Source organism: Pseudoduganella sp. GW821-FHT12E03 (assembly GCF_058807115.1).
The window spans coordinates 169,689-225,442 of sequence record NZ_JBXAQJ010000010.1 but is presented as its reverse complement, the minus strand read 5'-3'; the positions used below and the strand labels follow the sequence as shown (position 1 = coordinate 225,442).

The 55,754-nt window shown below is 64.9% G+C and carries 51 protein-coding genes and 1 pseudogene (2 of these 52 cut by a window edge); 31 read left to right on the top strand and 21 right to left on the bottom strand.

Annotation, left to right across the window (positions count from 1 at the left end):
* Positions 1-670: the 3' portion of a LytR/AlgR family response regulator transcription factor gene (locus tag AC1RRC_RS24805; RefSeq protein ID WP_493058219.1), read on the top strand. 116 nt of this gene lie to the left of the window's left edge; 670 of the gene's 786 nt are visible here — the last part of the coding sequence; the start codon falls outside the window, past its left edge; its stop codon occupies positions 668-670.
* Between the two features lie 88 nt (positions 671-758).
* Here the strand turns inward: AC1RRC_RS24805 and AC1RRC_RS24800 are convergent, their stop codons facing one another.
* Positions 759-2,585, bottom strand: coding sequence for an ABC transporter ATP-binding protein/permease (locus AC1RRC_RS24800; protein WP_493058218.1), 1,827 nt, complete (start codon positions 2,583-2,585; stop codon positions 759-761).
* A gap of 290 nt (positions 2,586-2,875) precedes the next feature.
* On the opposite strand from AC1RRC_RS24800, the gene AC1RRC_RS24795 reads away from it, so the two are divergent.
* From AC1RRC_RS24795 to AC1RRC_RS24770, 6 genes are all read left to right on the top strand, one after another.
* Positions 2,876-3,898, top strand: a complete 1,023-nt coding sequence (locus AC1RRC_RS24795; RefSeq protein ID WP_493058217.1) for a hypothetical protein — start codon at positions 2,876-2,878, stop codon at positions 3,896-3,898.
* Positions 3,899-4,149: 251 nt separating this feature from the next.
* On the top strand, positions 4,150-5,079 hold the full coding sequence (locus AC1RRC_RS24790) for a histone deacetylase family protein (protein WP_493058304.1): 930 nt from the start codon (positions 4,150-4,152) through the stop codon (positions 5,077-5,079).
* Positions 5,080-5,102: 23 nt separating this feature from the next.
* Positions 5,103-7,781 carry a bifunctional acetate--CoA ligase family protein/GNAT family N-acetyltransferase gene (locus tag AC1RRC_RS24785; RefSeq protein ID WP_493058216.1) on the top strand — a complete coding sequence of 893 codons (2,679 nt, stop codon included), beginning with the start codon at positions 5,103-5,105 and terminating at the stop codon, positions 7,779-7,781.
* A gap of 99 nt (positions 7,782-7,880) precedes the next feature.
* Positions 7,881-8,333: a helix-turn-helix transcriptional regulator gene (locus AC1RRC_RS24780; protein WP_493058215.1), complete on the top strand. Its 453-nt coding sequence runs from the start codon at positions 7,881-7,883 to the stop codon at positions 8,331-8,333.
* A gap of 20 nt (positions 8,334-8,353) precedes the next feature.
* Positions 8,354-8,785 carry a VOC family protein gene (locus AC1RRC_RS24775; protein WP_493058214.1) on the top strand — a complete coding sequence of 144 codons (432 nt, stop codon included), beginning with the start codon at positions 8,354-8,356 and terminating at the stop codon, positions 8,783-8,785.
* Positions 8,782-9,003 (top strand): hypothetical protein, encoded by a 222-nt coding sequence (locus AC1RRC_RS24770; protein WP_493058213.1) that lies wholly within the window; start codon positions 8,782-8,784, stop codon positions 9,001-9,003. Before AC1RRC_RS24775 ends, AC1RRC_RS24770 begins: the two co-directional genes overlap by 4 nt.
* An 8-nt stretch (positions 9,004-9,011) precedes the next feature.
* On the opposite strand, the gene AC1RRC_RS24765 is transcribed toward AC1RRC_RS24770, so the two are convergent.
* Complete coding sequence (locus tag AC1RRC_RS24765) at positions 9,012-10,346, bottom strand: aminotransferase class V-fold PLP-dependent enzyme (protein ID WP_493058212.1); 1,335 nt, start codon at positions 10,344-10,346, stop codon at positions 9,012-9,014.
* 133 nt (positions 10,347-10,479) lie between these two features.
* On the opposite strand from AC1RRC_RS24765, the gene AC1RRC_RS24760 reads away from it, so the two are divergent.
* Both AC1RRC_RS24760 and AC1RRC_RS24755 read left to right on the top strand, forming a co-directional pair.
* Positions 10,480-11,952 carry a CitMHS family transporter gene (locus tag AC1RRC_RS24760; RefSeq protein WP_493058211.1) on the top strand — a complete coding sequence of 491 codons (1,473 nt, stop codon included), beginning with the start codon at positions 10,480-10,482 and terminating at the stop codon, positions 11,950-11,952.
* A gap of 140 nt (positions 11,953-12,092) precedes the next feature.
* On the top strand, positions 12,093-13,568 hold the full coding sequence (locus AC1RRC_RS24755; RefSeq protein WP_493058210.1) for an FAD-binding oxidoreductase: 1,476 nt from the start codon (positions 12,093-12,095) through the stop codon (positions 13,566-13,568).
* A gap of 18 nt (positions 13,569-13,586) precedes the next feature.
* Here AC1RRC_RS24755 and AC1RRC_RS24750 read toward each other — a convergent pair whose 3' ends face one another.
* Entirely contained in the window at positions 13,587-14,327 is a 741-nt protein-coding gene (locus tag AC1RRC_RS24750) for a substrate-binding periplasmic protein (protein WP_493058209.1), read from the bottom strand.
* A gap of 204 nt (positions 14,328-14,531) precedes the next feature.
* On the opposite strand from AC1RRC_RS24750, the gene AC1RRC_RS24745 reads away from it, so the two are divergent.
* On the top strand, positions 14,532-15,101 hold the full coding sequence (locus AC1RRC_RS24745) for an outer membrane beta-barrel protein (protein WP_493058208.1): 570 nt from the start codon (positions 14,532-14,534) through the stop codon (positions 15,099-15,101).
* A 4-nt stretch (positions 15,102-15,105) separates the two neighbouring features.
* Here AC1RRC_RS24745 and AC1RRC_RS24740 read toward each other — a convergent pair whose 3' ends face one another.
* Genes AC1RRC_RS24740 through AC1RRC_RS24730 form a run of 3 tightly spaced genes read right to left on the bottom strand, consistent with a single transcriptional unit; the run spans position 15,106 to position 17,818 of the window.
* Entirely contained in the window at positions 15,106-15,825 is a 720-nt protein-coding gene (locus AC1RRC_RS24740; protein WP_493058207.1) for a MipA/OmpV family protein, read from the bottom strand.
* Positions 15,825-16,484 carry a response regulator gene (locus tag AC1RRC_RS24735; protein ID WP_493058206.1) on the bottom strand — a complete coding sequence of 220 codons (660 nt, stop codon included), beginning with the start codon at positions 16,482-16,484 and terminating at the stop codon, positions 15,825-15,827. The genes AC1RRC_RS24740 and AC1RRC_RS24735 overlap by 1 nt, the downstream gene beginning before the upstream one ends.
* Entirely contained in the window at positions 16,481-17,818 is a 1,338-nt protein-coding gene (locus AC1RRC_RS24730; RefSeq protein ID WP_493058205.1) for a sensor histidine kinase, read from the bottom strand. The genes AC1RRC_RS24735 and AC1RRC_RS24730 overlap by 4 nt, the downstream gene beginning before the upstream one ends.
* A gap of 57 nt (positions 17,819-17,875) precedes the next feature.
* Between AC1RRC_RS24730 and AC1RRC_RS24725 the strand changes: the two genes are divergently transcribed.
* The gene (locus tag AC1RRC_RS24725) at positions 17,876-18,613 is read left to right on the top strand and encodes a hypothetical protein (protein WP_493058204.1); all 738 of its coding nucleotides are present in this window, start codon (positions 17,876-17,878) and stop codon (positions 18,611-18,613) included.
* Here AC1RRC_RS24725 and AC1RRC_RS24720 read toward each other — a convergent pair whose 3' ends face one another.
* Complete coding sequence (locus AC1RRC_RS24720; protein WP_493058203.1) at positions 18,614-19,927, bottom strand: GGDEF domain-containing protein; 1,314 nt, start codon at positions 19,925-19,927, stop codon at positions 18,614-18,616.
* A 194-nt stretch (positions 19,928-20,121) separates the two neighbouring features.
* On the opposite strand from AC1RRC_RS24720, the gene AC1RRC_RS24715 reads away from it, so the two are divergent.
* Together AC1RRC_RS24715 and AC1RRC_RS24710 are read left to right on the top strand one after the other, a co-directional pair.
* Entirely contained in the window at positions 20,122-20,466 is a 345-nt protein-coding gene (locus AC1RRC_RS24715) for a zinc ribbon domain-containing protein YjdM (protein WP_493058202.1), read from the top strand.
* 63 nt (positions 20,467-20,529) lie between these two features.
* Entirely contained in the window at positions 20,530-20,928 is a 399-nt protein-coding gene (locus AC1RRC_RS24710) for a nuclear transport factor 2 family protein (RefSeq protein WP_493058201.1), read from the top strand.
* A 10-nt stretch (positions 20,929-20,938) separates the two neighbouring features.
* Here the strand turns inward: AC1RRC_RS24710 and AC1RRC_RS24705 are convergent, their stop codons facing one another.
* The 5 genes and pseudogenes from AC1RRC_RS24705 to AC1RRC_RS24685 all read right to left on the bottom strand — a co-directional run bounded on the left by AC1RRC_RS24705 (position 20,939) and on the right by AC1RRC_RS24685 (position 25,651).
* The gene (locus AC1RRC_RS24705) at positions 20,939-21,154 is read right to left on the bottom strand and encodes a hypothetical protein (RefSeq protein WP_493058200.1); all 216 of its coding nucleotides are present in this window, start codon (positions 21,152-21,154) and stop codon (positions 20,939-20,941) included.
* An 80-nt stretch (positions 21,155-21,234) separates the two neighbouring features.
* Complete coding sequence (locus tag AC1RRC_RS24700) at positions 21,235-21,843, bottom strand: DUF1579 family protein (RefSeq protein ID WP_493058199.1); 609 nt, start codon at positions 21,841-21,843, stop codon at positions 21,235-21,237.
* 121 nt (positions 21,844-21,964) lie between these two features.
* A complete protein-coding gene (locus AC1RRC_RS24695; protein ID WP_493058198.1) occupies positions 21,965-23,761 on the bottom strand; it encodes a DUF885 domain-containing protein in 1,797 nt (598 codons plus the stop codon).
* Between the two features lie 175 nt (positions 23,762-23,936).
* Positions 23,937-24,677, bottom strand: a pseudogene (locus AC1RRC_RS24690) (YoaK family protein); the annotation flags it as partial.
* Positions 24,650-25,651: a GlxA family transcriptional regulator gene (locus AC1RRC_RS24685; protein ID WP_493058197.1), complete on the bottom strand. Its 1,002-nt coding sequence runs from the start codon at positions 25,649-25,651 to the stop codon at positions 24,650-24,652. The gene AC1RRC_RS24685 and the pseudogene AC1RRC_RS24690, both read right to left, overlap by 28 nt.
* A 114-nt stretch (positions 25,652-25,765) precedes the next feature.
* Here AC1RRC_RS24685 and AC1RRC_RS24680 point away from each other — a divergent pair, with 114 nt between their 5' ends.
* Positions 25,766-26,710 (top strand): fatty acid desaturase family protein, encoded by a 945-nt coding sequence (locus AC1RRC_RS24680; RefSeq protein WP_493058196.1) that lies wholly within the window; start codon positions 25,766-25,768, stop codon positions 26,708-26,710.
* A 173-nt stretch (positions 26,711-26,883) separates the two neighbouring features.
* Here AC1RRC_RS24680 and AC1RRC_RS24675 read toward each other — a convergent pair whose 3' ends face one another.
* Together AC1RRC_RS24675 and AC1RRC_RS24670 are read right to left on the bottom strand one after the other, a co-directional pair.
* Positions 26,884-27,312 carry a nuclear transport factor 2 family protein gene (locus AC1RRC_RS24675; protein ID WP_493058195.1) on the bottom strand — a complete coding sequence of 143 codons (429 nt, stop codon included), beginning with the start codon at positions 27,310-27,312 and terminating at the stop codon, positions 26,884-26,886.
* Between the two features lie 13 nt (positions 27,313-27,325).
* Complete coding sequence (locus AC1RRC_RS24670) at positions 27,326-29,359, bottom strand: oxidoreductase (RefSeq protein WP_493058194.1); 2,034 nt, start codon at positions 29,357-29,359, stop codon at positions 27,326-27,328.
* 151 nt (positions 29,360-29,510) lie between these two features.
* Between AC1RRC_RS24670 and AC1RRC_RS24665 the strand changes: the two genes are divergently transcribed.
* Positions 29,511-30,119: a TetR/AcrR family transcriptional regulator gene (locus AC1RRC_RS24665; RefSeq protein WP_493058193.1), complete on the top strand. Its 609-nt coding sequence runs from the start codon at positions 29,511-29,513 to the stop codon at positions 30,117-30,119.
* Between the two features lie 33 nt (positions 30,120-30,152).
* Here the strand turns inward: AC1RRC_RS24665 and AC1RRC_RS24660 are convergent, their stop codons facing one another.
* Positions 30,153-31,274 carry a sensor histidine kinase gene (locus AC1RRC_RS24660; RefSeq protein WP_493058192.1) on the bottom strand — a complete coding sequence of 374 codons (1,122 nt, stop codon included), beginning with the start codon at positions 31,272-31,274 and terminating at the stop codon, positions 30,153-30,155.
* 165 nt (positions 31,275-31,439) lie between these two features.
* Here AC1RRC_RS24660 and AC1RRC_RS24655 point away from each other — a divergent pair, with 165 nt between their 5' ends.
* Positions 31,440-32,660: an erythromycin esterase family protein gene (locus AC1RRC_RS24655; RefSeq protein WP_493058191.1), complete on the top strand. Its 1,221-nt coding sequence runs from the start codon at positions 31,440-31,442 to the stop codon at positions 32,658-32,660.
* A gap of 28 nt (positions 32,661-32,688) precedes the next feature.
* Here AC1RRC_RS24655 and AC1RRC_RS24650 read toward each other — a convergent pair whose 3' ends face one another.
* Entirely contained in the window at positions 32,689-33,573 is an 885-nt protein-coding gene (locus AC1RRC_RS24650) for a LysR family transcriptional regulator (protein ID WP_493058190.1), read from the bottom strand.
* 97 nt (positions 33,574-33,670) lie between these two features.
* On the opposite strand from AC1RRC_RS24650, the gene AC1RRC_RS24645 reads away from it, so the two are divergent.
* From AC1RRC_RS24645 to AC1RRC_RS24635, 3 genes are all read left to right on the top strand, one after another.
* The gene (locus AC1RRC_RS24645) at positions 33,671-34,438 is read left to right on the top strand and encodes an SDR family oxidoreductase (protein WP_493058189.1); all 768 of its coding nucleotides are present in this window, start codon (positions 33,671-33,673) and stop codon (positions 34,436-34,438) included.
* Positions 34,439-34,533: 95 nt separating this feature from the next.
* Positions 34,534-34,914 carry a hypothetical protein gene (locus AC1RRC_RS24640; RefSeq protein ID WP_493058188.1) on the top strand — a complete coding sequence of 127 codons (381 nt, stop codon included), beginning with the start codon at positions 34,534-34,536 and terminating at the stop codon, positions 34,912-34,914.
* Positions 34,915-35,171: 257 nt separating this feature from the next.
* Entirely contained in the window at positions 35,172-36,563 is a 1,392-nt protein-coding gene (locus AC1RRC_RS24635; protein ID WP_493058187.1) for a sensor domain-containing diguanylate cyclase, read from the top strand.
* A gap of 24 nt (positions 36,564-36,587) precedes the next feature.
* Here AC1RRC_RS24635 and AC1RRC_RS24630 read toward each other — a convergent pair whose 3' ends face one another.
* Entirely contained in the window at positions 36,588-37,331 is a 744-nt protein-coding gene (locus AC1RRC_RS24630) for a substrate-binding periplasmic protein (protein ID WP_493058186.1), read from the bottom strand.
* A gap of 221 nt (positions 37,332-37,552) precedes the next feature.
* Here AC1RRC_RS24630 and AC1RRC_RS24625 point away from each other — a divergent pair, with 221 nt between their 5' ends.
* From AC1RRC_RS24625 to AC1RRC_RS24610, 4 genes are read left to right on the top strand one after another with little or no spacing between them, the layout of a single operon-like run.
* Positions 37,553-38,797, top strand: a complete 1,245-nt coding sequence (locus tag AC1RRC_RS24625; protein WP_493058185.1) for a TIGR04552 family protein — start codon at positions 37,553-37,555, stop codon at positions 38,795-38,797.
* A 6-nt stretch (positions 38,798-38,803) separates the two neighbouring features.
* Positions 38,804-39,592 carry a substrate-binding periplasmic protein gene (locus AC1RRC_RS24620; RefSeq protein ID WP_493058184.1) on the top strand — a complete coding sequence of 263 codons (789 nt, stop codon included), beginning with the start codon at positions 38,804-38,806 and terminating at the stop codon, positions 39,590-39,592.
* Positions 39,592-40,413, top strand: coding sequence for a substrate-binding periplasmic protein (locus AC1RRC_RS24615; protein WP_493058183.1), 822 nt, complete (start codon positions 39,592-39,594; stop codon positions 40,411-40,413). The genes AC1RRC_RS24620 and AC1RRC_RS24615 overlap by 1 nt, the downstream gene beginning before the upstream one ends.
* Before the next feature lies 1 nt (position 40,414).
* Positions 40,415-41,443 (top strand): serine hydrolase domain-containing protein, encoded by a 1,029-nt coding sequence (locus tag AC1RRC_RS24610; protein WP_493058182.1) that lies wholly within the window; start codon positions 40,415-40,417, stop codon positions 41,441-41,443.
* A 2-nt stretch (positions 41,444-41,445) separates the two neighbouring features.
* Here AC1RRC_RS24610 and AC1RRC_RS24605 read toward each other — a convergent pair whose 3' ends face one another.
* The gene (locus AC1RRC_RS24605) at positions 41,446-42,927 is read right to left on the bottom strand and encodes a M61 family metallopeptidase (RefSeq protein ID WP_493058181.1); all 1,482 of its coding nucleotides are present in this window, start codon (positions 42,925-42,927) and stop codon (positions 41,446-41,448) included.
* Positions 42,928-43,131: 204 nt separating this feature from the next.
* On the opposite strand from AC1RRC_RS24605, the gene AC1RRC_RS24600 reads away from it, so the two are divergent.
* Genes AC1RRC_RS24600 through AC1RRC_RS24575 form a run of 6 tightly spaced genes read left to right on the top strand, consistent with a single transcriptional unit; the run spans position 43,132 to position 50,108 of the window.
* Positions 43,132-43,815 carry an RDD family protein gene (locus AC1RRC_RS24600; RefSeq protein ID WP_493058180.1) on the top strand — a complete coding sequence of 228 codons (684 nt, stop codon included), beginning with the start codon at positions 43,132-43,134 and terminating at the stop codon, positions 43,813-43,815.
* Positions 43,812-44,777: a stage II sporulation protein M gene (locus AC1RRC_RS24595; protein ID WP_493058179.1), complete on the top strand. Its 966-nt coding sequence runs from the start codon at positions 43,812-43,814 to the stop codon at positions 44,775-44,777. Before AC1RRC_RS24600 ends, AC1RRC_RS24595 begins: the two co-directional genes overlap by 4 nt.
* Positions 44,767-46,455: a hypothetical protein gene (locus AC1RRC_RS24590; protein ID WP_493058178.1), complete on the top strand. Its 1,689-nt coding sequence runs from the start codon at positions 44,767-44,769 to the stop codon at positions 46,453-46,455. The genes AC1RRC_RS24595 and AC1RRC_RS24590 overlap by 11 nt, the downstream gene beginning before the upstream one ends.
* A complete protein-coding gene (locus tag AC1RRC_RS24585) occupies positions 46,452-47,783 on the top strand; it encodes a DUF4350 domain-containing protein (protein WP_493058177.1) in 1,332 nt (443 codons plus the stop codon). The genes AC1RRC_RS24590 and AC1RRC_RS24585 overlap by 4 nt, the downstream gene beginning before the upstream one ends.
* The gene (locus AC1RRC_RS24580; RefSeq protein WP_493058176.1) at positions 47,761-48,756 is read left to right on the top strand and encodes an AAA family ATPase; all 996 of its coding nucleotides are present in this window, start codon (positions 47,761-47,763) and stop codon (positions 48,754-48,756) included. The genes AC1RRC_RS24585 and AC1RRC_RS24580 overlap by 23 nt, the downstream gene beginning before the upstream one ends.
* Complete coding sequence (locus AC1RRC_RS24575; RefSeq protein ID WP_493058175.1) at positions 48,753-50,108, top strand: DUF58 domain-containing protein; 1,356 nt, start codon at positions 48,753-48,755, stop codon at positions 50,106-50,108. Before AC1RRC_RS24580 ends, AC1RRC_RS24575 begins: the two co-directional genes overlap by 4 nt.
* 2 nt (positions 50,109-50,110) lie before the next feature.
* Here AC1RRC_RS24575 and AC1RRC_RS24570 read toward each other — a convergent pair whose 3' ends face one another.
* A complete protein-coding gene (locus AC1RRC_RS24570; RefSeq protein ID WP_493058173.1) occupies positions 50,111-50,671 on the bottom strand; it encodes a DUF805 domain-containing protein in 561 nt (186 codons plus the stop codon).
* A 129-nt stretch (positions 50,672-50,800) separates the two neighbouring features.
* Here AC1RRC_RS24570 and AC1RRC_RS24565 point away from each other — a divergent pair, with 129 nt between their 5' ends.
* Positions 50,801-51,730 (top strand): alpha/beta fold hydrolase, encoded by a 930-nt coding sequence (locus AC1RRC_RS24565; protein WP_493058303.1) that lies wholly within the window; start codon positions 50,801-50,803, stop codon positions 51,728-51,730.
* A 64-nt stretch (positions 51,731-51,794) separates the two neighbouring features.
* On the opposite strand, the gene AC1RRC_RS24560 is transcribed toward AC1RRC_RS24565, so the two are convergent.
* Both AC1RRC_RS24560 and AC1RRC_RS24555 read right to left on the bottom strand, forming a co-directional pair.
* A complete protein-coding gene (locus AC1RRC_RS24560) occupies positions 51,795-53,234 on the bottom strand; it encodes a M16 family metallopeptidase (protein ID WP_493058172.1) in 1,440 nt (479 codons plus the stop codon).
* Position 53,235: 1 nt separating this feature from the next.
* Positions 53,236-54,636: a M16 family metallopeptidase gene (locus tag AC1RRC_RS24555; protein ID WP_493058171.1), complete on the bottom strand. Its 1,401-nt coding sequence runs from the start codon at positions 54,634-54,636 to the stop codon at positions 53,236-53,238.
* A 111-nt stretch (positions 54,637-54,747) separates the two neighbouring features.
* On the opposite strand from AC1RRC_RS24555, the gene AC1RRC_RS24550 reads away from it, so the two are divergent.
* Positions 54,748-55,754: the beginning of a putative bifunctional diguanylate cyclase/phosphodiesterase gene (locus tag AC1RRC_RS24550; RefSeq protein ID WP_493058170.1), read on the top strand. It continues 1,282 nt past the right edge of the window; 1,007 of the gene's 2,289 nt are visible here — the first part of the coding sequence; the start codon lies at positions 54,748-54,750; its stop codon lies off the right edge, out of view.

Below are 55,754 nucleotides of genomic sequence, written 5' to 3'. Positions count from 1 at the left end.
GGCCCGCAACGGGCGGCAGGCGATCGAGCTGTTCGAGCAACATCTGCCGACGATATGCTTCCTGGACGTGCATATGCCGGGCCTGAACGGCATTGAGGTCGCGCGCCACATCGGCAAGCGCTCGCACCTGGTGTTCGTCACCGCCTTCGACCAGTACGCGCTGGAAGCGTTCGAGCATGGCGTGCTGGACTATCTCGTCAAACCGGTCACCGTCACGCGCCTGGCCGAAACGGTGGCACGCCTGAAAGCGCGCATGCAAACGGCGCAACCGGCCGTGCACAGCGATGCGCTGCTGGCGCAGTTAGCTGAGCGACTCAAGCTTGACCAGCCGGCGACGCTGCGCTGGCTGCGCGCGACGGTGGGCGGCTCCCTGCGGATGATTTCGATCGACGATATCGACTACCTGAAGAGCGACACGAAATACACCCTGGTCGCTTACCGGGACGAAGGCCAGCCTGCGGAGGCGCTGATCCGCACGCCGCTGAAGGAGTTGATTGCGCAGCTCGACCCGCAGCAGTTCGCTCAGGTACACCGCTCGGTTGTGGTCAATCTGCGCGCGATCCGCCGCGTCACACGCGGCGAAAACGAGACGGCCGACATCGAACTCAAGGGCCGCGGCGAACGTCTGCCGGTCAGCCGTAGCTACCTGCAACTGTTCAAAGAGATGTAGAGAAGGGACGACGCGCAACCTGAACATCCTGGCGCCCTAGGCGCGATCGCGCCTAGGGCCACCAGGCATACTTCAACAAACCCGCCGCCTACGCTACGGCAACCTCGGTGTATGGCTGCGCCGCCAATGGCGCCGCCGGCGCCTCAAACTGGTAATCCCGCGCGTCATGCAGCGCCCAGGCCCCCTCCCCCATCAATTGCAGCACATGGGTGTGATAGCGCAGCACGGCGGGACGGTGGGCGATACTGATCAGGGTCGCACCACTGTCGCGCAGGCGGGCGTAGAGCGACGATTCATTGCCGCTGTCGAGCGCACTGGTGGCTTCATCGAGAATCACGATGCGGGGCGCATGCACCAGCACGCGGGCAAAGGCCAGACGCTGCTGTTCGCCCACCGACAACAGCTTTTCCCAGTCCTGCACCGCGTCCAGCCCGCCCATGCGCCCGGCCAGGTGCGGCAGGTGCACTTGGTCCAGGATTTCCAGCAATTGTTCGTCGTCCAGGTCCGACTGCACGCTCGGATACAGCAGCTGGCTGCGCAGCGTGCCGGTTTGCAGGTAGGGCTGCTGGGGCAGGAAGAAGAAATCTTCCTGCGGCGGATGGTGGATCGTGCCGCTGCCGGTATGCCACAAGCCGGCAATCGCCCGCAACAGCGAACTTTTTCCGCAGCCGCTGTCGCCGGTGATGAGCAGCGCGTCGCCCTGCTTCAACACCAGGCTCAACTCCTTGATCAGCACCCGCTCCGATTGCGGCGGATGCAGCGTGACCGATTCCAGCGCGAGGTCGCTGGCCGGCCGCAGCGCGATGCGCGGGGAGGAGCCGGCGGCGCTGTCCGGTTCAGCCTGGGGCAACACCAGGTTCGACAAGGCCTGCAAGCGGCCGATCCCCGCCACGAAGCGGCTCAGACTCTCGAAGTTATCGACGATCACCGCCACCGCGCCAAGCACGGCGGTAAAGGCGCCGGCCGCCTGGATCGCCCGCCCGACCTCCAGCTCGCCCGACAGCACGCGCTCGGCCAGGATCACGCCCGGCAGCACCAGGGTCAGCTGGCTGAACGTGCGCTGGAACAGGTTGAGGGAACGCTGCTTCCGGATCAGCTTGGCGAAGTTGTTGATGACCTTGTCGAACTTGCAGTCGATGTGCGCCCGCTCTTGCGCCTCGCCCCGGTAAAAGGCGATGGATTCGGCATTTTCGCGCAAGCGCATCAGGCTGAAGCGGAAATCCGCTTCGCGCCGCAGTTGCCAGAAATTCAGGTGGATCAGTGGATTGCCGAACACATACAGGGCAATCGCGGTGCCCAACAGCGCGTACACCGCCAGCACGCCGACCAGCAGGTGCGAGATCGACCACAGCACGGTGCTGAACGCCACCAGCTGCATGATCGAGCCGAGGAAAATCAGCAGGAAGTGGATCGAGCGGCCGGTGAAGGTGTTGATGTCTTCGCTGATGCGCTGGTCGGGGTTGTCGATCTCGCTGTCGTTGGCCAGCGTGTAGTACTTGCGGCCTTTCAGGTAGCCATCGAGAAAACGGCCGGTCAGCCAGCGCCGCCAATGGTTGGCGAACACATCGCGCATGTAGTAATAAAAGGCGTAGACCGGCACCGCGAACGCCAGCACCAGCAGGCAGGCCCGCACCGTGGTCCAAAAGCGGCCACTATCCTTGGCCGCCAGGGCCGACGTCATCTCGCCGGCCTGGTTATTCAGCATGACGGCCAATTTGGTCTCGACCAGCATCAGCACGATCAGCAGCAACAGCAAGGCCCACGCCTTCTTGCGCTCTTCCTCCAGCCAGTAGGGTTTGGCCACGTTGACGAACTGCCGCCATGCGGCCAGCGACAGGCGGGTGGTGCGCGGGCCCTTCCGGGCCGGCGCGGTATCTTCAGGGGCGGCGGCGCCGGCGGTAGTGGTGGTAGCCATGCTGTTGTTCCATTCGCTGTCGTGGTCGGCCCGGTCGGTGACGCGGGCCGGCATCGCATGCCTGCACCGCCTTCCAAGCATCCCACCGGGTACGCACCCGTTCAGTGCGGAAACAGACATAGCAACGATTTCCCGCCGTACACGCAACACGACCAGGGCAACAGGCATGCATGCCGATTTGTCTAGAACAATGTGTAGCAATACAACACATTATCTTGCCACGAAGACATGGTCACTACGAATGCGCTACCCTGTTTTCTCGTTGAATATATTGAACAATAAGGAAACTCATGGTCTCTCCCCACCTGAAAGCACTGGCATTTGCCGCCCTGCTGCTGCCAAGCCTGTCCATGGCAGCCGATACCCCCATTGCATTCGACAAGAACTTCCGCGCGGCCGAGCTGGCGCCGTCACTGATGAAGCTCGATGGCGACGGCAAGCAGGTCGCCGGCTTGAAGCGGCTGGCCATCACCGGGTTCGACGTGGAATTCCTCACCAGGGGCAGCGCCAGCGCCAGCGCCACCGAGATTGGCAAGCGTGGCAGCGCCAGCACCAGCATGACCGTCACGCTGGGCGGCGTGGCAGACGCCGAGTTCCAGTCCATGGTCGACAAACTGTATGCGGATTTCACGGCACGGCTGACGGCGGCGGGATTCGAACTGGTGCCGACCAGCCAGATCCTGGCCTCGCCCCTCTACCGCAAGCTGAGCGCCAACGGCGGGCCGTCGCCATTCAAGAAAGACGGCGGCGGCGAATCGTCCACGGTGGTCGCGCCGGAAGGGCGCATCGTGCACGGCTTTTCCACCCAGGGCAAATCCAGCAATCCGCTGGCCATGCTGAGCGCCTTCGGCAATGTCGCCAACATGATCAGCACCGCGCCGGAGTTGCAGAAGGAACTGGACGCCACCCTGGTCAATATCCACATGGTGGTGCGTTTCGTCGACTTGGCCAGCAGCAGTTCCAGCTTCCTGGGCCGGATTTCCGGCTCGGCCGAAGTCAAGGGCAAGATCAATCCCACCATCAGCCCGCAGGCCACCAGCATCACGCTGCAAAGCGCCCAGGGCGGCGCCCGCCTGGCGTTGACCAAGCCCGTCCAGGTCGATGCCGCCGCCATCCCGGAAGTCAAAGACACCACGTCGGCCGCCGCCAACGTCGGCCTGGCCGTCCTGGCGCTGGCCATCGGCAATGGCAGCTCGTCGTCCGTCAGTGAAAAGCAGGCCATGGCGGACCCGGTACAGTACCCGCAACTGGTTGGCGACGCGCTGGGTGGAGTCGGGGTCATGATGGTCGAGCAATTGAAAGGATTGCGCTGATTGGCTGTCAACGCGCACCTGGCCTGGTAGCCCGGTTGGCAGAGCAGAGGATTGAAAATCGTTATGCCGCCCCGGGCCACCATGAATCCAGCGCCCTGTTTTTGCAGGGCGTTTTCGTCTCCGGCCGGAGGTCTGGCAGGACAGTGATTTTTGATCTGAGTCAACGACACTATTGATTCAGATCACTACACTGGCTCCACCATCCGCTCGCATCTCGCGCAGCGGTGCGCTGGACACCCTGGACCATGACGATGCTTCCCGCCTACATCTCCCACACCGACTGCCTCAAGCACGACATGGGGCCACAGCATCCCGAAGCGCCCGAGCGCATCGGCGCGATCCATGACATGCTGCTGCTCAGGGGCCTGCTCGACTTCATGCAGCGTCATGACGCGCCGCTGGCGACCGAGGCCCAGCTGGCACGGGCTCATTCCAGCCTGTACCTGCACCGCATCGCGGCGCAGTCGCCGGCCAGCGGCAGCGTGCAGATCGATCCCGACACCAGCATGAACCCGCATACCTACCAGGCGGCGCTGCGCGCGGCAGGCGCGGCCGTGCTGGCCACCGACCTGGTGCTGACGGGAGGCGCCGGCTTCGCCTTCTGCAATGTGCGCCCGCCCGGTCACCACGCCGAACATCAGGCGGCCGGCGGCTTCTGCTTCTTCAACAACGTCGCCGTCGGCATCCGCCATGCGCTCGAGGTACACGGCCTGGAACGGGTCGCGCTGGTCGACTTCGACGTCCACCACGGCAACGGCAGCGAAGACATCCTGCGCGACGACGCGCGCGTGCTGATGTGCTCGATCTTCGAGGACAAGCTCTACCCTTTTTGCGGCAATACCCCGCGCGGCGCCAACATGGTCAACGTGCCGCTGCCGGCGCGCTCCGGCGGCGACGCGGTACGCGCCGCCATCGCCAAGCAGTGGCTGCCGGCGCTGGAGCGTTTCGCGCCGCAGATGATCTTCATCTCCGCCGGCTTCGACGGCCACCGCGAGGACGACATGGGCAACCTTGGCCTGGTCGAGGCCGACTATGCCTGGATCACCCGGCAGATTGTGACGGTGGCACAACGCCACGCCCATGGCCGCATCGTGTCCTGCCTGGAAGGGGGATATGAACTATCCTCACTGGCCCGGAGCGCGGCGGCGCACCTGAAGGTGCTGCTGGGACTCGACGACTAAACACCCACTCTTGCGAATCGACGATGGAAGCCCACTACCTCACCCCCCTGTTCTCACCGACGTCGATGGTGGTTTTCTGCGGCAAGGAAGACCGGCCCGACAGCCAGAGCAGCTACGGCCGCGGCATCCGCGCCCAGCTCGAACAGGGCGGCTTCGCAGGCCCCGTCACTTACCTCGACGTCGGCATGAGCGGTACCCTGTCCGACCTGGCCCATTCGCGCGCCGACCTGGCCGTCATCGCGTTGCCCAACGAGGACGTGGCGTTCGCGCTGGAAGTGGCCGGCCGCATCCAATGCCGCGCGGCATTGGTGATCTCAGCCGGCGTCCCCCCGCCGCTGGCCAAGGAGCTGCACGCGATCGCGCGCAAGCACGATCTGCACCTGCTCGGGCCGAACTGCCTGGGCTACCAGCGCCCGCGCCTGCATCTCAACGCCAGCATGGCCGGCCGCCTCGCGCAACCGGGCAGCCTGGCGCTGATCTCGCAGTCTGGCGCGCTGACGGCCGCCATTCTTGACTGGGGCGACAAGAACGCGGTCGGCTTCTCCACCGTGGTCTCACTCGGCCCCAACACGGCGGTCGACCTGGCGCAAACGCTGGACTTCCTCGCCACCGACCCGGCCACGCAGTCGATCGTCATCTGCATGGAGGGCATTACCAACGCGCGCCGCTTCCTGTCGGCCCTGCGCGGCGCGGCCAACACCAAGCCTGTGGTGGTACTCAAGGCCGGCAACGCGGCGGTGGCGGCGCAGGCGGCGCAAACGCACTCCGGCGCGATCGTCGGCCGCGACGAGGTGTTCGACGCGGCGCTGCGCCGCACCGGCGCGGTGCGCGTCAAGTCCTTCGTCCAGCTGTTCGCGGCGGCGAAATGCCTGGCCTCGCGCTACCGCCCGGCCGGGCCGCGCCTGGCCATCGTCACCAACGGCGGCGGCCCGGGCGTGCTGGCGGCCGACTGGATCGACGAGCAAAAGCTGCAACTGGCGCAACTGTCGCCCGCGTCCGCGCAAGTGCTGGCACCGCTGCTGCCGCCGCACGCGACCCTTGACTACCTGCTTGACCTGTCCGAGGAAGCGGGGGCCGAGCACTTCGCAAGCGCGCTGCAGGCCTGCGCCCACGACAGCCAGATCGACGGCATTCTGGTGATTTATTCCCCCAAGCTGGGCGGCGACCCGAGCTCGGTGGCGCAGGCGGTGGCCGGCTTGTACGCCAGCCTGGGCAAGCCGCTGCTGACCTGCTGGATGGGCGATGCCCAGGTTGGCGAGGCGCGCGGCATCCTCGGCGCGGCCGGCCTGGCCACCTTCCGCACGCCGGAGGCGGCGGTCGACGGCTTCAGCAACATCGCCTCCTTCTACCAGAACCAGCAACTGCTGCACCAGACCCCGCCGCCGCTGTCACAACTGGCCCAGCCCGACCTCGAAGGCGCACGCTTGCTGATCGAAAGCGTGCTGGCCGAACGCCGCAATGTGCTCACCGAGATGGAATCGAAGGCGCTGCTGGCGGCATTCCACATTCCGATCACCCAGACCATCCTGGCGCGCAGCGCCGGCGAGGCGATGCTGATCGCCAGCCAGCTCGGCTACCCTGTGGCGCTGAAGATCGACTCGCCCGACATCTCACACAAGTCCGACGTGCAGGGCGTGGTGCTCAACGTGCTCAACGCCGCCGCCGTGCGCGACGGCTACAGCGACATGATGGCCACCGTGCGCCGGCTCGAACCGAACGCGCGCATCAATGGCGTGACGATCCAGAAAATGGCGGGCAAGCACCACGGCCGCGAGCTGTACATCGGCGTCGTCACCGACCACCTGTTCGGCCCCGCCATCAGTTTTGGCGCCGGCGGCACGATGATAGAACTGATCAACGATCGCGCCGTCGAACTGCCGCCGCTGAACCAGTTCCTGGCCCGGCGCCTGATCGCGCGGGTGCGCTCGGCCGCCACCCTGGGCGAATGGCGCGGCGCGCCGCCGGTACAGCACGAAGCGGTCGAACACATGCTGCTGCGCGTGTCCGAGATGGTGTGCGAGCTGCCTCAGCTGCGCGAAATGGACATCAACCCGCTGATCGTCGACGAACACGGCGCGCTGGTGGTGGACGCGCGCATCGTCATCGGCGCCGCGCCGCCGTCGGCGCACGACTACGACCATCTGGCGATCCTGCCCTACCCGTCGACCTACACGCAAGAGTGGCCGATGCGCGGCGGCGGCCAGTACACGCTGCGCCCGATCCAGCCGGACGACGCCTCGATGCTGCAAGACCTGGTGCGCGGCCTGTCGGAGAAATCACGCTACTACCGGTTTGCCTCCTCGCTGCGCGAGCTGTCGGTGCCGATGCTGGCGCGCTACACCCTGATCGACTACGACCGTGAAATGGCGCTGGTCGCGGTGCGGCGCACCCGCACGCCGGGACCTGATGGCGGGTTCGTCGAGGCCGAGAGCATCATCGGCGTGTCGCGCTATATCGCCAATCCCGACCGCAGCAGCTGCGAGTTCTCGCTGCTGGTGGACGACCGCTTCAGCGGTCAGGGCCTGGGCACGCGCCTGATGCTGGGCATCATGGACGTCGCGCGCGACAAGGGGCTGAGCGAGATCGACGGCCTCGTGCTGTGCAAGAACAGCGGCATGCTCAAGCTGATGGCCAGCCTGGGCTTCCAGATCCATCCCTACCAGGACGACCCCGATTTCCGCCTGTGCAGCAAGGCGCTGTGAGACCGCGCCGGGCAGCACATTCCCTGCGCAAAGGCAAACGGCTGGCTGGCAACATCTCAGTTTGCTATAGTCCGCGTATCGCCTGGATGAGAGGAATGGATGCCCCAAAGCCCCCTGCTGCTGCGCCGCCTGCTACGTGCAAAAGACCGGATGGACGGCGCGCCCCATGAAGAATGGCCGATCCAGCGCCTGGCGGAAGTAAGCGCGGTCTCGGTGGCTTATTTTGCGCGCGAATTCAAGAAAGCCTTCGGCTTGCCGCCCCACCGCTACCTGCTGACGCGCCGCATCGAGCGCGCCACGGCGCTGCTGCGCGACACCGACCTGCCGATTACCGACATCGCCCTGCAAACCGGCTGGACCAGCCTGGGCACCTTTGGACGCATCTTCCGCGACATCACCGGCGCCAGCCCGGGCGAGTTGCGCTCGCACGAGCGCGCGCAGCCGCAACCCGGGGAACAGATTCCCGAGTGCGTCACGCGCAGTGCGCAGCGGCCGGACCTCAACATCGCAGTTTTGGAGAAGCGCCGCATCAAGGCCACTGGCAAACTGTAGCTTCATTCCAAGGAGGCGATATGACTCAAAGTATCAATGTGGTTGGCCTGTATGTACGCGACCAGGACGAAGCGCTGGCGTTCTACGTCGGCAAGCTGGGCTTCGTGGTCCATACCGACGTTCAGAACGGCAATTATCGTTGGCTGACGGTGCAGCATCCCGACCAGCCCTCGTTCCAGCTGGGCCTGTTCAAACCCGGACCACCGGTGCATGACGCGGCCACCGCGCAGACCCTCAATGAAATGGTGGCGAAAGGGGCCATGCCACCACTGGTCCTCACCGTGGACAACTGCCGTGCAGCATACGAACGCCTGCATGCCTGCGGAGTGGAATTCACCCAGCAACCGATGGACCGCTACGGCAAGGTCGATGCCGGCTTCCGCGATCCGTCCGGCAACGGGTGGAAGATGATCGAAGCGGCGGCCAAGCCGGCCACGGGGAAACCGCAATGAGCCGGCCCGACTGGATACGGCAAAGCCACCGCTGGCTGTCCATCGTTTTCACGGCCACGGTGCTGGCCAACTTCGTGGCAAGGGCCATGCAGCCGGGCGAACCGTCGCCGTGGATCACCTACGCACCGCTGCCCCCGCTGTTCCTGATGCTGCTTTCCGGCCTCTGCCTGTTCGCGCTGCCCTATGTGGCAAGGCGGCGCGGCAGGAGACTGGCCTGATGCCTGGTTCAAGTGGGGGATGAGCGGGTCATGTCGCGCAGCGCCGCCACCAGCCGGTCCAGGTCCGCCGGGCTGGTAAACAGCGCCGGCGTGACGCGTACGCAATCGCCGCCGGCTCCGCCGCTGCGCTGCACCGTGAAAATGCCGTACTGCGTGCGCAGCCGCGCCGCCAGCGCCAGGTTGGCGCTCTTGCTGGTGTGCCCCGCCAGGCGGAACGAGGTAATCGCGCCCGCCATGCCCGGTTCATCCGGCGTCAATATCTGCAGCCCGGGCAGGCCGCGCACCCGGCTGACCCAATAATCCCGCAGATACCGCAGCCGCGCGGCCTTGGCGGCGATGCCGATGTGCTGGTGGAAATCCAGCGCCGCTGCGATCGTCATGACGTTGGCGGTGTTGGTGGTGCCGGTATGCACGCGCGCTTCGATGTCGTCCTCGCCCGCGCCACCCGGCACATGCGGCGCGATGTCACGCAGCCTCGCCTTGCGGATGTAAATAAAACCCACGCCCAGCGGCGCGCCGATCCATTTGTGCAGGTTGAAGGCCGCGAAGTCCACACCCTGCCGGGCGAAATCGACATCGACCTGGCCAAAGGCATGGGCGCTGTCAACGATCACATCGGCGCCGCGCGCCCGCGCCAGGCGGATCAGCTCGGCCAGCGGCAACAGCAGGCCGGTCTTGTTGTTCAAGTGCGTGAGCAACAGCAGCCGCGTGCCGGGGTGGCGCTCCAGCGCCTGCGCATAGGTGTCCAGCACCGACTGGCGGGTGGCCGGGTCCGGCAGCGCGATCTGCACCACGTTGACGCCACGCCGCACGCGCAGCGCTTCGAATTCCTGCTGGGCGCTGTCGTAATCGAGGTCCGCATACATCACCGTATCGCCGGGCTTCAGGCCCCGGTAATTGGCGATCAGGATGTGCAGCGCTTCGGTGGCGCCACGCGTCAGCGCGATTTCATCCGGTGGCACGCCCAGCGCGGCGGCAACCCGGTCCCGGGCGGCGGCGGCGTCGGCCGCGTATTCCTGGCGCAGGTAAATCGAATTGTGCTCGTTCAGGTAAGCCACATTGCGCAGGTATTGCGCCAGTACCGGCCTGGCCATGATGCCGTAATAACCGTTTTCCAGGTTCAGCATGTCCGGCCGCACCTGGTATTGCGCGGCCACCGCCTGCCAGTAGGGTTCATCGGTGGCGCTGGCCGGTCCCGGCCCGGAGGCCGGCAGCACAGGCAGCGCCGCGGCGGGCGGTAACGACTGGCGCGGCTGCCCGTGCGCGCCGCCGGCCAAGGCGCCCAGCCCCAGCCCCATGCCGCACAGCCAGCGCCGCCGCGCCAGCAGGGAATATGCATTCATATGGACTCCTGTCGCCATGATTAACCCATTTTGCCACTGCGCCGATGGCCGCGCACTGAAAGCAAATTGAAATCCTGCTGTCTTATAGTCCCGCCATACGCCGTTCACGGCGAAGACTGAACAGGAGATCCCCATGTTGACCGTGCTGGCTTATTCAATGGTCGTCGTTTTTATGTTTCTAATCATGACCAAGCGCTTGCCGGCGCTGGTCGCGTTGATGCTGGTGCCGATCGCGTTCGGCCTGCTGGGCGGCTTCGGTGCGGAACTCGGTCCCATGATGCTGGCAGGCATCAAGCAACTGGCGCCCACCGGCGTCATGCTGATGTTCGCCATTCTGTTTTTCGGTGTCATGATCGATGCCGGCCTGTTCGACCCGGTGATCCGCACGATCTTAAAACTGGTGCAAGGCGACCCGATGAAAATCGTGGTCGGCACGGCGGTGCTGGCCATGATCGTGTCGCTCGATGGTGATGGCGCCACCACGTACATGATCACGGTCTCGGCCATGCTGCCGCTGTACAAACGGCTTGGCATCAGCCGCCTGGTGCTGGCGTGCGTGATCATGCTGGCGGGCGGCGTGTTCAACATCCTGCCCTGGGGCGGTCCCACGGCGCGCGCCGCCAGCGCGCTGGGCGTGGACGTCAGCGAGATCTTCGTGCCGATGATTCCCTCCATGATTGCCGGTATCTGCTGCGTGCTGTTCGTGGCCACCATGCTGGGCCGCAAGGAACGCCAGCGCCTGGGCTTTATCGCGCCGCCACCCCGGCACGTTGCGGCGCCAGCCATGCAAGGCAGCCTGCAAACGGCGCACATGGGCGCCGTTCCGGCGCCACAGCCAGCGGACGGTTTCAGCGTCCTGGCCATGGCCGCCGCCAGCGGCGCGGGCCATGCCGGCGGCACGCCACTGCAAAGCCAGGCGGCGCACGCCGCCGCCGGCGTGGCAATGGAACTCAATCCAACCGCCGCCAGCATCACCCGGCCCAAGTTGCTGTGGGTGAATTTCCTGCTGACCTTGCTGTTGATGGCGGCGCTGATCAAGGGCGTGCTGCCGCTACCGGTCCTGTTCATGATTGCCTTCGGCATCGCGCTGATGATCAACTACCCCAGGCTGGAAGACCAGAAAGAACGCCTCACCGCGCATGCGGCCAACGTCGTTCCGGTGGTGTCGCTGATCTTCGCCGCCGGTATCTTTGTCGGCATCCTGCAGGGCACCAAGATGGTGGACGCCATCGCCGCCAGCGTCATCGCCGCCATTCCGGAATGGATGGGACCTCACCTGGCGGTCGTCACGGGCATCTTAAGCATCCCGTTCACCTTCTTCATCTCGAATGACGCCTTCTATTTTGGCATCGTGCCGATCCTCGCCAAAGCGGCAAACGTGTATGGCATCACCGCCGCGGAAATCGGCCGGGCGTCCATCATCGGCCAGCCGGCACACCTGCTCAGCCCGCTCGTGGCGTCCACGTATCTGCTGGTCGGGATGTCCGAGGTTGAATTCGGCGACCACCAGCGCTACACGCTGAAGTGGGCGATCCTGGCGTCGCTGGTCATGCTGGCGGCCGCCCTGCTGTTCGGTGTCATCCCCTTCATGGGTGCCGTCCGCTGAACCTGGCACTCCCCCCCGTCCGTTGGATCTTGCACATAAAAATACCAAAATAATACCAATATGGTATTTTGGTATTAATATCGCAAGACCAATTACAGGGAGGAGCCATGGATCGCAGACGTTTTCTCGAGTTAACCGGTATGTCAACCGCCGCCTTGCTGGCGGGATGCGGCGGAGGCGGCTCGCCGTCTGGCGTCGCACCGCCCTTGCCCGCCAACGACGCGGCCGCACTGAACTGGGCCGGCCTGTCCGCCCAACTGAATGGCCAGTTGCTGCGTCCCGGGGATGCCGCCTATGCCAGCACCAGGCTGCTCTCCAATATGCGTTTCGACAGCGTCATGCCGGCAGCCATCGTCAAATGCGGTTCGGTGGAAGACATCCGCAACAGCCTGGCCTTTGTGCGCAACAACAAATTGGCGGTGACGCCGCGTTGCGGCGGGCATAGCTGGGCGGGAACGTCGACCACCACGGGCGTCGTGCTGAACGTCACGCCGTTGAACGCGATCCAGGTCTATCCCAACGGCACCGCCAAGGTCGGCGCCGGCGCGCGCCTGGCCGAAGTCTATAACACCCTGATTGCCAGCGGCGTCTGCATCCCTTCCGGCACCTGCCTGACGGTGGGCATTGCAGGCATCACCATGGGCGGCGGCATCGGCATCCTCGACCGCCAATACGGACTGACGTGCGACAACCTGCTGGCGGCGGAACTGGTGACGGCCGATGGCCGCCTCCTCACCTGCGACGCCAAGACCGAGCCGGACCTGTTCTGGGCCTTGCGCGGCGGCGGCGGCGGCAATTTCGGCGTGGCCACGTCGTTCACGTTCAAGACCCATCCTATCCAGGACATCACTCTGGCGCGCGCCAGTTTCGCCTTCCAGGATTTCGCCGCCGTGTTCGACGCCTGGCAGCGCTGGCCACAGACGCTGCCCGACAATATCTGGGCCCAGATCTACATGCAGTTCAGTCCCGGCGGCATATCGTGCTCGGTATCGGCCTACTGCCTTGGCACGTCCGCTGTCATGCAGCCGCACTGGAACGATTTTCTCGCCGCCACCGGGCTGAAGAACGCGTCCATCGCCCAGCGCTCTTACCGCGATGTCGCCTGGAGCATGTGCGGCGGCAATACGCTCAGCCAGTGCAGCCTGAGTGAATACTCGCCCGCCGGCAGGACGGCGCGCTACGATCAACTGCTCAGTTCCGATTTCTTTGACGACCTCCTGCCCCCTGCCGGCATCGCGGCATTGAGCCAGGCCGTGCAAGGTGCCACATCGGCCGGTATCGCCGGTTCGTATATTTTCGACCACATGGGCGGCGCGATCGGCCGCATTGCACCGGACGCCACGGCATTCCCTCATCGCAAAGCCTTGTTCAGCGTGGAATATGCCACCTGGCGCAACGGCGGGGTCTACGACACCGCCTTCCCCAACCGCCTGCGCGGCGCCATGAAGACCTGGAGCAGCGGCGGCGCCTACGTGAACTATCTCGACCCGCTACTGAGCGGATGGCAGACGGCCTATTACGGCGCGAATTATGCGCGGTTGGCGCAGGTGAAAAAACAAGTCGATCCGGGCCAGGTTTTCAATATGTTCCAGGGCGTGGCGCCGGCATCACCCTGAGCACGGCGGCGGCATTCCTCAACGTTTCAGGGATTGCTGGAACGCCGCGGATTCGCGTGTCCGCCGCAAGGTGTTCCACAGTTTTTCAACGGCGTCCCGGTTGCCGGCATAGTAGGCAGGATGAACGTGCAAATAGATCGGGGTCGTATCGAACGCCTTGGGCAGCGCCTCGATGCGGCCGGGGAACCGCCGCGCGATCAGGGGTTGCGCTTCGCCCTCCAGCGCCACCATGGCCTGCACCCGGCCCAGCGCCAGCTTTTCCAGGTTTTGTTCGATGGTCTTGGCGCCTTCGTCGACCTTGACGCCGGTCTGGCGCAGGCGCTGCGCGACCGCCAGGCCGACCTGGATGCCGACCGGGCGCCGGTCCAGTCCCGTGAAGGCGTTGCCATCCCAGCGCACGGCGCCGCCCTTTTGCTGGTAGACGACAAAGCGTGCCGCGCTCACCGCACGCGAGGGGTCGGGCGCCGTTCCCGCCATCGGAAACACACCGTACGCCCGGCGCTCCGGCAGGAAGGCCGACAGCACCGCATCGACTTCCCCGGCCTTCAGCATGTTGATGCAGCGCAGACGCGGCGCGAACATGTTCTCGATGACGATGCCCTGCTCGCTTGCCGCCTGGCGCAGCAGCACCTGGGCTTGGCCGCTCCCGTCCGGCATGGTATGGGGAGGAAAGGGGTGGTCAAGCGTGCACAGACGCAATGTCAAGGCGTGCGCATCGCAAGCCGCAGCCAGCACAAAAGTCAACAGGAGGCGACGCATGGGCTTTCTATTTGTAGATGCTTGGAAGCATTACTCTACATTAAAGACCATGGCCTGAGCATCATATTGGTGGCGCGCATCCGCGATGCGCTGTGACGTATGCCTTTCGGCACATGTGCGCCAACGCCGCTTTTCCTAGAATCGATGCACTGATTCCGCCGCACCTCCAGCGGGAATCAGCATTCATCTTTTTCAAGGAACCGTATGGCCAAATTATTCATCGCCGCCTTGCTGGCGGCAGTGCTGGCGCCGTCAGCCGCCGTCGCAAACGATTTTTATGCGGGCGCCACCTTCTCCAACGGCGGCAGCCTCACGTACCGCAATCCCGCCAACGGCAAGGCCGATACGGCCGATGCGGGCGCCACCTACAAGCTGTTTGGCGGCTACAACGTCAATGATTTCCTAGCGCTGGAAGGCGGCTATCTGCACACCGGCGCCACCCAATTTGACAGGGCGGCGCTGGGCCTGCCGGGCAACCCCACATTTAAGCGCCAGGGGTGGTATGCGGCGCTGCGCCCGCAGTACCAAATCAGCAACGCCTGGTCGGTGTTCGGCAAGGCTGGGCTGGTGCACAACACGTTCAAGGCCACCGATGGCGCGGGCGATGCCGGCAGCGTGTCGTCGGTGAAACCGCTGCTGGGTATCGGTGTGGCCTACAACGTGACCCGCGCCGCTGCGCTGACCTTAGAGTATGAACACGCCGGCCGCACGCGCAAGCCCGGCCTGGACGTCAAGCAGAACAGCCTGCAGCTGGGCGTGAAAGTCGGGTTCTGACGGCTCAATAGCTGTACCCGAGCGCCAGCCAGTGGGTGATGCCGGTGCGCTGCGCCGTGCGCGGGCTGGCGGCGGCGCCGCCCTGCAGCACGCTGACCTGCAGCGCCGCCGTCAGCGTGAATTTTCGGCTCATTTGCCACTGCCAGCGCGCGGCGGCAAATACATCGCGCACGCCACCGGCTGGGCGGTGCTGCCCTGCGCCGAACTCCGATTGCATATAGCCGGCGTCCGCCAGGTTCACGCCGATGCCACCAGCGAGCACATGGCGCGGCGCCAGCATGGTGTGGGTACCGGCATTCAAGTTCAGCAGCACACCTTGACCATCCCTGCCTGCCGGGGCCACCGCGTGCGCGTGCAAGGTCAATTCCTGGAAAGGCGTGAAATTGACAAAGGCGCCGAACACCGGCCGCACACCGCCACGGCTGCCATTGGTACGCTGCGCCCCGAGGTTAAGGGAAAACAGCGGCCCGAATTGCAGCAACGGGTCGGGCGACAGCTTGATGCCGGCAGCCAGGCCATCGATGAAGACACCGTTGCTCCATTCCGCGTGAATTTGCGGCAGCAGGAAAGCTGAACGCGCCGCGCTGCCAGGGCGCACCGGCCCACTGCCCAACGCGGCCGACACGGTCATCTCCATTGTTCCTTCCGGCATCAGGCCGTCACCGAATTGCGCCCAGGCCGGGGCCTGCAACAGGCAGGCCATGCATGCGATGACCAGCTTCATCAGATGTGCCCCAGTTCCAGGCCGCGCAGCACCGCGCGCACGCGGTCACGCACGCCCAGTTTGGACAGGATGCTGGAGACGTGGTTCTTGATGGTGCCTTCGCTGGGGCCCAGCGCCTGGCCGATTTCCGCGTTGTTCATGCCGGCCGCCATCAGCGCGAGGATTTCCGTTTCGCGGCTGGTCAATGCCGCCGCCACCGTTGCCTGCGCCGTGGCGGCGGCCGGCTTTTCATAAGCGGCACGGGTGCGTTCGGTCAGCGCGGGACGGAACAGCGTCGCCCCTGCCGCCACGCTGCGGATGCCGTCGGCCAGCCGTTCCAGTGAAATGTCCTTCAGCAGGAAGCCGCGCGCGCCGGCCCGCATGCCGTCGAGCAGCGCTTCATCGTCATCGAAGGTGGTCAGCAGGATGGTCGGGGGCAGGCGGCCCTGTTCGCGCCGCAGCAATTCAATGCCGCTGCAGTTGGGCATGCGCACATCGAGCAGCAGCACGTCGGCTCTGTCTTGCTCCATCAGCTGCGCCATCATCCGCGCCACCACCTGCGCCGCTTCCTCGCCATCGGCCGCTTCGGCCACCACGCGGATGTCCGGCGTCAAGTCCAGCAAGCCACGGATGCCGCTGCGTACCAGCATCTGGTCATCGACCAGGATCACGCGGATCATGACGACGCTCCAGTGAATGGCAGCGACATGTCCAGCCAGTAGCCGCGCAGCCGCCCTGGGTGGTTGCCGGCCGCGCCGGAGAGATCGCCAGCGCCATTGCCGACCCGCAGCGTGCCGCCCTGCGCGGCCAGCCGTTCACGCATGCCGGACAAGCCATTGCCTTCCGGCGCGGCGCCGCTGCCCCGGCCATCGTCTGATACGTGCGCGGCCACGCCTTGCTCGCTGGTGCGGATGGCGATGGCCAGCCGGCTTGCACCGGCATGGCGTACCGCGTTCGTGATGGCTTCCTGGACGCAGTACAGCAGCGTGTGGGCGACGGCAGGCGGGCAGGCATCGGCGCGGCGGTCCACGCTGAGCGCGATGGCGGGCGACGGGATGCCCGCGCACAGCAACTCCAGCGCCTGGCGCAGGTTGACGCCCTGCTCTTCGCGCTCCGCGCTGACCACGCTGCGCACTTCCGCCAGCAGCGATTGCCCCAGTTCACGCGCCGTCACCAGCGCGCCGGGCTGCCGGCCCTCCGACTGGCGCATGGCCAGGTCCAGGTGCAGGTTGAGCGCCGTCAGGTGGTGGCCGACCGCGTCGTGCAAATCGCGTGCAATGCGCATGCGCTCCGAGGTGCGCACCGTGTCCGCCAGCAGCGACTGGGTGGCGCGCAATTGCGCGTGCGACGCGGCCAAGCGTACCCGCCCCGCCTGCTCCTGCCGGGCCAGCCACGCGATGGCGGCGCCCAGCAGCAGGATACTGCGTTCAAACGTAAGCGTTCCCAGCACCGCCAGCAGGTAGCGGTCATTCATGTTGGCGCGCACCGTCGCCAGCATCCCGATATCCACGCAGACTCCCAGCACCAGCATGACTGCCAGCCAGCGCCATGCGCGGCGCGGCGGCAGCAGCGCCGCCAGCGCGGTGGCCAGCACCAGGTGGAAGGCCAGTGAATCGATCGCCACGGCAATGACCAGCAGGGCCGATGCCAGGGCCGTATCGCACCGCCGCGTACGCGCCAGTCCCGGACGGATGCGCCACCACAGCAGGCCGGTGAACGTGGCGATCAGCATCGTTTGCCCGCCGAGGAACAGCCAGTAAGCCAGCACCTGCCGGTCGGAGCCGGCGCGCAGCAATGATGGGGGCGGCGCCAACAGGCTGGCGGCATAGTCCGCCAGCAAGCCAGCCGGGTGGCGCATCTCGGCCCGGAACGGACCGGCAATCCATGGCGCGTTCAGTTCCAGCACGCCGAAAATCAGGCAGGCAGCCAGCGCGGCCGCAGGGTAACGATGGGTGGCAATCATGGGCGGCCATTCTACGCGCGCCATCACCACCGGCAAAGTGCCGGAAGTCATGCCCCATGACTTCCGGCAGGGCGCCGCCCGGCCGGTCATACCGTAGAATCGCGGCCTATGCTCAAGAATCCGCTGAACCCTGCCCTGGTGCTACTGCCGCTGCTGCTACCGCTGTCCACTGCGGCCGCCGACGTGCCCACCATCGCCATCCCCGCCCAGCGCGACGCGGAATGGCATAGCTACCGCCACGCCTACAAGGCGGTGCGTTTCTTCGAACCGTATTTGAAAACGCGCCCGCTGATCCAGGCCCACATGCAGATCCGTCCCAATACCCCGGACGTGCCAATGGAAGGCTTGCAGTTGCAGCTCGAAGGCGAAAGCGTGAAGTTGGCGATTGCCGTCGATGCGCTGGGCCGCGCCACCTTGCCGATGCTGAAGCAGGCCTACGACGAAGACGCGGTGCTGCGCCTGAACCGCCAAAAGGGACATTACCAGTTCAGTGGCCGCTACTCCATCCGCGAGCGCGACGACGGCGTCTACCGCGTGGCCGCGTTGCGCGAAGCCTGCGAACAGTTGATCGGCGCACAGCGCGCATCCGGCTACCGTTTGCGGCTGATCGGCAAGCAATGCGCCGGCGTGAAGTTCGTGTACCCGCTGGCCGGACCGGCGCCGGAAGTGTTTTACCGCGATGCGGCCGGCACGCTGGCGCCGCTGCCACTGGAAACCGGATATCCGTTTGAGAATGCCACCATGGGCCAGTACCGCCTTGCCGTGGTGCGCTTTGCGGAGCGGCCGGCGGCCGGCGACATCGTCACGCGCAGCAAGCCGCTGGGCGTGGGCACGGTCTACGACTGATTACGTCCCGGGCCGCTGGCAAATGCGGTTACGCCCGCCCTGCTTGGCTTCATACAGCATGGCATCCGCGCGCAGGAACAATTCGTTTTCCGTCTTGTGGTCGGGATAGGCCGCCACGCCGCCGCTGAACGAGAAGTGGCGCGCATCGCCTGGTTTGACTTCGAACGGGATCGCACCGAAGACCTGGCGCATCGCATCCATCTTTTGCCAGCCCTGCTCCAGCGTGCAATTCCAGAACACCATGACGAATTCCTCGCCACCGAAACGGCTCAATAAATCGTCTTCGCCGATATGGGGCGCCAGGGTCAGCGCCAGGCGCTTGATGACGATATCGCCGAAGTAATGGCCCCAGGTATCGTTGATGGTCTTGAATTTGTCGATATCGACCACGCCAAAGGCCAGCGGCACGTTTTCCCGCGCGGCGCGGCGGATCAAATCCTGCGCCTTCTTTTGCAGCCCGATCTTGTTCAGCAGGCCGGTGGCGCGGTCCTTACCGATCAAGTCCTTGTTGATGCGGATTTTGTTGGCGCGGTTGACCAGTTGCGAGGCCAGCACGCCGGGATCGGTCAACAGCAGGATGTCGTCAAAGCCGGACGCCAGCGCGCGCGCCGTGACGGCGGCATCGGGCTGGCGCTGCAGCAGCATGATTTCCCGCACCGGGTCGGCTTCGATGTTTTTCTTCAGGACCCGCACGATGGCTTCGGTGCGCGCATATTCCGCGTCCGTGATCAGCACGATATCGGGCTGCAATTCCTTGACGCGCAAGTGCAGGGTCTGCGCATCGGCATGGTGGACCACCTCGACCCGGCGATGCATCAGCGCGCCGTCGTCCAGGCCAACCGGTTCGCCCAGGTACATCAAACGCACCAGATCGCCCCGTTTGCGCTGGACAAACAAGTTAAACAATTTATCGACCAGCACATCGTTGGCGATCGGTTTTTCCGCATATGCGAGGCAATTGCTGTCGACCAGGCGCTGTTGCAGCAGGAAGCGGCCGCCCTGGCGCGCACTCTGCAGATAGACATAGCTCTGGTCGCTCGGCAGGCGCTGCAGCAATTCGCCCAGCATCAGGGTCTTGCGGCTGTCGGCCATGTCCGACTGCATGTTGTGCAGGGCGTCAAGATCGATCACGAACAGGCTGTGGCCCCGGTCGCACACCACCGCCTCGACGAAATCGCGCACTTCGTTGAAAAACCGGATGTCGAAATCGTATTTGTGCGCGTGCAACTGCAGTTCGGCCTGGTTATCCTTGATAAAGAAACTCTGCGACAACAGCATTACCTGATTCTTGTAGAGCGGTGCTTCACTGGCCATGCTGGGTTGCTTTCAAAAGGGTTACCGGGCTTGGCAACACCTTACACAAGAAATACAAACTGCGCAGCACCAACGTTCTATTTTCGTGCCGGAAAGGCCACGCGAAACAGCATTCCGCAGCGGTACAAAACCCGAAGTTACAGCCACGGCGCACCTGATACAATTCCGGGTTTCCTTATCCCAACGTGAATCCCATGTCCGCCCTGCCTCCTTGCCCGCAATGTTCTTCCACCCTCACCTATGAAGACGGCATGGGCCAATACGTCTGCCCCGAGTGCGCGCATGAATGGCCGGTGGCCGGCGCCGACGCGCCAACCGACACGGCGCGCGTCTGGCGCGACGCGTCCGGCAACGTGCTGCAGGATGGCGACACCGTGGTCGTCATCAAGGATTTGAAACTCAAGGGCGGCGGCGGCACCGTCAAGCAAGGCACCAAGGTAAAAAATATCCGCCTGGTCGATGGCGACCACGACATCGACTGCAAGATCGAAGGCTTTGGCCAGATGGGCCTGAAGACGGAGTTCGTGCGTAAAGCCTGACCTTGAGTTTCCCCCCTCGCCCGGCAATACTGGAAGTCCCCCCACCGACTCCGAGAGGCCACCATGGACGAGCAAGCCAACGTCAACGTCGTCAAGCAGTGCTACGACGCCTTCCAGCAAGGTGACATCGGCAGCCTGAAGTCGTATTTTGCCGACGACATTTCATGGGAATTGCCGGACGTGCCAGGCGCCCCGTTCACTGGGCGGCGCCATGGCTGCGGGCGCGTGATGGAATTCTTTGAGCAAATGGGCGCGGCGCAGGAAGTCAACGAGTTCCAGCCGATGGAATACATTGCGCAGGGCCCGCGCGTGGTGGTGCTGGGCCATTACAGTTTTACCGTACGCGCCACTGGCAAGCGATTTGCAAGTGACTGGGTGCACGTGTTTACCGTCCGTGACGGCAAAGTCACGGCGCTGCGGGAATTCCTCGACACCCACCTGGCGGAGGCCGCGTACCGCTGACCCCTCGCGCTTACGCTTTCTTGCCTTTGCCGGTGGCGGCCAGGTACAGCGTTTTCGCATCCTTGTGCGCCTGGTCGATATTGCGCAGGCGCTTGTCGTCGTCATGCTTGACGAAGAACTCGGCATCCTGCGCATCGACCACGATCTTGATGGCGGCCTTGTCCGCCAGGTCGTATTTTTCCACCATCAGGGTGGTTACTTCATCGAGGTATTCTTCGTAAGTCATCGGTTGCTCCGTGCGGCTGCGCTGGTATTGAAAGGCGACACTATAACCGCAGCCGCCCCTCGCCAGCATACTTCAGCGGCTTACTTTGCCCGTGTATACACCAGTTCCATCCATTTCATGTCCTTGCCGCCCGGCCCCGGACCCCACATTTCCACCTTGTGGCTGTCGTTGCCGGTGATGGTGGTGGTCATGGTGTACGGCACTTCCTTGCCGCTGACCGGGTCGGACATCATGCCCTGGTATTTGATGGCGTTGCCGCTCATCGCGCCGCGCGCCATGGTCATGCTGGTGCTGCCGGAATCCATCCACGTGCCAAAGTATTTTTTCGTCACGTTGTCATAGCCCTGCAGCCCCATGCCGGTAAACGGCTGGCCGCCATACGTGCCCTGGTAATGCTCTTCGATGTAGCGCCCGCCCATGATCCATTTGCGCTCGGACGAGCCATTGCTTTCTTCCGGCGGCTTGGCAGGGTCCATCCAGGATTTCGACTTGACAGTGAACTTGCCGACCAGCGGTTCCAGCTTTTTATGCGCCTCGCCGGGGGTCCCGGCCTGCGCCATCTTGTCCCACATGGCTTTTTCCGCGGCGCTGGGCGCCGCCGCTTTGGGCGGATCCGCCGCCCACACAACGCTGGCCAGGCAAAGGCCGGCCCCGGCTACCCAAGACTGCACGATACGGTTGCGCTTCATTTGAAAGCTCCTGTTCCGCAGAGTGGTGAGAAAACCATTGTAAGCACCGATGGTGCGGCACACAATAAATAAAAAAGGAAGCGGATCACTCCGCTTCCTTTTCACCACCTGGCAGCCGGTATTACTTCTGCGCCACGCCCTGGTTCCGTCCCGGCACAAACTCTTCCATCACGGCCTTGCGCAGCAGCGCTGGCGGCACCAGGCCCTGGGCCAGCACGAAGTCGTTGAACGCCTTGCGGTCGAACTTGGTGCGCAGCGCCACTTCGGCGGCCTGGCGGGTTTCCATCAGGCGCTGGTAGCCATAGAAGTACGAGGTCGCCTGGCCCGGCGCGCGGAACGTGTAGCGCTGCATTTCCTGCGTCGCCATGCCTTCGGACAAGCCCACTTCATCCATCAGGAACGACTTCACGCCCTCCGGCGAAATTTCGCCGAGGTTGACCATCGGGTCGAGGAAGGCGCGCGCGGCGCGCTGCATGCGGGCTTGCAGGGCGAACAGTTGGCCGTCCAGCGGTTCGTATGGCTGCATTTCCGCTTCCGCGTACAGGGCCCAGCCTTCCACGTTGACGCTGTTGAAGGCGAACACGCCGCGCGCGGTGGACACGCCGGTCTCGATCATCTTGGCGAATTGCAGTTCATGGCCCGGACGCGCTTCGTGCGCGGTCAGGGTCCAGGTGCCGGCCTGGTGGGTGAAATCGTCAAACACCTTGGCTTTGCCGGACGCGTCCGGCGGCATGCCGGTGGTCAGCACGAATTCGCCATATTCACCCGTGTTGCCAACCAGGCGCGGCGGGTTCATGTGCGGGGCCGGCTGGGCGGCGTTTTCCGCCGGCGACGCCAGGCGGATCACGGCCTTGCGGTCCGGCAGGGTCACCACGTTTTGTTCCCGCACCGACGCTTCCAGCTGCGCCAGGCGCTCCTGGTACAGCGGCATCACGTTATCGATCGGGATTTGCTGTTTCTTCAACTCTTTCATGACGAAGCGGTAATCCGCGTTCGGCAAATTGCGTTCCTTGGCCAGCAGGCCAGCCGTGATGTTCATCTGGTTGCGGATTTCCGAGAACGACGTCAGCGCCTTGGAAATCAATTCCTGCGGGCTGATATCGACGCCAAACTGTTTCAGGTTGTCGGCATACAGTTCCGGCGGCAGGCGGTGGTCGGTGCGGGCGCGCGGCAGGATTTGCTTGCGCACATTATCGTTGTACGCGGTCAGCTGCTTTTCCAGCGCCGCATAAGTCGGCTCCCAGCCTTCCAGGCCGCTCTTGGCCAGCAAGTCCTTGATGCCTTTGATCATGGCCGGCGCATCGTTGAGCGACTGTTCGACCTGGCCTTTGAATGGGCCCAGCAGTTTCGGGTTGGCTTTCAGGCGCTCGTTCAGGCGGTCTTCAGCCAGTTCCGTGATCGGGCGGTAGCCCTTGGCCAGGCCGGCATACTTTTGCAGGCGCACCAGCAGGGTTTTCTGGCGCTCTTTCGGGATGCGCGGATCGAGCATCTGGCGCACCACGCCGAACAGCAAGCGGTTCAAATCCTGGTACGGCAGCATCAGCTTGCGCTGCAGCGCATTGCTGACCAGGTTTTCATTGGCCGCGTTGATCAGGATTTCCAGGTCTTGTTTGATCTTCGGGTCGGTTTCCGCTTTCAGGCGTTTTTGCAGTTCCGCCACCACGGCGCGAGTATCCTTGACGCTGGCGTCATACAGGTCGCGCGACATGTCGGTAATCAGTTCGTCGTAGCCATCCACACCCAGCGAACTGGCGCTTTCCGGCGAATACTTGGCCATCACGTTCAGCAGCAGCTTGGCATTGTCGTTGCTCTTGGCAACCCACGCTGGTTCGGCGGCAGCGGCGCTGCCAGCCAGGGAGGCAAACGCCAGGGTAATGGCGCCCAGCATGGCTTTGGATTTCCAGTTCGGTTTCTGCATCGGATTCTTTCGTTGTGATTGTTAGGACAACATCTCCCCTGCGTTGGGTAAAACGCTGACAAAGTATAGGAATCGGCCGCATGGCAAGAAAGCCCCATGCGACAGATGGTAAAAAAACGGCACTGAAATGACGTTTTCGCGCGTTTTAAGAGGATTTGCCGCGCGGCCCGCCCATTTTGCGCCAGGCGGCGCGCGCATCATCGAACACCGGCACGATCGCCAGGATGACCAGGATCAGCGCCAGCAAGATGGTGGCGCCATAGCCGATCCGCGCAAAGCACAGCGCTCCCCCCACCCCGCCGACGAAAAACGCCCCGGCCAGCGCCAGCAAAATGCGCAGCCGGGCGTGGTCCGCCCGCACCCGGGGCATGCCGGGGGCGGCATTCCAGTACACCATCTTGCCCAGCTCGATGCCGATATCGGTCATCAGCCCGGTGATGTGGGTGGTGCGGATTTCCGCATTGGAGAGTTTGGTGATGACGGCGTTTTGCAGCCCCATCGTGAAGCACAGCAGCATCACCGTAACGGGGATGAACAGCCAGTCGATTTGCGCCAGCCGCGCGCCCAGCATGCCAAAGCCCAGCAACAGCACCGCTTCCACCAGCAGCGGCAAGGCATAGGTGCTGTGCAGCTGATGGCGCCGCGCAAAATTGACCATGATGGCGGAACAGGCGGCGCCGGCCAGGAACGACAGCAGCGCGCCCAGGCCGTCCAGCGCCAGGTCGGCCGCGCCCAGGGCAAGGTTGTCCGCCATCGCGGAAACAATGCCCGTCATGTGCGACGTATATTGGCGCACCGCCAGGAAGCCGCCCGCATTGGCGGCGCCGGCCACGAATGCCAGCGCGATGCCGAGATGGCGGTTGCCGGCGGCGCCGCGCTGCGCGCCTGTCAGGCTGCGGATATAGTCGATCGGCATGCGGTTCCTTTCTGGAAAACGCCCGGCGCCACCCCGCACCATTGGCGGAATGCGCGCCGGAACGCGTTTTCATCATTGAACCCGCACTGCAGCGCCACGGTCAAGATTGGCATCCGCTCCCGGGAAAGCAGTTGCTTCGCGTGTTCGATGCGGCAGCGCGTGATGTAGCGCGCCGGCGGCATGCCGACCGCCGCCGTGAAGCGGCGGTTGAAATTACGCTCGCTCATCGAGGCCCGGCGCGCCACTTCCGGCACCGTCAACGCCTGCATGAACTGGCGCTCGATATACGCCTGGGCCTGGCGGATGCGTTCATCCGGGTGCTGGCGCCAGGCGGCGCTGGCCAGCGCGAATTGTCCATAACTGGGCTGCTGCGTGGAATTGGCAAAGTGCGCCAGCTTGCGCGCCGCCTTGTCGCCATAAAAATGCGCGACCAGGTAGGCGCAGGCATCGATGGCGGGATTGATGCTGGCGGCCGTCACAATCCGGCCATCGATCACCAGCGGCGCTTCCGGCAAACAGTGGATGGCCGGATAATGGTTGCGCAGGGTCGGCAAATCCGCCGGATTGCACGCCGCTTCGCGCCCGTCCAGCAAGCCGGCTTCCGCCAGCAGGCGCACACTGCTGGTGATGGCCACGATAATCGCGCCCGCCGCATACGCCCGTTGCAGCCACGCCTTCAGCGCAGGACTGACCGGACGCCGGCCCCGGTCCGCGACATAAAACGCGGGCAGGAAAATCACCTGGGGCGGTGGCGTGGCGTCCAGCCCCGCATCAAGCCCCACCTCCGGCGTCAAGGCCTGCCCCGTGAAGGACGCGACCGGTGCGCTGGAGGGCCCCACCACTGTCACGTCAAACAGCGCCGGGCCGCGCTGCAAGGTGCCCGCCACCGCCAGCAATTCGCGGATCAAATAAATACTGCCCAGCCAGCAATCGGCATCGGCATACAGGGCGACGGGTACCGGCGGCTGGGGCATGGGGTGGCTGGGGTGGTTGGGGTTGGCTGAAAATGCATGAAAGCTGGCTGAATTATATGCTCATCGGCCTTGCCGCTTCGCTAGCATGGTTGCATCACCTTCATGGAGCATGCAATGGCCCGTCCCGACCTCATCAGCAAAGAAGAATTGAAGCAATTGTCCGTCACGTCCGCCTGGCGCGCGTGGCGGGGCGTGGCAGTCAACTATGGCATCGTGGCGGCCGCCTTTGCCTTGCCCGTGCTGTGGCGCCATCCCGTGGCGTGGGCCGTTGCCGCCGTCGTGCTGGCCGGGCGCGCGCAGGCGCTCGGCGTGCTGGCGCACGACGCCTGCCACCTGGCGTATTTCCCGTCGCGCCGCCTCAACGAATGGGCCGGCAAATGGCTGTTCGCGGCGCTGCCGAACTTGTCGTTTGCCCGCTACCGCAAGGGCCACCTGGAACACCACCGGCTGGCCGGTACGGAACAGGACCCCGACCACGGTTTTGTCGCCGGTTATCCCGCCAGCCGCGCCAGCCTGTTGCGCAAACTCGCGCGCGACGTGTCGGGCGTCAATGGCTTGAAAAACATCGGGTACCAGCTGAAAGGATTTGAAAGGGAAAACGGCGCGCCCTTCCTGCTGGCGCACGGCCTGCTGCTGGGCGCCTTATGGCTGGCGGGGGCGCCGGAAGTGTATTGGTGCTGGTGGCTGGGGCAGTTGTTCGTGTTTCCGCTGCTGGTGCGCCTGCGCGTGATGAGCGAACATGGCGGCGTGCCCGACCTGCTGTCGCGCGATCCGCGCCTCAGCGTCGGCACCACCTTGTCCGGTCCGCTGACGCGCCTGCTGGTGACGCCGAACAGTGTGCATTATCACGTTGAACACCACCTGTCGGCGGCGGTGCCATCGTACCGCTTGCGCGAATTCCACCAGTTGTTGGCGCAACGCGGCTATTACGACGGCGCCGCGTGCGTGGCGCCTTCGCTGTGGGCCGTGGTAAAACGGTGCACGGCCACGGCGGGCGCCGCCGCCGTGCAGCGTGGACAGGGCAAGGGGCCGCGCAGTATCTTTGACAATATGGCGTGATCCCTCGCCAGCATCGCGGCTGATCACGCATGGCGGCTTTGTGAAAGCCGCCCTACGAGCTTGTGAAGATATCGTGGACGGCTATCGCGTAGGGCGGTTTCGCGCCAGCGAAGCCGCCGTGCATGCGTCACCATGGGCACACGCAGCACCGGTCAGCACGCAATAAACGCCACTCACCCCTTCATCTTCGCCAGCATCGGCGCCAGCCGCCTGCCCATTTCATCACCGAGCGCCTGCAAGCCGGACAGCGGGCGCACCATCACTTCGAATTCCACGATCTTGCCGTCGTCATCGAAGCGGATCATGTCGATCCCTTTTAATTCCTTGCCATGCACCGAGGCCGAGAATTCCAGCACCACGGACAAGCCGTCGGCGCTGGCCAGTTCGCGGTGATAAGTAAAGCCCTCGAACACGTTAATGACGGTGCCGAGGATCATGGCGGTCACCTGCGGCCCCGGATAGGGCGTGTGCGCCATCGGCGAACGGAACACCACCGACGGCGACAGCATGTCCGGCAGCGGCGCGAGGTCGCGCGCCGCCACCATCGCGTGCCACTGCTGCAGCGCGGCGGCCGCCGCGTCCTTCAATTGCAGTTCAGCCATGCCGTCCTCCCGGTCAGATCGCCGCCGCGACGCGCGAACCCTGGTTGATGGCGCGCTTGGCGTCCAGTTCCGCCGCCACGTCGGCGCCGCCCACCAGGTGCACGCTCTGGCCTGCCGCCACCAGCGCCTCCTGCAATTCGCGCAGCGGGTCCTGGCCCGCGCACACGATCACGGTATCGACCGGCAACACTTGCGGTTCGCCGCCCGCCACGCGCACGTGCAGGCCGGCATCGTCGATATTCAGGTATTCGACCGAGCTGAGCATCTTGACCTTCTTTTTCTGCAAGCCCGCGCGGTGGATCCAGCCGGTGGTCTTGCCCAGTTGCGCGCCGACTTTCTGTTCCTTGCGCTGCAGCAGGAACACCTGGCGCGGCGACGGATGCGGCTGGGCGGCAATGCCCGCCACGCCGCCGCGCGCTTCCAGCGCGGTATCGATGCCCCACTCTTTCCAGAACGCGTCGCGGTCCTGGCTGGTCGAGACGCCCTGGTGCGTGATCAATTCCGACACGTCGAAACCGATGCCGCCCGCGCCGATCACGGCCACGCTCTTGCCCACTTCCTTGCGGCCCAGGATCGCATCGAGGTAGCTGATGACTTTCGGGTGATCGATGCCGGGAATGCCCGGCGTGCGCGGCGCGATACCGGTGGCCAGCACGATGTCGTCAAAGCCGCCCTGCGCCAGCTCTTGCGCCGAGACACGGGTGTTCAGGCGCACGTCGACGCCGGTGGTCTCGAGCTTGCGGCCGAAGTAGCGCAGCGTTTCATAAAACTCTTCCTTGCCGGGAATGCGCTTGGCCACATTGAACTGGCCGCCGATTTCCGCGGCGCCGTCGAACAAGGTGACCTGGTGGCCGCGCTCGGCCGCCACGGTGGCTGCCGCCAGGCCCGCGGGACCGGCGCCGACCACCGCGACTTTTTTCACTTGCGTGACGGGGATGTATTGCAGTTCGGTTTCGTGGCAGGCGCGCGGATTCACCAGGCAGCTGGTGATCTTGCCGCTGAACGTGTGGTCCAGGCACGCCTGGTTGCAGCCGATGCAAGTATTGATTTCATCGGCGCGGCCTTGCGCCGCCTTGTTGACGAAGTCGGCATCAGCCAGGAATGGACGGGCCATCGACACCATGTCGGCATCGCCCTCGGCCAGCACCTGTTCCGCCACTTCCGGCGTGTTGATGCGGTTGGTCGCCACCAGTGGAATGCCAACCACGCCGCGCAGCTTGGCGGTGACCTTGGTGAAGGCCGCGCGCGGCACCTTGGTGGCGATGGTGGGAATGCGCGCCTCGTGCCAGCCGATGCCGGTATTGATAATGGTGGCGCCGGCCTGTTCGATGGCTTTCGCCAGGGTTACCACTTCATCCCAGTTGCTGCCGCCTTCGACCAGGTCCAGCATCGACAGGCGGTAAATAATGATGAAATCCTTGCCGACGGCGGCGCGTACGCGCGACACGATCTCGATTGGCAAACGCAGGCGGTTTTCCAGGCTGCCGCCCCAGCGGTCGGTGCGCTGGTTGACTTGCGCGGCAATGAACTGGTTGATGAAGTAGCCTTCGGAACCCATGATTTCCACGCCGTCGTAGCCCGCTTCGCGCGCCAGGGTGGCGCAGGTGACGAAGTCGGCGATCTGCTTTTCAATGCCGTCTTCGTCGAGTTCGCGCGGCGCGAACGGCGTGATCGGCGATTGCGCCGCGCTCGAGGAAACCGCTTTCGGGCTGTACGCATAGCGGCCCGCGTGCAGAATCTGCATGCAGATCTTGCCGCCCGCTTCATGCACGGCGCGCGTGACGATACTGTGCTGCTGCGCTTCGTCGCTGGTGGTCAGCTTGGCCGCCCCCGCGTACACGCCGCCTTCCACGTTCGGCGCAATGCCGCCCGTGACGATCAGGCCCACACCGCCGCGCGCGCGCTCGGCAAAGAACGCCGCCATGCGTTCATAGCCGTTCGGCGTTTCTTCCAGGCCGGTGTGCATGGAGCCCATCAATACGCGGTTTTTCAACGTGGTGAAACCCAGGTCCAGCGGTGCCAGCAGGTGCGGGTAAGTCGTAGCCATCGGGTGAACTCCTCAGTGTGAACTTATCAGTGTTAAGATTGCGCCGTGGTACGGCTTTTCAGCGCTTGTGCGGCAAGTCTAGAAGTCAATCTTATCAGTGTCAAGATATTTAAGCGTGATAAGATCAGCGCCCGACAACACCCTTCCCATCATGGCCAAAACTGCACGAACCCGCGGCACTTACCACGTCGGCAACCTTGCTCCCCAGTTACTCTCGGCGGCGCGCGCGATGCTCGATGAGGTGGGCCTGGCCAAGCTGTCGCTGCGGGCCGTGACGGAGCGGGTCGGCGTCAGTTCCACCGCCGCTTACCACCACTTCGCCAACCGCGCGGAACTGGTGGCGCACCTGGCGGTGCAGGGCTTCAATGAATTGGCGCAAGCCATGGCGGACCGCGATCTGCAAGCGCCCGACGATGAAAAACTGCGCCAGGCCACCCTGGCCTATGTGCGCTTTGCGCGCGCCAATCCCGCCTTGTACCAGCTGATGTTTGGGACGGAACTGGGCGGCAGCGCGGAAGTTCCCGAGCTGAAACAGGCGCGCGAAACGTCGTTTGGCGAACTCAAGAAAATCATCGCGGAATTACTGGGCAAGGATGTGCAATCGGCTGAAGTACGCACGGCGGCGCTGGCCGGCTGGTCTTACACGCATGGACTGGCGTCGCTGGTGATCCACAACGTGCTGCCGGCGGACGACGAACGCTACGTCGACCGGACCTTGCAGGGTTTTGATTATTTGTTCAAGGCGCGCAGCGCCGGCTGAGCGCGGCGCGCATGCCAATTCAGGCTTGCCCACTCAGGTGGGCACGGCATAGCGCGGCAGGCTGACCGTCACCACACAGCCTTTGCCCGGCAGGTCGCGCACCGTCAGGACGCCGTGGTTGGCGGCGACAAAACGCCGCGCCACCGGCATCCCCAGCATGTTGCGATGGTCGCCGTGCTCCGGCGACAGCATGGCATTCAAGCCGCCGGGCCCGAGCCCGCCGCTTTGGTCGGCAATGTCAATCAGGATGCGATCCGCGGCGCTGCGGGCCGACAACACCACACGGGTATTCGGCTGGGTGGTTTCGACGGCGTTTTGCAACAGGCCGATCAGTGCCGCGTACAGCAAGTCGCGGTTGCCCTTGAGCGCCAGCGTGGGTTCGACGGCCAGCACCGACAGCGTGCATCCCCGCGCTTGCGCCACCGGTTGCGCCGTGGCGCGCACTTCATCGAAAAACGGCGCCAGCGGGAAGACATCGAGCACGTCGGAATTGGATTCCGACGTGTTGCGGTCCGCCACATTGTCAATCATGTTGCTGATCGCGAGCAGGCTGCGTTCGAGGATGGCGCCGGTGGCGCCACTGGCGCTCAGTCCCCCGCTCTTGGCGGCGGTAAACGCCAGGCTGGCCGTTCCCAGCAGCTTGCGCAACTCGTCCAGGAACCCGGCCATGCGGTCATTGGCGTCGCTGGCATGCTTGTCGGCCGACACAAAGTCGCGCTGGTAACTGAATTCCGTCACAGCATGCGCAATGGCAAAGTCCAGGCAACGGTTCAGGATGCGGAATTCCCACGCCAGGAACGGCACGCCCGACTCGACCGCCAGGTCCGACACCGCCTGGCATATGTCGCCGTAATTGTGCACCACATCGGTAACCGCATAGCCGAGCTGCAGCATTTCCTTGCCGTGCTGCGCCGCCGACATGCCAATTTCCGGCGGGATGAGGTCTTCATCCATTTCCAAAGCCGATGCTTCTGCCGGCATGGCGCCCAGCGTGGTTCCCGAATCCAGCTCGGCTTGCAGTGCATGGATCAACTGGTCGATAAACTGCGGTGTCCAACTCTGCAGGCCGGTGCTGAGCGGGACGCGCTGCGCCAGCTTGTCCCGGCAACGCTGCACCAGCTCCTCGCGGTGAGTGGCTAAAAATTCATGCAACATGGCGTGTTCCTTTCCGCAGTGCGGTCCCGTTAACATTCACAATACACGCCTGCGATTGTTTATACGAGGTCAACAATGACATTTTTTTAATCAATACGGGGTCTCGTGTTTCATGCTAATCTGCTATTTTGGTATTTGATTGGTATACATTTTTAAGGGACTGGTATGATGATTGGACTGATCGGCCGCTGCGCTGCCGCGCTGCTGGGATGCGCCCTGCTCCCTCCGGCCACTGCAGCGGAATTACCCGGCGTCAGCCAGTGGCCGCTGGCCAGCATCCAGCCCGGCCACGGCGATGACCGCGACTTGCTGCCCTTTGCGCAAGCCATCGGCCAGGCCCGCGTGGTGGCGCTGGGTGAACAGACCCATGGCGGCGCCGAGGAATTCCTGCTGAAAACCCGTCTCGTGAAATACCTGCACGAAAAAATGGGCTTTGACGTGCTGTTGCTGGAAAGCGGCTTTTACGACATGGGCCGCCTGGCCGCCCGCATGGAACAGGGTGAGAAGCTGGACGACATGGCGCCCGGCAGCGTGTTCTATATGTACGCCAAAAGCGCGGAAGGCCGCGCGCTGTTGCAATACCTGGACCAGCAGCGCGCGCTGGGCAAACCGCTGGCGTTCGCGGGCATCGACAGCCAGCACAGCGGCGCGCTCAGCATCGGCGGCCTGTTGCCGGGCCTGCAAGCGTTCCTGGCCAAACAAGCGCCCGCGCTGGCCGCCGGTCCCGGCTGGGACGCTTATCAACAGGCGGCGCAACCGCTGTTTACCATGCAGCGCGCCGCGCCGGCCGCGGCGGCGCGGACCGCGTTCGAACGCCACGCGGCCGCCATCGATGGCGCGCTGTGCGCCAGCCCGGATGCCGCCGTGGGCGGCGCCGGCTGGTGGTGCCGCGTCAACCGCAGCGTCCAGGCCCAGGCCGCCACGTACTGGAGCGACGGCGCCAACTACCAGCGCGACAACGCGATGGGGGACAACGCCGTGTGGCTGGCCGATACGCTGTTCAAAGGTAAAAAAGTCATCGTATGGGCGCACACCATCCACGTGGCAAAAGGTTTCCAGCGCACGCCGGAGCACTTGCAGGCAGGCGAAGTCATGTCCCGGCACTGGGGTGCCGACTACAAGGTGGCGCAATTCACGGCCGCCGACGGCGAAGTGGTGGAATTTGCCAGCATGCAGCCATTCAAGGTGCCGCCACCCGCGCCGGGCAGCCTGGAAGCCCGGCTGGCGGACAGTGGCCAGCCCCTGCTGGGCCTGGCGGCGTCGGCGCCGGTGCCGCTGCCCCAGTCGAGTTTTGACTATGCGGAACCGATGACGGGCCGCCTCGGCAAGAACTGGGACGTGCTGTTTTACGTGCGCACCATGACGCCGGTGCGCATGACGCGCTGACGCGGGACAAGCGATACAAGCGGGACCGTCATGCCGCCTTGATGAAGTCCACCCAGGCCCGCAGCGCGGCGCTCATGTGGCGCCCGCTGGGGTAGTACATATAAAAGCGCTCGGCCGGCGGCGCCCAGTCTTGCAGCACATACGCCAGCCGTCCCTGCGCCACCCAGGGCGCGGCATAGGCTTCATAGGTGTAGCACAGGCCCGCGCCATCGAGCGCCGCCTGCAGCAGCGCCGGTAAATCATCGAGCACCAGGCTGCCGCGGGTGGCCACCGCCAGCGGCTGGCCCGCGTGCTGGAATTCCCATTTGAAAATGGCGCCGCTGGGAAAGCGTAATTGCAGGCATTCGTGGTCCGCCAGCGCGTGCGGCGTGGCTGGCGCACCATGGCGCGCCAGGTAGTCCGGCGCGGCGCACACGGCAAAACGGATTGCCGGCCCCACCGGCAGCGCCACCATGTCCTGCTGCAGCAATTCGCCAAAGCGCATGCCGGCGTCAAATCCCTGTTCCACGATATCGACCACGCCATCGTTGGCGGTAATGTCCAGCGCCACGTCCGGACAATGCGCGCGCCAGCGCGCCAGCAGCGGCGCCAGCACCAGTTGCACGGCGGGCCGCGGCACGTTCAGGCGCACGCGCCCCTTCGGCACGGTGCGCGCGTCATTCAAGGCCTCGAGCGCCGCCGCCACTTCGGCCAGCGCCGGCTGCAGGCGCGCCAGCAATTGGGCGCCGGCCGGACTCGGGCTGACGCTGCGCGTGGTGCGGTTCAGCAACCGCACGCCGAGCTCGTGCTCCAGCTTGCCGATCGCATGGCTCAGTGCGGACGGCGACACGCCCATGCCGGCGGCGGCTTTGCGGAAACTGCGGCTGGCCGCCACGCGGACAAAGGCATCGAGCCCGTTCAAGTCGAGGTTCATTGATGAATTTTATTCACTAGATTAATGAGCATTATGCCGATTGTTAGCACAATATACCTCCACCATACTGGCCGCTCACACCACAGAAAGGACCACCATGGCAACAGCGGCACTCCCCTTCGAGCAACAAACCGCGCTGGTCACCGGCGCCTCGTCCGGCATCGGCCTGGCCACCGCGCGCGCCTTGCTGGCGCAGGGCGCCCGCCGCGTCTACATCACGGGCCGCGATGCGGATAAATTGCGGCGCGCCGCCGCCGGCCTGGGCGAGCGGGCCATCGCCGTGGCCGCCGACAGCGCCGACATCGCCAGCCTGGCGCAATTGCACGCGGCCATTGCCGAGCGCGGCGACCGCCTCGACGTACTGTTCGCCAACGCCGGCGTGGCCATCAACAATGCCTTCGGCGACACCTCGCCGACGGCCTACGGCACGCTGTTCGACATCAACGTCAAAGGCGTGTTTTTCACGGTGCAAACCTTGCTGCCGCTGCTCAACGATGGCGCGTCCGTCGTGCTGAACGCGTCCATTGCGGGCAATCTCGGCATGCCCAACCTCAGCCTGTACAACGCATCGAAAGCCGCCGTGCGCTCGTTTGCCCGTTCCTGGGCCAGCGATTTGAAACCGCGCCGCATCCGCGTCAACGCCATCAGCCCCGGCGTGACCCGCACCCCGATCCTGCACACCGGGCTGGCCATGAATGACGCGCAAATCGATGGCGTGGCGCACTTCCTGGCTGAAACTTCCCCGGCCGGCCGCATGGGCGAGGCCGAAGAAATTGCCGCCGCCGTGCTGTTCCTGGCGTCGCCGGCCGCCAGCTATGTCAATGGCGCGGAACTGGTGGCGGACGGCGGCTTCAGCCAGGTATAACCGGCATATTCCGACCGGGGCACGAGGCATCGTCCTACCGGGCCCGCCCGGCGGCGGCGCAATAATGGGGACTCGACCCCTCGCAGGAGATGCCCATGAACACCAAGGCAACCTTGTTGCTGGCCGCCATCATGGCCGCCGGCAGCGCCGCCGCCCAGACCGGTACGCAAGTCAATCCGCGCAATCCCAGCGATTCGCGCGCATTCGATGTGATGGAAATCGACCAGGGCCCGCCCACGGCCACCGACCGCCTGTATGCGCAACCCAAGCAGAAAAAACACGGCAAGAAGGTCGGCGAGAAACATCGCGCCGCGGAAACCCAAGCGCTGGACACCAGCAGCATGGGCGCCAGCGGCAGCACCAGCGAGACCGGCAGCGGCGCCGCGCCACCTCAGGTGATTCCCCCCGTGTCGGAAGACTTGCCGGGCCAGCCCGACCGCGAGATTCCTCCCAACGAACCACGCATTGACCGTTAATTGACCGGCAATTGGCCCGCAATTGCCCCGCAGTTGACCCGCAGTTGCTCGTTAACTGACCGCAAACGCGCCGCTGCGCCCCCGGCGCGGCGGTACTTCACCGGCCGCTCACCGCCGCCGCAGCACGCCCACGCGCGCTGCGGCGTCTCCACGCCACACTGACGCGACATCCCGACCGGATTTACTTGCCCGGTAACAAGCTCCTTACTACAATCTAGCAAGTAAAACCCTCCCGCGAGCGGCCCCGTCCGCGCCATATGAACGCAGCAAAATTTCCCGCCGGCCTGATCGCCGCCGCCCTCGCCTATTACGCGCTGGCGCGCTTCGGCATGGCGATTTTTGCCCTGAAACCCGCCAACATTACCTTGCTGTGGCTGCCGTCCGGCATTGCCCTGGCCATGTGCCTGCAGTGGAGTTACCGCGCCGTGCCCTATATCGTGCTGGCCAGCCTGGCGGCGAATTTTGACGGCATGGCGGCAGCCAGTTCGCCCGCCCACCTGGCGCACACCGTGGTGGCGGCGCTGACCGACGGCATGGCCGGCGCCCTGGCGATGCACATGTACCGCAGCATGCTGCCCGGTGGCCTGGTGCGCGCGGCGGATTTGCTGCCGTTTATCTTGTATGTCTGCCTGGCGCCGACCGCCTTGTCCAGTTTGATCCTGGCGGCCAACCTGGCCGCCGGCGGTTATATCGGATGGCATGAGGCCGGCGGGCTGGCGCGCGTGCTGGTGCTGGCCGACAGCCTGGGCCTGCTGCTGGTCTACCCCGCTTACCAGGCCTGGCGCCAGCGCAACGCGGCGCCGCCGTTGCGTGCGCGGCCCCTGCTGGCCGCCGGGGTGGCAATCCTCGCGCTACTGCTGGCGGGACAGTCCGGCCTGCCCGGCATGGAATACTTCATCTTTCCCGTGCTGCTGGTGTTGTCATTCCACACCAGCCTCCTGGGCCTGACCGCCGTCAGCGCACTGGCCATCGTCGCAATCATGGCGTCGGCGGCGCACCATGCCGGTCCGTTTGCCGCCATCGGCGGCGATGCGGCGTTCCGGGTCGCGGCGTTTGCGTTTTCCTGCGCCCTGACGGTGCTGGGCGCCGCGCTGCAACATGGCCAGCTGGAACATTCCGAGCGCACCCGCCGGCAGTGGCAGCAAGCCGCGGAACATGACGCGCTGACCGGTTTGCCCAACCGGCGCCTGTTCATGCCGAAGGTGCAGATGGAACACCAGCGCTCGCTGCGCAGCGGCAAACCCTATGCCATCGCCATGCTCGATCTCGACCATTTCAAGGCCGTCAACGATTCCCATGGCCATGCCGCCGGCGACCTGGTGCTGGACGCCGTCGCCACCGTGCTGCGGGACAATTGCCGCATGATCGATACCCCGGCCCGTGTCGGCGGCGAAGAATTCGCGGTCCTGCTGCCGGAATGCAGCGGCGCGCAAGCGCGTCCATTCCTGGAGCGCTTGCGCGGCAAACTGGCGGAACTGGAGATCCCGATTGACGGCCAGCGCGTGCGCGTCACGGTCAGCATCGGCATCGCTTCGTTCAACGGCCCGTACGATACCGCCAACGCCGTGGCGGCGCGCGCCGACCAGGCGCTGTACCGGGCCAAACAGGCGGGGCGCAATTGCAGCATCGTCGACGCCGTCGCTGCCTGATGCCTGATGCCTGATGTTTAATGCTTAGTGCGAGCGCAGCGTCTTTTGCCAGTTCGGATCCTGCAATATCGCCGCCAGCGCACTATTGATGCCGGGCGCCGCAAACGAAAATTCACGGGGAATCAGGATCATGCGTTCAAACGCATCATGCGGCTTGCGCGCCACGTAAAACTGTTGCTGCCAGTCCGCGCGCTGGCGCAACATATAGTCGAAGGTGCGGCGCGTGATGATGGTGGCGTCGACCCGCTTGCGGTACAGCTTGTCCAGCGACGCTTCTTCGCTGACCGCATCGTCGCGGGAAATGCGGCCGGTTTTGACCAGTTCATCGACGCCAAAATAGTAATAGCCAAACGACAGCCCCAGGTGCTTGCCCGCCAGGGATTCCGGGCCGTCATACTGCACCGGGTCGGCCAGGCGCGACACCACCACATCTTCATCTTGCATGAACGGCGGCGACCACAGGTAGCGGGTGCGCGCCGCGTCGCGGAACCACGACGGATGCACACCCACCACCAGGCCATGCAGGCGGCCGCTTTCCAGCTCGGTTTCCAGCCGTTTGCGCGGCAGATAGACGGTTTTAAAGGTATGCCCGGGCACGTGTTCATTGAGGTAGCGCGCCAGGTCGTAATACAGGCCGGACTGCCGGTCCCGGTCGATCAGGTACGGCGGCTTCAGGTGGTAGGCGTACAGGACAATATCGTCCGCCGCCGCCGGCGTGCCGCAGCCCATCCACACCATTCCCAGCAGCGCGTACCCTAACTTTTTCACAGCCGCACCTTCCCCGTAACAATCCCTGCCAGACTAGCATTTAACGTACTCAACAACAAGGTGGCCATAGGTTATGGAACCACGGAGTCCGGCGATTTTCGCCAAACAATATAAATCATTTATTTAATTCTTCCATGCTGCAGCGCGGTATCGACATTGATTGACCGTTGCAAGCCCCGCTGCGATACTTTCTTATCAGATAGGGCTGATGGCATAAAGAAATGACAGAAATTCATGCATCGCTCACCGGCGGCGCGCGCAAGTTTTCGCTCAACTGGGGCTACCTCAATGCAATCGCCAGCGGGGTGTCCGCGATCGACCTGGAAGGCCTGGCGCTGCGCAACCTGCACGACGCGCGCCAGTTCGTGTTGGAGTATGGCTTCGACCTGGACCAGCCGGCCGCGCCCGGCGTGATCGCCCGCGCGCACCGCGAAGCCGTGGCCTTCATCAGCAATACATTCCTGGAACCGTGGCAACACGAGTTGATTCCGGACGCGGTGCGGCATCCGCAAGATCCGCTGCAATTGCTGGTGTATGCCTCGCGCCGCGGCATGCAAGCCGATACCTTGCGCATGTGGTCGTGCGCGGTGTTGAAAGTCATGCACGGCATCTTTTACATCGACAACAACCTGAAGCTGCGGCACTTCAACACCATCCGCGAGCAAGTGTTTGCCACGCTCGATGAAGTCATCCACTGTGAAGACGGCCACTATTTCCTGCGCCACGATGGTTCCTGCCTGCCGCTGCTGCACTTCGACCGGAAAAACAACAAGGGCCGCAACAGTATCCTGCTCAAGCTGCTGCAAAAGGCGGCTTACCTGGCCGCCGACGTGTACGACCACCTGGGTGTGCGCATGATCTTCAATACGCGCTTCGAATGCCTGCTGGCGCTGCAAACGCTGCAGCATGCCCATTTGCTGTCGGTGACCAATGTCGACAGCCAGCGCACCCGCAACACCTTGCTCGATATGGATGCGGCCAAGGCGGTCTTCACCAAATACCGCGCCCAGCTGGAACGCTGCGACCATTATCCGGCCGACTTGCTGCAGCAAATGGACCTGGAACTGGCCGCCGCCGCCAAGGAACAGACCCGCAGCGACAATCCGCACAGCGGCGAAGGCTTTTCCAGCATCCAGGTCACTGTGCGAAAAATGATACACCTGCACGCCGATGACGTCGGCGGCGCCAGCCTGCCCGCCTACGCCGCCCAGGATGGTGTCGAAGCGCCAGCCGAACCGGATTATGATGTGGGCTTCTTCTTCGAATATGAGATCCAGCTGATGGACAAGGCCAGCCATGACCGCAGCCTGAGCGGTCCAGCCAGTCACGAAGCGTACAAGCGGCGCCAGGTCGAGACCGCGCGCATCCGCATTTTCGGCCGCGAATTGCTGCGCTGGATCGCCAGCCAGCCGTGTCCCGACAGCGTGGCCGCCGCGCAGCCGGCTGTCGCCGCACCGGTGGCATAACGCGCCATGCCGCGCCTGCCCTCCCTTGCCGTGACCGCAGCCGTCCTGGCCTGCGGCATGTGCATGGCGGCGGCAGCGCCCGTGTCTGCGCCCGAGTCCACGCCCGTGCTACGCACCGCCGCACAAGACAACAACACCATTAAATTCAACCCGAAAGGCGAACGCAAAGGCGTCTGCGTGGAAGTGTTCCAGGCGCTTGAGCGCGTCGATCCCGGCCTGCGCTTTACCGGCTGGGACCAGCCGATGTCGCTGCCGCGCGTGGAAACCGCGCTGGCCGAGAACCAGCTCGACGTCTTTTGCGGCTTGATCCGCACCCCGGCGCGCGAAGCGAAATTCAGCTTTATCGACGTGCCGGTGTATACCGTACGCCACAGGATTGCGGTGCGCATGGACGACGACATCCAGGTGCGCAGCCTGGACGATATCCGCAAACTCGGCCCCGGCACGGTGGTGATCGTCCTGAAGGGCACGGCGCATGAAGAGTCGCTGCGCCGCTATGGCGGCCTGACCCTGGACGCCAGTGCGCAAAACCTCGATGTCAATTTGCGCAAGCTGGCGCACGGGCGCGGACGATTCCTTTACCACACTGAAAACGCGCTACTGCGCTATATTGAGATTGAAAAGCTCGGCGGCCACATCAAACTGCTGCCCGCCGTGCTCAAGGAAGACAATATGCTGTTCGCGGTCTCCCGCAGCCTGCCCGCTGCCACGGTGAATTTGCTGCGCCATGCGCTGCAGCAGATGGCTGACCGTGGCGAACTGAAAAAGATCTACGCACACTACAAAGAAGATTGATGAACACGTCCTCCGCCGCGGGCAAGCGATTGCGCCGGCATGCGCTGCCGGTGCTGGCGGCTGCCTGCGCGCTGGCCGGCGTACCCGGCACGGCGCATGCCGCGCCATCCCGGCCGCTGGTGCTGTGCTATGAAGACGTGGTGCAGCGGCCATGGACCACGCCATCCGGCGGCGGCTTGAACTTCGAATTATTGCGGCGGGTGGAAAAGCAGCTGGGGGAACGATTCAGCTACGTGGCCAAACCATGGCGGCGCTGTCTTGAAGAAATGCGCACCGGCACGGTGGACGCCGCCATCGGCGCGGCCGATGGCCCCGAGCGGCGTTCGTTCGCGGTCTTTCCCACCTTGCCGGACGGCGCGCTCGACACTGCCCGCGCGGTCGGCTCCGACTACGCGCACGTGTTCCTGCGCACCGCCGGCGCCGCCAGCTGGGATGGCAAACAGCTGCTGGCGCCCAACAACGAAGTCGCGGTGCAATCCGGTTATATCGTCGGCGCGGTGCTGCGCGAACGGGGCTACCGCGTGCGCGAACTGGTGAAGTCCGCCGACGATGGTTTGCGCATGCTGGCGGCCGGCCTGTACGACGTGGCCATCCTGCAAGGCCTCGAGGCCACCAGCCTGGCGCGCAGCGATCCCCGCTTCCAGGGCGTGGTCAAACAGGCGCCGCAGCCTTACGCCGTGTTCATGCTGTACCTGCCGTTTAATCGCACGGTGTATGCAAGCGATCCGCGCCGCATCGAAAGCATCTGGCGCGCCATCGCCAGCGTGCGGCAATCACACGAATACCGGCAGTTGCTGCATGACGCGGGCGTGCCGGACTGATATGGGAAACATCATCGACTCACCCGCACAACCGGCTGGATTCAATGTCCAGCGCCTTGACGAGGCGCTGGCGCTGTTCGCATCCCCTGCAATTAACTTCCATGGCCTGGTCATTATGCGGCACGGTGCACTGGTGGCGGAAACTTACCGGACCGGCCGCGATCGCAGCCTGTACCAGCTGCTGTTCCGCAAGCGCCAATTCGACGCGGCGCACTTGCACGATCTGCGCTCCATCACGCGCTCGGTCGTCGGACTGCTGTGGGGCATCGCGCAAAGCCAGGGCAAGGCGCCCGCCCTGGACACGCCGGTCTTGCCGCTCTATCCCGCGCTGTCCAGGCTGGCGCGGCGCGGCCGGCAATCCATCACCGTGCGGCACCTGCTGACCAACACCAGCGGCCTGTCATGGCGGGAAATGAATGCCGGGAAAGTATTCAACAGCCAGATCGGGCTGACTTGCCGCGGGTTCGCGCCCTTCCTGTTCCGCCGTCCGATGTCGTCGCCACCCGGTATGCGCTTCAACTACAACGCGGGGGGCACCGCGCTGCTGGCGGAAATCCTGGCGAAAAACACCGGCATGACGCTGCCGGAATTCGCACGCCAGCACTTGTTTGAACCGCTCGGCATCACGCAATGGGAATGGACCAACGACCTGCGCGGCAGGCCGCTGGCGTTTTCCGGCCTGCGCCTGCGCCCGCACGACCTGGCCCGCATCGGCCAGCTGGTGCTGCAGCACGGCCAGTGGCAAGGCCGCCAACTGGTGCCGGCGGCCTGGGTCGATGAGGCGATCCGGCCCCAGATCGACACCGGCGACGGCCGCCAGTACGGTTACCACTGGTGGCTTGGCAAGGTCGATGCGATCGGCCGCAGCCACCAGTGGGCCGGCGCCTTCGGCAATGGCGGCCAGCGCCTGTATGTGGCGCCGGCGCTCGGCCTGGCCGTGGTGATCACGGCCGGCGCCTACAATTCACACACGATCGGGCAGCAATGCAACGCGCTGCTGAAGAAAATCGCCGCCGCGATCGAGCGTTGACATTACCTGTAATCGAAGCCGAAGATATCGCGGAAGCGCTGCTTTTGCGCCGCCGCCGCATCCGGATGCGGCGTGATGTCGTGTTCCAGCATGAACAGGAAGTGTTCATATTCGAACCCCAGTTCCCGCATCACCGGTTTCAAGTCAAACGGTTCGGTCCTGGCGACGATTTTTTGCAGCATCGGGTCCAGGTCGACGCCGCCCACCTGTTTCGCCACCCGCACGATGTCCGCATGGGTATAGGTTTTGCCCGGATGCGCGAATTCCGCGTATAGCGCCTTCATCACGTCCGGCAAGCCCACCTTGTTGTGGCTGGCGCGGCGCAGTTCGACATCCATCGCCAGGCCGGCAATCGCGCCGCCGCCATACACCAGCAGCCACGCATTGTGCTTGTCCTTGACGGCGTCCTGCACGGTGGACTTCAAGCCCTGGCCCTGGCGCGCCACGCTCTGGCCACGGCCCAGGTTTTCCAGGAAGCGCGTCACGTGGGCCTGGTCGAACAGGCCATTGCGCGCCATCGTGGTGACGGTCAGGTAATCGGTCACGCCTTCCTTGAACCATTCTTCGGTCGGCGCGGCCGGCACCAGCGAATGGCCGTTCCAGAAGTGCAGCAATTCATGCGCCATCACGCGGCCCCAGAATGGGCGCGTCATGGCATTGATGTCGCCTTTCAGGAACTGGCTGAAGCTGCCGGCAAAGGCGCCGCCATCGCCAGTCGCGCCCGGATTGGCCACGATCAGGTAGCGCTCCGCCAGCGGCGGGCGGCCAAACAGCGACACGTAGGTGGCCAGCTGGCGCTCGATCAATTCACGCATGATGGCGCGCTGCTGCCAGTGGCGCTTGCCCAGCACCATGGAAATGCGCATGCCGCCCGAGGTGAATTCTTCCTGTTGCGCGGTGCCGAGGAACAGCGCGTTATTCACCAGTTCGCGCCGTGAATCGGCGGTAAAGCTGTTCGGCGCGCCGGCCTGCTTCCAGGGCGTACGCGCACTCCAGCCCTTGGGCAAATCGAACTCCACCCGGGTCTGGCCCAGCATTTTTTCACCCGGCACCAGGAACAGGTAATAGCCGATCGCCATCACGCCTTCCTCGGTGTGGTACAGCACTTCTTCCTGGCCGCCCGGCCAGTCGTACTGGTCATGTTCCAGGCGGACGTCGTAGCGCAGCCTGACGCGGCGGTCGCCCTGCAATTCGTATTCGCCCTCGCCCTTGTCGGTGACAGCGATCGGCTTGCCGTCCATGGCGCGCACATCGAGCTTGTCGATGAAGGTGGCCTGGCCGTTTTTCAGGCCGGGAATCGGGAAGGCGTTGAACATGGCCAGTTCCTTGCCCTCGATCCAGACATCCGCTTCCACGTGGGCGCGCTTGGCATCGGCATCGATGCGCACCTTGTAGTGGTTCGGCTGCTGGTCCCACGCGTAGGCGGATGGCGCCAGTAGGCCCAGCGCGCAGCCCAGTACGGCCGCCAGCATGGTCTTTTTCATTGTGGTCTCCCCTGTGTGAGATTTGTTATGGGTATGAGGCCCGCACTGTAGCGGCACTAGCGGGTTGCCAGCCAGTATCGCGCGACAGGATGCGAATTCCACGGAACAGGCCGTTAAAAAACGTGTAAAACAACAGCCTTTTTGCTTTTTTTCCAACTATTTCTTGGTTACAATCAACTTCCTCTTTCATCCGCCCCAGATACCTTGATCGATGGCCGCTTATCGCTGACGACGCCGGAAGGCACACGCTTGCTGCTGACCCCGGCTGGCCCGGCAGCGCGCGCCTGGGCCTGGGCGATTGATTTCCTGCTGTGGCTGATCTTCATCTTCCTGTGCATGATGTTGCTGTCGAACGCCAAGTTTGCGCAAGGCCTGTATCTGCTGCTGTTTTTTGTCAGTTACTGGGGCTACCCGATCCTGTGCGAGGTGTATTTCCGGGGCCAGACCCTGGGCAAGCGCATCATGGGACTGGAAGTCCGGCGCGACAACGGCTTGCCGGTCGGCTGGCGCGAATCCATGCTGCGCAACCTGATGCTGGTGGCCGACTTCATGCCGGTGCTGTACGCAACGGGCTTGCTGTCAATGCTGTTCGACCGCCAGTTCCGCCGCCTGGGCGACATCGTGGCCGGCACGCTGGTGGTCTACCGCGACCAGCCGCCAGTGCGCCGCGCGCAATCGGCCGATGAGGAACCGGCCACGCCGCAACCGCTGCCCTTTCCCCTGCCGCCGCCACAGCAGCGCGCGCTGGCCGACCTGTTTGAACGGGAAAGCGTGCTGCCCCGCGCCCGGCTGGAAGAACTGGGCGATATCGCCGAGCCGCTGACCGGCGCCACCGGCGCCGAATCGCTGGAACGCCTGCGTTCCTATGCCGCCGGGCTGCGCCTATGAAGCAGCTGCAGTTTGAACAGCAGCACGGTGCGCTGTGGGAAGAGATCACGGCCATCCTGGAACAGCGCTCGCCGCAACCGGATGCGTTGCCGGCGCTGTACCGGCGCCTGTCGCAATGCCTGGCGCTGGCCGAACAGCGCGGCTATTCGCCCGCGCTGACCGATTACCTGCATGCGCTGTCGTCAGAGTGTCACCAGCGGCTGTATGGCGCGGTGGCGGAGCGGCCGCGCGCGCTGCTGCAATGGATGCTGCAGGATTTTCCTTGCCGGGTACGGGCTGAATGGCGGCTGTTCGTGGCCGCCTCGCTGGCTTTCTGGGCCGTGGCGCTGGTCCTGGGCTTGCTGGTGTGGTACCAGCCGCAATGGGCGTACAGCTTTATCGACCCGCACCAGCTGGAACGCATGCGGCAGATGTACAGCCCCGGCAATATCCGCATGGGGCGCGGCGGCGCCGAAGGCGACGTCATGATGTTTGGCCACTACATCTGGAATAACGTCTCGATCGGCTTCCGCACCTTTGCCGGCGGCATTTTCGGCGGGCTGCCCGCGCTGTTCAGCCTGGCCTTCAATGGCGTCCACCTGGGCATCGTCGGCGCCTGGCTGTCGCGCGATCCCGCCACCATCGGCAATTTCTGGTCGTTCGTCATCACCCACGCCAGCTTTGAAATCACGGGGCTGGTGTTGTCCGGCATGGCCGGCATGCGCCTGGGACTGGCGCTGCTGGCGCCGGGACGCATGACGCGCCGCCATGCGCTGCTGGCCGCCGCCCGCGCGACGTTCCCCGTCACGGCCGGCGCCGCGCTGCTGACCGTGCTGGCCGCGTTTGTCGAAGCCTTCTGGTCGGCCAGCACCGCCATCCCTCCCGCCATCAAATATGCGGTCGGCGCTTGCTGCTGGATCGCCGTGATTGCCTTTTTCGTGCTGGCCGGCCGCACGCGGGTGAAGGGTAACGATGCAGCTTGACCGGATTACGATTGCACTGCGTCCCCGCCCGGCGCGCCAGGCGCTGGACCTGGGCTTTGCGCTGCTGCACGCGCGCGCCGCCACCGTGTACAAGGCGTGGCTGGCGCTGTGGCTGCCGCTGGTCGCGCTGGCCGCCATGCTGACCGTGGCGCTGCCCGATTACGCGGGACTGTGGCTGCTGTTGCCATGGTGGTTCAAACCGCTGCTCGAGCGTGCGCCCCTGCATGTGCTGTCGCGCCAGGTGTTTGGCGAAGACGTCACGTGGGCGCAGGCGGTGCGTGCCTGGCCCGGGCAATTGGGCGGCGGCTGGATACGGATGCTGACGTGGTGGCGCCCGTTCATGGCGGGGCGCGGCCTGTACCAGCCGGTCTGGCAGCTGGAACATGCGCGCGGCGCGGCGGCCAACCGGCGCCGCGACGTGATTGGCCGCGATGGCGCGGGACGCGCCGCCTACATGTTCGGTGTCGCCTGTGTGCATTTCGAAGCCGTGCTGCAAATCGGCATGCTGGCCTTCGTCGGCATGTTCACCGACGAAGACCAGTTCCACATGTTTTCCTATATGACCGGCAGCGAGCCTGACAGCATGACCATGCTGTTGCTGCCGCTGGCCTGCTACGCGATTGGCGGCGCCATCGTCGGGCCGATCTATATTGCGTGCTGCTTCACCTTGTATCTGAACCGCCGCGCCACGCTGGAGGCGTGGGATATCGAACTGGTGCTGCGCCAGATCCGCGCGCCCGGCGCGCGCCGTGGCCAGCAAGTCGCCGCATGGCTGCCGGCGGTGATCGCGCCGCTGGCGCTGGTGCTGGCCACGCTGCTGCCGGCGCCGCCGGCGCAGGCGGAACAGGAAGCCACGAACAAGGCCGTGGATCAAGACGCCAATCGCACCGCCAGCGGAGCCGCCGCTGCGGCCGGGGATGCCACAGCGGACGCGCCAGCGGATGCACCGGCTGACACCCCGGCTTCGCGTGCCGGCAATTGCGCCAGCATGCCCTCCCTGTTCCCGGCCGAGCGCCTCGGCACGCGCGATGCGGAACAGCACCGGCTACACCAGGAAGTCGAAGAGATCTATGCGGGCGACGACTTGCGCGGCTATGACTGCGCGCCCACCTGGCGCCTGAAGGACGACGGCCAGCCGAAAAAGAAACCGGTCAAGTCCGACAGTCCGGACTTGGCGCTGCTGGCGTCCATCACCCGCGCGCTGCTGATTGCCGCCGCCATTGGCCTGTGCGCCTGGCTGCTGTACCGCTACCGCGACCGGCTGCGCGCCCTGTTGCCGCGCGCCGCGGCGCCACAGGCCGCGACGGAAATCGCCGGCCTCGATATCCGCGCCGAGAGCTTGCCGGCCGATGTGACGGCGCAGGTGCGCGCGCACTGGGAACAAGGCGAACGGCGCGGCGCGCTGGCGCTCTTGTACCGCGCCACCTTGTCGCGCCTGGTGCAGCGCCATGGCGTGCTGCTGGCGCAAGGCGCGACCGAAGGCGATTGCCTGCGCGTGGCGGCGCAGGCGCACCAGCGCAAACAGCTCGATGCGGCGGGCCATGCGGTGATGGCCAGTGTCACGCAACTATGGCTGGAGGGCGCCTACGCCGGCCGCTGGCCGGACAGCGCGGCGGTTCACCATGCGTGCGAGGCGTGGGATGCGCGCTGGCGCGCCCCGGCCGGGAGCGTCGCATGAAGCTTGCCCGCAACAGCCTGATCGCGCTGGGCGCCGTGCTGCTCGTGGGCGCGTGCACCTGGCTGTGGTTCGAAGTGATGGAAGAAGTGTGGGAACCGCAGCGCCGCCCGTCCGTCAACCTGGCCGGCAAGCCGATGCTGGCCGCCACCCAGCTGCTGGCGCGGCGCGGCTACCAGGTCGACGTCTATAAGTTGCTGGGCGATGCGAACCTGGATGCGCTGCCCGACGGCGCCCTGATCCTGGCCGACAACAATGGCCAGATGAGCGAAGCGCAGGCACAGCAATTGCTGGCGTGGGTTCGGCGCGGCAATACGCTGGTGGCGCAGCCGCGCTGGTCCGGCGACGACGACCATGACGATGAGCGCCCGGCGCCGGGAGCCAAGCGTAAATTCCGCCTGAAGCGGCTCGATGAAGAAGATCCGCTGGGCGCCCACGCGGGGGTGACGATGGCGTTTGCCCACGAGATGCGCGACAGCTGCGACACTGGCATGGCGCCGCCCCGCAAGCGCCGCCCCGCCCCATCGAACAAGGATGGCGCCGATGACGGCGACGACGACGGCGACGACCGCGAATACGACGGCGAAACCCAGTTCACCTGCGTCACCGCGCCGGGCGGGCGTTATCCGCTGGTGCTGGAAACGTCCGACGAAGTGCTGGCGACGTTGGGCGCCACATCGGGCGCAAGCCGCAAGGCGCTGTGGAGCGATCCCGATGCGGTGGCGCTGCGGGTCTATGAGGAAGGCAACGGCAAGCTGGTGATGGTGTCCGATAATTTCTTCAACAATGCGCGCCTGCCGCGCTATGACCATGCGGAACTGTTGCTGACGCTGGCCGCGCTGCAACCGGCGGCAAAGCGCGCCATGATCGTGCAAGACATTAACGCCACGCCATGGTACCTGGCGCTGTGGCGCAGCGGCAGCATGGCGCTGTCAGCGCTGGCGGTGCTGCTGGTGCTGCTGTTGTGGCGCGCCATGACAGGCGGGCGTTTTGGCCCGCTGCTGCCGCAACCGGCCGGTGCGCGCCGCGCCTTGCTGGAACATATCGAAGCATCGGGCAACTGGCTGTGGAAAGTGCCCGGCGGGCGGGCCGTGCTGCTGGGCGCCGCACGGCGCGATACGCTGGCGCTGCTGGCGCGCCGCGCACCGGAATTGCGCCAGCTGGAAGGCAATGCGCTGTGCGCGCGGCTGGCCCGCCTGCACGCCATCGATGAAACCGCGCTGCAGGAAGCATTGCATGCCGACGCCAGCTCGCACCCCACCGTCTTCACGCGCCAGATCCGGACATTACAACAAGTGAGAAAATCGTATGAGCATTCCGAACGACAGTGACGCCATCAGCCCAGAGCGCATGCAGCAGGCGCTCGACATCGTGCGCCGCATCGGCGAGGAAATCCGCCGCGCCGTGGTTGGCCAGCAGGAAGTGATCGACCAGGTGCTGGCCTGCATGCTGGCCGGCGGCCATGTGCTGATCGAAGGCGTGCCGGGGCTGGGCAAGACCCTGCTGGTGCGGGCGCTGGCGAAAACCTTTGCCGGCGACTTTTCCCGCATCCAGTTCACGCCCGACCTGATGCCGGCCGACGTCATGGGCCATGCCGTGTTCGACCTGAAAAACCAGAGTTTTTCCGTGCGCAAGGGTCCGGTGTTCGCCCACCTGCTGCTGGCCGATGAAATCAACCGCGCGCCCGCCAAGACCCAGTCCGCCCTGCTGGAAGCCATGCAGGAGCGGCAAGTGACGATCGAAGGCGAGTCACATCCGCTGGCGCCGCCCTTCATGGTGCTGGCCACGCAAAACCCGCTGGAAAACGAAGGCACGTACCCGCTGCCGGAAGCGCAGCTGGACCGCTTCCTGGTCAAGGTGCGCATCGGCTATCCATCGGAACAGGAAGAGCAGGACATGCTGGCGGTGGTCACGCGCAACCGTGTCGGCGATGGCCTCGACGTGGCGGCCGTCGCCACACTGGTGCGGCCCGACACCATCGTGGCGCTGCAACAACTGGCGGCGCGCATCCGCGTCGATGACAGCGTGGCCAATTATGCGGTGCGGCTGGTGCGCGCCACGCGCGACTGGGCCGGCATTGCGATCGGCGCCGGTCCGCGCGGCAGCATCGCGCTGGTACGGCTGGCGCGCGCCATGGCGCTGCTGGCCGGGCGCGATTATGTGACCCCGGACGACATCAAGCAGGCCGCGCTGCCGGTCCTGCGCCACCGCATTGCGATTTCGCCGGAAAGCGAGCTCGATGGGCTGAGCGCGGACCAGCTCCTGTCCGCGCTGGTGCAGCAGATCGCGGCGCCGCGCGCATGACGCCTGCGCGCAAGCTGCTGCTATGCGTGCTGGCGTGGGCCGCGTTCGGCCTGCTGGCCAGCCTGCTGGCCGCGCTCCTGACCGCGCTCTCCCCCTCAATCGCGCCCGCGCTGAAAGCACCGCTGGCGCTGGCGTTCTGGGCGGCCGGCGCCGCCCTGCTGGCCGCAGCCCTGGTGGACCTGTGGCGCGGCTGGCATATGCCGCCGCTGGGCGTGGAACGCCAGGCGCCGGGCGTGTGGCCGGTCGGCGTGTGGCACAGCGCCACCCTCACCCTGCGCAACCAGGGCCGGCGCACCGTGCAGGTGGACGTCTTTGACGACTATCCGCCTGGCTGGGACATCGAGGGCATGCCCCATGCCACCGCCATCGCACCCGGCGCCTTTGTCACCGTGACGTACCGGCTGCGCGCCCAGCGCCGCGGCGATGCGCATTTTGGCCCGCCGCACGTGCGCGTGGCCACGCCGTTCGGCCTGTGGCTGCGCAGCCATCGAACGGGCCCGGCGCAGGAAGTCAAAGTGTTTCCCGATTTTTCAAAGCTGCTGGGCCAGACCCTGATGGCGACAGACCGCCGCGCCCCTGCTGCCGGGGCGATCCGCCGCCGCCGCCGGGGCGAAGGGACGGACTTCCGCCAGCTGCGCGAATACCGGCAGGGTGACAGCCTGCGCGCGATCGACTGGAAAGCCACGGCGCGCCAGCGCAAGCCGATCAGCCGCGAATACCAGGAAGAACGCGACCAGCAAGTGGTGTTCCTGCTCGATTGCGGACGGCGCATGGCGGCCGAGGATGAAGGCGGCACGCACTTCGACCACGCGCTGCAGGCGGTGCTGACCCTGGGTTTCGTCGCGCAAAAACAGGGCGACGCGGTGGGCTTGATGAGCTTTGGCCACGATGGCCCCCGCTGGCTGTCCCCGCACAAAGGCCGCGCGGGCTTTGACCGCCTGCTGGCCGGGATTTACGATTTGCACCCCAGCGAACAGGCGCCGGATTATGCGCAGGCGGCCGGTGCGCTGCTGCGCAAACTCAGCAAGCGCGCCTTCGTGGTTTTAATTACCAATTTGCGCGATGAAGACGACCTGGCCATGCGCAGCGCCTGTGAATTGCTGGGCACGCGCCACATGGTGCTGTGCGCCAGCCTGCGCGAGCAGGCGCTCGATGCGGCGGTGGCGGCGGACGTGGGGGATTTCACGCAAGCGCTGCGGCAATCGGCCGCCGTGCATTATCTACAGCAGCGGCGCGACGCCATCAACCGGCTGGGGCTGCGCGCTTCCAGCCTGGTCGATGTGGCGCCCGTACGCTTGCCGGGCGCCTTGTTGAACCGCTACCTCGATATCAAGGAAAGCGGGCAGTTATAAAATCAAAAACCGGCGCCACCACCGGCATTGCGCGCCGCGATCATGAACGGCATCAGGAACGATGCGCCCAGGCTGACGATCATCACCGCCACCATGATCCAGCCGGCCAGCTTGACGGCCAGCGTATTGTCCGCCGGCGGCAAACCGTATTTGTTGGGTCCGGCGGAACCACGGGCACACAGCAGGTAGATCCCCAGCAGCACATTCACCAGCGGCACCACCGCCAGCAACAGCAGCCAGCCGGTATAGCCGGTGTCATTGATGCGCCGCTTCATCAGCACGACATACGGGACGCAAAACACCAGCCCCAGCGTTGCCGGCAGCAGCGCCACATATTCCCGCCGCAAATCGCCGCCCGCCAGCTTGAAGGCGATGGTGGCGACAAATACCAGCGCAAAAGCAGCCGCCATCACGATGGCGACCAGCGCCAGCATATAGGCCAGATAGCGCAGCCGCCCAATGCGCCCTTTCCACGCCAGCAGACGGGGGACATACGGCGCGCCTTCAGTGGCGGGTTCCAGCGCCGCCCCCGGCGCCAGGTAGGGATTGTCTGGATGAGTCAAAATCCTTCTCCTTATCAGTCTTGCAATCATAGCTTGCAATCGGCTCGTTGCGCACTTTACAGCGCAGGTACGCCGGTGCCACACTGCGCAAGTCCCTGATGAAGCCTGCTGAATAAAGCTTGTTTGAATATGATTATTGACATCCTGATTGCGCTGGCGCTGTGCGCCGCCGCCCTGCTGCTGTTCGACCGCCTCGCCCCGATGACCGCCGGGCGCCTCGGGCTGGCGCTGGAACGGTGGCATTCCGGCCTGCGGTTGCGGCATGGCAGCGCCGAAGGGCTGGCCATGCCGTACCTGGAAGGCGGCAGCGGCGCGCCGCTGGTGCTGATCCACGGCTTTGCGGGCGACAAGGACAATTTCGCGCGCATCGCGCGCTTCCTGACGCCGCACTACCGCGTCATCATTCCCGACCTGCCCGGCTTTGGCGACGCGGCGCGCGCTCCCGCCGCCAGCCACCTGATGGCCGACCAGGCGCGCCGCCTGGCGGCGCTGCTGGACCAGGTGGCGCCCGGCCCCGTGCACGTGGGCGGCAATTCCATGGGTGGCTTCATTGCCGCGCAATTTGCCGCGATGTATCCGGAACGGGTGGCGTCGCTGTGGCTGCTCGATGCGGCCGGCACCGAAGCGTCGCACAGTTCCGACATCCTCAAGCACTACGAAGCGACCGGCGAGATGCCGCTGCTGGTGCAACAGGAGCGCGATTTCAATACCCTGATTGCCGCCTGCACGCATAAGGAACCGTTCTTGCCGCACAGCGTGCGGGTGCTGCTGGGCCGGCGCGGGGCGGCCGACTTTGCGCTGCACACGCAATTGATGAAGCAATTGTCGGAGGCGCCGCTGCTGCAGGCGCAGCCTGCCTATGCGGGGATACCGGCGCTGATCGTGTGGGGAAATGAAGACCGCATCCTGCATCCGGACGGGGCGGCGGCGTTTGCCGCGTTATTTCCCCGCAGCCGCACCATCATGATGCCCGGGGTCGGGCACCTGCCGATGGTGGAAAAACCGCGCCAGGTGGCGCGGGAGTATGTGGCGTTTCGGCGGGAGGTGGTGCGGGGTTAAGCCGGCGGTGCGCAGGCATGGCGGCTTCCGCCAACGCGGAAACCGCCCGACGTGCATGATGGCGTTACTTGTCGGTGACGGTGAACTCGCCGAACTCTTTCAACTGTTCGCCAATGGCGGCCTTGTCGCCCACCACCACGATCGATTGCGTGGCGGGGTCAAAGTACTTCTTGCCGATGACGCGCACCTGTTCCGCTGTCACCTGCTGGACCTTCGGCACATATTGGCCGAGGAATTCCGGCGGCAGGCCGATCAGCCAGTTGTTGGCCAGGGTGCCCGCCACGGCGCGCTGCATCTGGTTGGTCAGCAGGTAAGTCCCGGCCACATAGCGTTTGTTCATGCGCATTTCATCGTCGCCGACCAGTTCTTCACCGAGCTTGCGGTATTCCTTGAAGTATTCCGCCAGCGCCTTGCCGGTGACTTCATTGCGCACGTCGGCGCCGCCGGTAATGGCGCCGCCCTGGCGGAACAGGCGCGCACCGGCCGAAGCGCCGTAGGTATAGCCTTTGTCTTCACGCAGGTTGGTGTTGACGCGGCTGGAAAAGCCGCCGCCGATGATGGTCGAGGCCAGGCGCAGCGGCACTTGTTCTTCCACCGTGGCCGACGCGCCCGGGCGGCCCAGGCGCACGGTCGATTGCACGCTGCCCGGACGTTCCAGCAACAGACGCGCCGGTTCCGCCACCACGCGCGCGGCCGGGGTTTCCGCCACCGGTGTACCGGATGCCTTCCAGTCGCCGAACGCGGCTTCCGCCAGCTTGATGGCGTCCGCTTCCGCGATCTGGCCGGTAATCACCAGCAACGCGCGGTCCGGACGGAAGCGCCGGGCATGCTCGGCGCGCAACAGCGCCGCATCGGTCGCATTGATCGATTCCACGGTGCCGGTGGTGCGGGCATACGGATGGTCGCCGTAGATCGTGCGCGACAGCGCGCGGTCGGCGCGGAAGCCCGGCTGCGTTTCCGCCACTTTCAGCGATTGCAGCGCATTGGCCTTGGCCAGCGCCACTTCCGCATCGGGGAAGGTGGGTTCGCGCACCACTTCGGCCAGCAGCTTCATCATGTCGGCCGAACCGGAAGCCAGCGCGTAGGCCGACACCGTGATGCCGTCCTGCGAGGTGCTGCCGGCCACGCCGCCGCCCAGCGCCTGGCTGGCTTCGGCGATCGCGCGCGAACTGTGTTTGGCCGTGCCCTCATTGAGCAGCGACGCCAGCAAGCCGGCAAAGCCCGGACGCTGCGCATCGTCGGCGGCGGAACCGGCGCCGCGCACCGCCAGCACATAGTCCACGCGCGGCAAGCCTTTACGCGGCACCACCCACACTTCCAGGCCGTTGGCCAGCGTCTTGCGGGCGATGTGCGGCACCGGCAACGGCTTGTCGGCGGCGTAACCGGGCAAGCCCGAGGCGGCGGGAGCGGCGGCCTTGGCGGCCGGGGTTTTCGCGAAGGCCACGGGGGCGCACAGCGTGGCAACAGCTGCCGCAATGGCTGCGGCTTGAATTGGCTTTTTCATTTCAGTGGCCTCCGTGTTGGTGGTCGTCATCGCCGTGGAAATGCGCGGCGGGCGGCGTCAGCATCGCTTGCGGCTTGCGGTCGATGACGGTGCGGTTTGCCTTGGTCAGGTAAGTGGCGGCCACGCGCTGGATGTCGGCCGACGTAACGCCTTCGATCCAGCCGGGAATCTTGTTGACGACTTTGGCGTCGCCCCACAGGGTTTGCAGCTTGGCCAGCATGTCGGCGCGGTTGATGTAGCTTTCCATCTGGTTGTTCCAGTCGGCCAGCATGCTGGTTTTCACGCGTTTCAAGGTGGCGTCGTCGACGCCATCCTTGACGATCTTCGCGATTTCCTCATCCATCGCGGCCAGCATCGCGTCGGCGCTGCTGTTTGGCTTGTACAGGCCAAAGATCGTGTACAGGGTCGGGCCATCGTATTCCCACGGTCCCGTCAGGCCCCAGAACGATTGCACGTTCAGCGCAATTTCGCGGCCCTTGACCAGGCCCTGGTAAAACAGCGATGCGTCGCCGCCGGCCAGGACTTCGCCCAGCACGGCCATTGGCGCCTGGTCGCGGCTGCCGCGCGCCGGCATTTTCCAGCCAGCCGCAATGGCCGGCACTTGCGCCAGCGCATCGCCCTGCACCAAGCGTTTTTCTTCGGTATTCAAGCTTTCCGTGAAATCGCCGCCTTTCGGCACCGCGCGTTTCGGGATCGCGCCAAAGTATTTTTGCGCCAGCGCGAAGCCCTGTTGCGGCGTCAGGTCGCCGGCGATCGCCAGCACCGCATTGTTGGGGCCGTAGTAATCGCGGTGGAAATTGCGCACGTCATCGAGGCTGGCGCCCTCCAGGTCTTCAAAGCTGCCATAGCCGTCGTGGTTGTTTTCCCACTTCTTGAACGCCTGCTGGTTGATGTCGATCCACATGAAGCCGCCATAGGGCTTGTTCTTCACATTGACGCGGATTTCCTCTTTCACCACATCCTGCTGGTTTTTCAGCGTCTTTTCGCTGAAGTCCAGGGTCTTCATCCGGTCCGCTTCCAGCCACAGGATCGCGTCGAGCGCGGACACGGGCGCGGTCTCGATGTAATTGGTGAAGTCGGCGCGGGTGGAACCGTTGTTGCGGCCGCCACCGGCCGTGATGGTCTTGTCAAACACGCCTTTCGGCGCTTTGGGCGTCCCCTGGAACATCAGGTGCTCGAACAAATGCGCAAAGCCGGTGCGGTTTTTCGGTTCGAGCCGCATGCCGACGTGGTACACCACGGAAACACCTACGGTGGGCGAACTGTGGTCTTCAGTGACAACGACGGTCAGGCCGTTATTCAGTTTTTTCACGTGGACGGGCAAGTCCCAGCGGTCGGTGCTGGCGGCTTGCGCGGACAGCGAGAGCGTGGCTGCCGCCAGCAAGGCGGAAATTTTGCGCATGCGCATAGACATCCTCGGTGTTCGTACGGTTGATCGGATCGCCAATTCTGCGCAGGGATGTTCAAAAAAGCAAGATTGAAAAGGAGTATCATGACGGTTGGTGTCGCGCGCATGCATACATCCATTCAACGAGGTCACGGGGAGACAGGTATTTTGACGGTGCAAAAGGAAGTCGCTCACTGGCGCGCGCAAATCTTCACACGCATCCTGCAGGTGGTGCTGGCGCTCGGCCTCGTGACGGCGCTGCCCAGCATCATGCTAAGCCTCTCCCAAGGCATCTGGTCCATCGCGGTGGTCGACGTCCTGGCGATCGGGTGGATTGCCGCCATCTGGCGCATCCCGACCTGGTCTTTCCATGTCCGCGTACTGAACTTCCTGGCCGTCACATTCCTGGTCGGCATCGGCCTGATGCTGAAAATCGGCCAGATTTCGCAAATTTACCTGGCGGCTGTGCCGGTGTTCGCGGCGCTGTTACTGGGCCTGCGTTCCGGCATGTGGGCGCTGATCACGTCGTCACTTGCCATGATGCTGGTCGGCTATTACACGCTGCCCACCCTGGCCAATCCGGACGACCAGGCCGCGGCCCTGATCCAGTGGTTCGTGGTCACGCTCAATTACGTGTTCATCATGTCTGTGCTGACGCTGGCCTGCGCCGTGCTGCTGAAACGCCTGGACAGTTCGATCGGCGAATTGCGCGGACTGAATGAGGAATTGCGCCTGACGTCGGCCGCCGTGGCGCGCCTGAACGACATGGTGCTGATCGCCGAAGTCACCAGCGAAGGCCAGCGCATCATTTTCGTCAACAAGGCATTCGAACGCCGCACCGGCTACCGCCGCGACGAAGTGCTGGGACGCGACCTGCGCCTGCTGCAAGGCCCGGACACTTCGCCCGCCACGCTGGAGCGCATCGCCGGCGCCATGCAGCGCTATGAACCGGTGCGGGCGGAACTATTGAACTATACGCGCACCGGCGAGCCGTATTGGGCCGAAATGGAACTGGTGCCGTTTGCCGACGAAGGCGGTAACAATACGCACTGGGTGGCGGTCGAGCGCGACATCACGGAGCGCAAGCGCTCGGAAGACGATATCCACCGCCTGGCTTACTTTGACGTGCTGAC

What these genes read in the sequence shown, in the direction of transcription:
- AC1RRC_RS24650 (WP_493058190.1), bottom strand. Translation starts at nt 33,573, where the DNA reads ATGAACCTCGACTTGAACGGGCTCGATGCCTTTGTCCGCGTGGCGGCC.
- AC1RRC_RS24735 (WP_493058206.1), bottom strand. Translation starts at nt 16,484, where the DNA reads ATGATCCGCGTGATCCTGGTCGATGACCAGATGCTGGTACGCAGCGGC.
- AC1RRC_RS24660 (WP_493058192.1), bottom strand. Translation starts at nt 31,274, where the DNA reads ATGTTGCATGAATTTTTAGCCACTCACCGCGAGGAGCTGGTGCAGCGT.
- AC1RRC_RS24710 (WP_493058201.1), top strand. Translation starts at nt 20,530, where the DNA reads ATGGACGAGCAAGCCAACGTCAACGTCGTCAAGCAGTGCTACGACGCC.
- AC1RRC_RS24765 (WP_493058212.1), bottom strand. Translation starts at nt 10,346, where the DNA reads ATGAATGCATATTCCCTGCTGGCGCGGCGGCGCTGGCTGTGCGGCATG.
- AC1RRC_RS24575 (WP_493058175.1), top strand. Translation starts at nt 48,753, where the DNA reads ATGACGCCTGCGCGCAAGCTGCTGCTATGCGTGCTGGCGTGGGCCGCG.
- AC1RRC_RS24615 (WP_493058183.1), top strand. Translation starts at nt 39,592, where the DNA reads ATGAACACGTCCTCCGCCGCGGGCAAGCGATTGCGCCGGCATGCGCTG.
- AC1RRC_RS24730 (WP_493058205.1), bottom strand. Translation starts at nt 17,818, where the DNA reads ATGACTTCCGGCACTTTGCCGGTGGTGATGGCGCGCGTAGAATGGCCG.
- AC1RRC_RS24620 (WP_493058184.1), top strand. Translation starts at nt 38,804, where the DNA reads ATGCCGCGCCTGCCCTCCCTTGCCGTGACCGCAGCCGTCCTGGCCTGC.
- AC1RRC_RS24625 (WP_493058185.1), top strand. Translation starts at nt 37,553, where the DNA reads ATGACAGAAATTCATGCATCGCTCACCGGCGGCGCGCGCAAGTTTTCG.
- AC1RRC_RS24610 (WP_493058182.1), top strand. Translation starts at nt 40,415, where the DNA reads ATGGGAAACATCATCGACTCACCCGCACAACCGGCTGGATTCAATGTC.
- AC1RRC_RS24605 (WP_493058181.1), bottom strand. Translation starts at nt 42,927, where the DNA reads ATGAAAAAGACCATGCTGGCGGCCGTACTGGGCTGCGCGCTGGGCCTA.
- AC1RRC_RS24640 (WP_493058188.1), top strand. Translation starts at nt 34,534, where the DNA reads ATGAACACCAAGGCAACCTTGTTGCTGGCCGCCATCATGGCCGCCGGC.
- AC1RRC_RS24670 (WP_493058194.1), bottom strand. Translation starts at nt 29,359, where the DNA reads ATGGCTACGACTTACCCGCACCTGCTGGCACCGCTGGACCTGGGTTTC.
- AC1RRC_RS24725 (WP_493058204.1), top strand. Translation starts at nt 17,876, where the DNA reads ATGCTCAAGAATCCGCTGAACCCTGCCCTGGTGCTACTGCCGCTGCTG.
- AC1RRC_RS24645 (WP_493058189.1), top strand. Translation starts at nt 33,671, where the DNA reads ATGGCAACAGCGGCACTCCCCTTCGAGCAACAAACCGCGCTGGTCACC.
- AC1RRC_RS24750 (WP_493058209.1), bottom strand. Translation starts at nt 14,327, where the DNA reads ATGCGTCGCCTCCTGTTGACTTTTGTGCTGGCTGCGGCTTGCGATGCG.
- AC1RRC_RS24580 (WP_493058176.1), top strand. Translation starts at nt 47,761, where the DNA reads ATGAGCATTCCGAACGACAGTGACGCCATCAGCCCAGAGCGCATGCAG.
- AC1RRC_RS24740 (WP_493058207.1), bottom strand. Translation starts at nt 15,825, where the DNA reads ATGAAGCTGGTCATCGCATGCATGGCCTGCCTGTTGCAGGCCCCGGCC.
- AC1RRC_RS24700 (WP_493058199.1), bottom strand. Translation starts at nt 21,843, where the DNA reads ATGAAGCGCAACCGTATCGTGCAGTCTTGGGTAGCCGGGGCCGGCCTT.
- AC1RRC_RS24785 (WP_493058216.1), top strand. Translation starts at nt 5,103, where the DNA reads ATGGAAGCCCACTACCTCACCCCCCTGTTCTCACCGACGTCGATGGTG.
- AC1RRC_RS24775 (WP_493058214.1), top strand. Translation starts at nt 8,354, where the DNA reads ATGACTCAAAGTATCAATGTGGTTGGCCTGTATGTACGCGACCAGGAC.
- AC1RRC_RS24720 (WP_493058203.1), bottom strand. Translation starts at nt 19,927, where the DNA reads ATGGCCAGTGAAGCACCGCTCTACAAGAATCAGGTAATGCTGTTGTCG.
- AC1RRC_RS24655 (WP_493058191.1), top strand. Translation starts at nt 31,440, where the DNA reads ATGATGATTGGACTGATCGGCCGCTGCGCTGCCGCGCTGCTGGGATGC.
- AC1RRC_RS24695 (WP_493058198.1), bottom strand. Translation starts at nt 23,761, where the DNA reads ATGCAGAAACCGAACTGGAAATCCAAAGCCATGCTGGGCGCCATTACC.
- AC1RRC_RS24665 (WP_493058193.1), top strand. Translation starts at nt 29,511, where the DNA reads ATGGCCAAAACTGCACGAACCCGCGGCACTTACCACGTCGGCAACCTT.
- AC1RRC_RS24795 (WP_493058217.1), top strand. Translation starts at nt 2,876, where the DNA reads ATGGTCTCTCCCCACCTGAAAGCACTGGCATTTGCCGCCCTGCTGCTG.
- AC1RRC_RS24565 (WP_493058303.1), top strand. Translation starts at nt 50,801, where the DNA reads ATGATTATTGACATCCTGATTGCGCTGGCGCTGTGCGCCGCCGCCCTG.
- AC1RRC_RS24590 (WP_493058178.1), top strand. Translation starts at nt 44,767, where the DNA reads ATGCAGCTTGACCGGATTACGATTGCACTGCGTCCCCGCCCGGCGCGC.
- AC1RRC_RS24800 (WP_493058218.1), bottom strand. Translation starts at nt 2,585, where the DNA reads ATGGCTACCACCACTACCGCCGGCGCCGCCGCCCCTGAAGATACCGCG.
- AC1RRC_RS24680 (WP_493058196.1), top strand. Translation starts at nt 25,766, where the DNA reads ATGGCCCGTCCCGACCTCATCAGCAAAGAAGAATTGAAGCAATTGTCC.
- AC1RRC_RS24555 (WP_493058171.1), bottom strand. Translation starts at nt 54,636, where the DNA reads ATGCGCAAAATTTCCGCCTTGCTGGCGGCAGCCACGCTCTCGCTGTCC.
- AC1RRC_RS24560 (WP_493058172.1), bottom strand. Translation starts at nt 53,234, where the DNA reads ATGAAAAAGCCAATTCAAGCCGCAGCCATTGCGGCAGCTGTTGCCACG.
- AC1RRC_RS24635 (WP_493058187.1), top strand. Translation starts at nt 35,172, where the DNA reads ATGAACGCAGCAAAATTTCCCGCCGGCCTGATCGCCGCCGCCCTCGCC.
- AC1RRC_RS24715 (WP_493058202.1), top strand. Translation starts at nt 20,122, where the DNA reads ATGTCCGCCCTGCCTCCTTGCCCGCAATGTTCTTCCACCCTCACCTAT.
- AC1RRC_RS24675 (WP_493058195.1), bottom strand. Translation starts at nt 27,312, where the DNA reads ATGGCTGAACTGCAATTGAAGGACGCGGCGGCCGCCGCGCTGCAGCAG.
- AC1RRC_RS24595 (WP_493058179.1), top strand. Translation starts at nt 43,812, where the DNA reads ATGAAGCAGCTGCAGTTTGAACAGCAGCACGGTGCGCTGTGGGAAGAG.
- AC1RRC_RS24685 (WP_493058197.1), bottom strand. Translation starts at nt 25,651, where the DNA reads ATGCCCCAGCCGCCGGTACCCGTCGCCCTGTATGCCGATGCCGATTGC.
- AC1RRC_RS24705 (WP_493058200.1), bottom strand. Translation starts at nt 21,154, where the DNA reads ATGACTTACGAAGAATACCTCGATGAAGTAACCACCCTGATGGTGGAA.
- AC1RRC_RS24755 (WP_493058210.1), top strand. Translation starts at nt 12,093, where the DNA reads ATGTCAACCGCCGCCTTGCTGGCGGGATGCGGCGGAGGCGGCTCGCCG.
- AC1RRC_RS24585 (WP_493058177.1), top strand. Translation starts at nt 46,452, where the DNA reads ATGAAGCTTGCCCGCAACAGCCTGATCGCGCTGGGCGCCGTGCTGCTC.
- AC1RRC_RS24745 (WP_493058208.1), top strand. Translation starts at nt 14,532, where the DNA reads ATGGCCAAATTATTCATCGCCGCCTTGCTGGCGGCAGTGCTGGCGCCG.
- AC1RRC_RS24770 (WP_493058213.1), top strand. Translation starts at nt 8,782, where the DNA reads ATGAGCCGGCCCGACTGGATACGGCAAAGCCACCGCTGGCTGTCCATC.
- AC1RRC_RS24760 (WP_493058211.1), top strand. Translation starts at nt 10,480, where the DNA reads ATGTTGACCGTGCTGGCTTATTCAATGGTCGTCGTTTTTATGTTTCTA.
- AC1RRC_RS24780 (WP_493058215.1), top strand. Translation starts at nt 7,881, where the DNA reads ATGCCCCAAAGCCCCCTGCTGCTGCGCCGCCTGCTACGTGCAAAAGAC.
- AC1RRC_RS24790 (WP_493058304.1), top strand. Translation starts at nt 4,150, where the DNA reads ATGCTTCCCGCCTACATCTCCCACACCGACTGCCTCAAGCACGACATG.